Below are 49,384 nucleotides of genomic sequence, written 5' to 3'. Positions count from 1 at the left end.
TCTGGTTCGCGGGGACGACACCTTCTACGTAGAGCTCGCCGTGGGCCAAGCTCGAACAGCAACTACTGCAAGCTCAGCGCGACGAAACGCAGCTCGCCGTCGGCATTGGAGACGAGCAGCAGCACCGACTTCTTGCCGTCCTTCTTCAGCTGGTCGACGCGCTTCTTGATGTCGGCGCCTGATGTCACCGCCTCCTGCGCCACCTCGACGATGACGTCGCCGGCGGAGAGCCGCTTGTCGGCGGCATCCGAGCTCGCGTCGACCCCGGTGATGATAACGCCCTTGACGCTGTCCTTGATTTTGTAGCGCGTGCGCAGATCCTTCGAGAGCGCGGCGAGATCGAGCCCGAGCGCTTTCTGCGTCACCGGCTTGTCGGCGGGTTCATCCTTCTTGATGGCAGCCGGCTGCGCCTTGTCGGGATCCTCGAGCCGGCCGAGCGTGACCTTGCGGGTCTCCTCCTGGCCCTTGCGGATGATGACGACATCGACCTCCTTGCCAACCGCGGTATCGGCGACGATGCGCGACAGGTCTTTCGGCTCCTTGATGTCGTGACCGTCGAATTTGACCACGACGTCGCCGGGCTCGATGCCGGCGGGCTTGGCCGGGCCCTTGTCGTCGACGCCGGCAACCAGCGCGCCACGCGCTGGCTTGATGTTGAGGCTTTCGGCGATCTCGTCGGTCACGCCCTGGATGCGCACCCCGAGCCAGCCGCGGCGAAGCTCGCCGAACTGGCGAAGCTGATCGACCACGCCGGCCACGGTCTTCGACGGGACAGCAAAGCCGATGCCGATCGAGCCGCCGGAGGGCGAGATGATCAAGGTGTTGACGCCGATCACCTCGCCATCGAGGTTGAACAGCGGGCCACCGGAATTGCCGCGGTTGATGGCCGCGTCGGTCTGGATGTAGCTGTCATAGGGGCCGGAGGAGATGTCGCGGTTCTTGGCCGAGACGATGCCCGCCGTGACGGTGCCGCCAAGACTGAAGGGGTTGCCGATTGCGACCACCCAGTCGCCGAGCCGGAGCTTGTCGGAATCGCCGAACTTGACCGCGGTGAGCGGCCGCGGCGGCTTGAACTTCAGCACGGCAAGGTCGGTCTTCTTGTCGATGCCGACGATGTCGGCCTTGATCTTGGTGCCGTCGTTCATGATCACGTTGATCTCGTCGGCGTCGGCGATGACGTGATTGTTGGTCACCACGATGCCGGACTCGTCGATGATGAAGCCGGAGCCGAGCGAATTGGTTCGGCGCGGCGTCAGGTCGCCGCCACCCTTGCCGCCGGGCCCGCGACGGTTCTTGAAGAAATCGTCGAAAAACTCCTCGAACGGCGAACCGGGCGGCAATTGCGGCGCCGCGCCCCGGCCCTCGCCGCCTTTGGCCTCGACGGTCTGGGAGGTCGAAATGTTGACGACGGCGTCGATCACCTTCTCAGCGACATCGGCGATGCCCTCGGGCCCCCGCGCCGACGCCGGTGCCGACACCAGCGCGCCGGCCACAGCAAAACAGGCTGCGGTCAGGATCGGGCGCAAGCGCTGGCTGAAAGCAAGGGTGGATGTCATCGGGGTGGATCTCCAAAAAGGGGCGAAATACGGCAACCAGACTGCGCCCGAACCGGGCAGCTACGCAAGCGCCTCCGGCAGGCGCAGCGGATTTGTCATTGAAGACAACCTAATACGGCAAAACCGCGCCGCCAGCGCCTCACAATGGCGTGGATGCACCGACCGTTCCTAAGTCCGAGGCCCCGACCTATCAGATCGGCCGGCGAGCCACCCAGATCAGGATCAGGCCGGCCACGGCCGAACCGATCCCGACGACGCGCAGCACATTGTCCGGCGTGGTCAATGCACTCTTCATTGCTTTGCGCATCCACTCCGGACTGGCCGCAAACATCAGCCCTTCCAGCACGAACAGGATTCCCAGGCCGATGAGGAAATCGGTAAACGCAAATGACCTCATCGTACCGCGACCTCCCGTTAACCTTTGTTAGCTGTTGGGGGCGAAGCAACGGCGTCGCCTCGCCCCTGTCAACTGTGTTGTGCCCAAGTTCGTGATCACGCCTGTGATCAAGGCTTGGCGGGCTGTGCGGCCGCGGTATTCGCTGGCGCGGCAGCCTCGCCGCCGGCAGGCTTGCCGGAGGGATTGGCGAAGTAGCGCAGGAAGTCCGAATCCGGCCGCAGCAGGAAGCGGGTCTCGCCCGGCTTGAGGCCGGTCTCATAGGCCGTCATCGAGCGGTAGAAGGCAAAGAAGTCCGGGTCCTTGCCGTAGGCCTCGGCAAACAGCCGGTTGCGCTCGGCGTCACCCGTACCGCGGATCTGCTCGGCCTGGGAATTGGCCTCGGCCACGATCACGGTCGCCTCGCGATCCGCCTTCGATTTGATCTCCTGCGCCTTCTGGCCGCCGAGTGCGCGGAACTCCGCCGCCTCGCGCTGCCGCTCGCTGTTCATGCGGTCATAGACCGCCTGGCTGTTGGCGTCAGGCAGGTCGGCGCGGCGGATACGGACGTCGACCACCTCGATACCATAGGCATCGGCCTCGTGGTCGAGTTGATCGCGGATCTTGCGCATCAAGGCTTCGCGCTCGTCGCGCACCACCTGGATGAAGGTCACTTCGCCGAGCACACGGCGGAGCGCCGCGTTCAATAGCGTTCCGAGCTGCAGATTGCCGGTCTGGATCGAGCCGACCGTCTGGTAGAACTGCAGCGGGTTCTTGATGCGGTAACGTGCGAAGGCGTCGACCACCAGCCGCTTCTGATCCGAAGCGATCACCTCCTGCGAGGGATTCTCCAGGTCGAGGATGCGCTTGTCGATCGAGATCACGGTATCGATGAACGGCGCCTTGAAGTGCAGGCCAGGCTCGGTTGCGACATCGACCGGCTTGCCGAACCGCACCACCAGCACCTGCTCGGTCTGCTGCACGGTGAAGACGGAGCTGTAGCCGACGATCACAGCTACGAGCACCAGGACCAGTGCGACGATTCCTGCGACGGGAGACCTCATCGGACGCCTCCGCTCTGGGACGCACTCGATCCGGTGGTCGCGCCGAGGGTGCCGGTCACGCCTTGCCGGCGCGGCGCGAGATCGCCGAGCGGCAGCAACGGCACCGGACCACCGGACTGGCCGCTGTCGAGCACGAGCTTGTCGGAGCCGCCCAGCACGCGCTCCATGGTTTCGAGATAGATGCGTTCGCGCGTCACGTCGGGCGCCTTCTTGTATTCGTCATAGACCTTCAGGAAGCGCGCGCTCTGGCCCTTGGCTTCGGCGACGGCCTGCTCCTTGTAGCCTTCGGAGGTCTGCACGATCTTGGCGGCCTGGCCGCGCGCGTCGGGGACCACCTTGTTGGCGTAGGTCTGCGCGTCGTTCTGCGCCTTTTCGAGATCGGCGCGCGCCGCCTGGACGTCGCGGAACGCCGCGATGACCTGCGCCGGCGGGTCGACCTTCTGCATCTGCACCTGCGTCACCTGGATGCCGGAGCCGTAATTATCGAGCGTCTTCTGCATCAGCTCCTGCACGTTCTGCTCGATCTGGGTGCGGGCGCCGGTCAGGATCGGCTGGATGTTGGAGCGCCCGATAACCTCGCGCATCGCGCTCTCGGCGACCGCCTTCACGGTGCCTTCAGGATTCTGGATGTTGAACAGGAAGTCGGCGGCGCCCATCGGCTTGATCCGCCACAGCACGGTGAAATCGACATCGACGATGTTCTCGTCGCCGGTCAGCATCAGGCTTTCTTCCGGCACGTCGCGCCCGCCTCGGCTGCGCCGCGACGGGTCGTCGCCGAGCGTCACGCCGATTGCGATCGTGTTCACGCGCAGCGCCTTCGGCAGATACACGGTTTCGATCGGATACGGCAGGTGATAGCGCAACCCGGGCTGCTCATCGCGCACATACTTGCCGAAGCGCAGCACCACGCCGAGTTCCTCCGACTGCACCCGATAGAAGCCGGACAACAGCCAGATCGCGATCGCACCGAATATGATCAGCGCCACGCCGACGCTGCCGAAATGACCGCCCGGCAGGATCTGCTGCAGCCGGTCCTGGCCGCGCCGCAAAAGATCCTCGAGATCGGGCGGCCTGGGACCGGCTGGTTGCGGTCCTGAGCCCCAGGGACCCTTCGGACCTGGCCCCCAAGGGCCCCCGCCCTGATTCTTCCACGGCATCGATGATCTCCTTCGAGAGGCGGATGCGCCTGAGGCAACCAGCCTCGCAACGTCGGCGGGCTTTATAAGGGACGGTCAAGCCCCTTACAATGTAGCGCTCCAGCTAAGCCCGAACCGGGTTTTGTCAATGTAAACAGGGCCACGGCGCTGGTTTGCCGCGGCCTAACACTGGCGTCGCACCAGTCAATAACGCAAGTTCATCCTTAACGGATTGCCTTTTGGGGGGTGCTCGCAATGCGGTACGCGGCGCGCTCAGCTCACCGCTTGCGGCGGTAGGTCACATAGGAAAAGGCGGCATGATCGTCGGGCCCGGAGGAATGGGTTTCGCGCGCCATCTCCTCCCATTGGGAACGATCGATTGGGGGAAAGACGGTATCGCCGGGCGGGCTCATATGCACTTCGGTGATCTCAAGCCGGTCGGCCAGCGGCATCGTCTCGGTGTAGATCTCGGCGCCTCCAACCACCGCGATCTCCGCGACCGAACGCCGCAGCGCGTCGCCTCGGGCCGTCGTGAGCGCCTCCGCGACCGAGTGGGAGACGACGGCGCCGGGCGCGCGAAAATCACGGTCGCGGGTGATGACGATGTTGGTGCGCCCCGGCAGCGGCCGGCGCGGAAACGACGTAAAGGTCTTACGGCCCATCAGGATCGGCCGCCCCATCGTCATCGCCTTGAAGCGCTGCATGTCGCTCTTCTGCCGCCACGGGATCGCGCCCTGCGCGCCGATCACGCCATTGTCGGCGATGGCGACGATGAGCACGATCTCGATCATGGCGCTTGCTCGGCAAGCTTGCTCAGTGCGGGTCCAGTGACCTTGCACAGCGTCCACTCGTCCATCAGCACCGCGCCGAGCGATTTGTAGAACGCGATCGAGGGCGCATTCCAGTCGAGCACCGACCATTGCAGGCGCGCCCAGCCGCGCTCGATGCATTGCTGTGCGAGATAACCCAGCAGCGCCTGCCCAATGCCATTGCGGCGGAATGCCGGCCGTACGTAGAGATCTTCGAGATAGATGCCGTGCCGGCCGGCGAAGGTCGAGAAATTCACGAACCACGCCGCAAAGCCCGCAACTTCGCCATTCCATTCCGCCAGATCGCAGAACAGGCGCGGGTTGTCCCCGAACAGCGCCTCGGCGATCTCGGCCTCGGTGGCTTCGACCTCGTGCGACAGCTTCTCGTAGTCGGCCAGCTCCTTGATCAGTGAGAACACGACTTCGGCATCATCCGGGCCGGCGCGGCGGATCACAAGCGGCATGCGCTACACCGCGACTTCGGCCTTGATGTGCGGATGCGGGTCATAGCCCTGCAACGAAAAATCCTCGTAGCGGAAACCGAAGATGTCCTTCACCTCGGGATTGAGCTTCATCACCGGCAGCGGCCGCGGTGCCCGTGTGAGCTGCAGACGGGCCTGCTCAACATGGTTCGAATAGAGATGCACATCGCCGAACGAGTGCACGAACTGACCCGGCTTCAATCCGGTGACCTGAGCCACCATCATCGTCAGCAGCGCGTAGGAGGCGATGTTGAAGGGCACGCCGAGGAAGACGTCGGCCGAGCGCTGGTAGAGCTGGCACGACAATTTGCCGTTCACGACGTAGAACTGAAACAGACAATGGCAGGGCGGCAGCGCCATCTTCTCGACATCGGCCGGATTCCAGGCGGTCACGATCAGGCGGCGCGAATCCGGATTGCGCTTGATCATGTCGATGACGTTGGCGATCTGGTCGATGTGACCGCCGTCAGGCGTCGGCCATGACCGCCATTGATAGCCATAGACCGGACCGAGATCGCCATTGGCGTCCGCCCACTCGTCCCAGATGGTGACGCCGTGGTCACGCAGATATTTGATGTTGGTGTCGCCTTTGAGGAACCACAACAGCTCGTGCACGATCGCCTTCAGCGGCAGCCGCTTGGTGGTCAGAAGCGGAAAGCCGGCCGCCAGATTGAAGCGCATCTGATGGCCGAACACTGAGAGTGTCCCGGTGCCGGTGCGATCGTGCTTTTCCGCGCCGTCGGCGAGGATGCGTTCGAGCAGGTCGTGATACTGGTTCATGGCCGGATATGCCGTTTTCAAAGGCGCAGGTTTAGCGGAGCCACGGCCGCACCGACAGCTGCGACTCGCGCTCTCCCCAACAAATATACCCGGAAAATGCGGGGACCAGCCCGCAAATCGCGTCGCGGAACCCGACGGGCCGGCCGGCGTCTCGTCAGGATTCCACGAACACCTCGTCCCGCTTGCGACGCAAGGTGGGCAGCACCGCCAGCACGAGGAGCACTGCGGCGACCGCCAGAAGCGAGGCCGAGAGCGGCCGGGTGAGAAACACCGACCAGTCGCCCCGCGAGATCAAGAGCGCCCGCCGCAGATTCTCCTCCATCAGCGGCCCGAGCACCATGCCCAGCAGCAGCGGCGCGGGCTCGAAATCATGTTTGATCAGCCAGTAGCCGAACAGGCCGAAGGCCCCTGCCAGGATGACATCCACCGGTGCGTTGTTGATGGAGTAGATGCCGATCGCGCAGAACACCACGATCGAGGGGAACATCAGCCGATAGGGCACGCGCAGCAGCCGCACCCAGATCCCGACCAGCGGCAGGTTGATGATGATAAGCATCAGGTTGCCGATCCACATCGAGGCGATCATGCCCCAGACCAGATCCGGCTGCTTCTGCATCACCTGCGGCCCCGGCACGATGCCGTGGATGGTCATCGCGCCGACCATCAGCGCCATGACCGCATTCGGGGGAATGCCGAGCGTGAGCAGCGGAATGAAGGAGGTCTGTGCCGCGGCGTTGTTGGCGCTCTCTGGCGCGGCGACACCCGCAATGGCGCCGCGGCCGAACCGCGACGGGTCGCGCGCGATCTTCTTCTCGAACGTGTAGGCGGCAAAGGACGCGATCACGGCACCTCCGCCCGGCAGGATGCCGAGAATCGAGCCGAGCACCGTGCCGCGAAAGATCGCAGGCGCGGATTCGATCAGATCCTTCCGCGTCGGCATCAGGCCGGTGATCTTCTGCTGCACCAGTTCGCGATCACCCTCCGCGCCGGCATCGAGATTGCGGATGATCTCGGCAAAGCCGAACACGCCCATGGCGACGGTGGCGAAGCCGAGCCCGTCGGCGAGTTCGGGGATGTTGAACGCCATCCGCGAGGCGCCGGTCTCGATGTCGGAGCCGACCATCGAGAGCAGGAGCCCGAGCGCGATCATCGCGATCGCCTTGAGGACGCTGCCTTTGGCGAGCACCACGGCAAAGATCAGGCCGAGCACCATCAGCGAGAAATATTCGGCGGGACCGAACGCCAGTGCGATCGAGGTGAGCGGCGCTCCCAGCACCGCGATCAGCACGGTCGCGGCGCAGCCGGCGACGAACGAGCCGATCGCGGCGATCGACAGCGCCGGTCCCGCGCGCCCCTGCTTGGCCATCTGAAAGCCGTCAAGCGTGGTGACCACCGAGGTGGCCTCGCCCGGGATGTTCACCAGGATCGAGGTGGTCGAACCGCCGTACTGCGCCCCGTAATAGATGCCGGCGAGCATGATCAACGCGCCGACCGGAGGAAGCCCGAAGGTGATCGGCAGCAGCATCGCCACGGTCGCGATGGTGCCGATGCCGGGCAGCACGCCGACAAGCGTGCCGACCAGCGCGCCGATCAGGCAGAGCATCAGGTTGATCGGGCTGATGGCGACGGCAAAGCCGTGCGCGAGGTTGGCGAACAATTCCAACATTCAAGCCCTCACGGCACCAGGAAACGCGGGAACAGCGGCATCGGCAGCCCGAGGACATAGGGAAACAGCAGCGCACAGCCGATCGTGAGCGCGATGCCGACCACCAGCGTCTCGCCCCAGCGCGTCTCCGAGGTGCCGAGTGCCGAGATCAGGAAGCTGGCAAGCCCTGCCACCACCAAGCCCAACGGACGGATGGCGACCGCAAACGTCAGAATGGCCAGGGTGACAAACAAAGGGCCACGCCAATGATAGGGCGCGATCTCCGCCCCGTCGGCGATCACACCGGTCGCGGCAACCACAGCGCCCAGCCCTAACAACAACACGCCCAGCATACGCGGCGCCGTACCGGGGCCGAATGAAAAGCCGCGCATGCCCTGCAGATCGCTCGAGGCCCACAGCGCGAACAGGGCAATGGCCATCAGTGCGATGCCGCCATAGTAATCCTGCGGCGCACGGATGCGCACCAGCCACGTGAACAGCGCAACGGCGAGCAGCGGATAGGTGTAGATCACCGCAAGCAGTACATCGGAGGACAGCGCTGTCCTGCCCTCCCCTGCCGCTTGGCGCGCCAACGTTGGAATCGCCTGCACCAGCGCGGCCCCGTGGGCCGACAGAACTTGCGACGGGGTCCTTCCGGATGTCTGAACGATCAATCCGGCCAGGGCGATCAGGATCTCGATGAGCTGTGGTGCAACAGCGAGCAGCAGGATGATCCATGCGCCGGTCAGATTGCGCGCGGACGGCGCCGCAGCCGCTCCCCCCGGCAGATGGCCCGTCGTGTCGGCCATGTCCGATGTTCCTCCCCCGATCGACCGTTGCAGCCGATGTCCAGCATCTTCGTTTGCTGGCCGCCCTGGACTGGATGAGCAACCATTGCATTCTGCGTAGCGGCTTTCCCTAGAGAAGGCCAGCGAAACCCAAACAGCCGCCGGCCAGAAGCAGCCAGAGCGGGTTGAATCGTGTCAGCGATGCGACGAGCGCAGCAGCAAGCGTGATCAACACGGCCACCCAAGTCCGGTCGGAGGTCTGCGCCAGAACCAGCGCGCTCGCGGCCATCAGCCCGATCGAGAGCGGGACCAACGCCGCCTGCAGGATCGCAGGCCAGCGCGCCTGACGCACATTGGCGAGCCATCGGCTGACAAAATAGGCGAGCGCCGCGGTGGGCCCGCACATCGCGATCGTTGCGACCACCGCACCCGTCACACCCGCCACCGCGTAGCCGATCAAGGTGACGATCAGAACGTTAGGGCCCGGCGACATCTGCGAGATCGCAAAGGCATCGGCGAACTGCTTGTCCGTCATCCAGTGCCGCACATCGACCGCGATGCGGTGCATCTCCGGGATCGCCGCATTCGCCCCGCCGACGGCGAACAGCGAGATCAGGGCAAAGGTCCAGAACAACTGGAACAGCGGATTGCCGTCCTCGCTCATTTCGCCCACCGCAGCTTGGCATAGGTCGCCGCAAGACTGACGGGGACGGCAATCAGCAGCACGGCCGGCAGCGGCAGCCGTAGCAACCCGATCGCGACGAACACCGTCAGCATCACGAGCAGACCCAGCACGTCACGCTTTTTGAGCAATGGCCACATCATTCGGAACACGGCCGAGACCAACAAGCCGACGGCTGCACAGGACACTCCGGCCAGCACCCGCCTCAGCGCTTCGACCTGGCCGAAATGGCTGTAGATCGCGGCCAAGGCCGTGACCAGCAGCATCGGTGGGCCGACCAGGCCAGCAAAGGCGGCCAATCCTCCGGCGATGCCGCGAAACCGGGAGCCGAACACGAGCGAAAGATTGACGATATTCGGCCCGGGCAGGAAATGGCAGAGCGCGAAGGTCTCGTTGAATTCGTCCGCCGTCATCCAGCGATGCTCCTCGACGATGGCGCGGCGGGCGAACACGAGGACCCCGCCGAAGCCGGAGAGCGACATCTTCGCGAATGCGACAAAGAGCGCGGCCAGACTGGGCGGAGGGTTATGGAGATCCGGCGCATCAGCAGCCGCCGGCGCGGCTTCGGAGGACATTCGGCCAATCTAGGGCGGCCCATTCTCGCCGGCCAACCCAATTCGGCGTGTTCCCGCACTCACCCACATTTTTGTCGGCCAATGCGGCGCCGCGGGCACTGTCATTCTCGGCGCTCGCCGCCTATATTGGGGGTGCCGGCTTGCCGGCTATGGAAATAAATCGCCGTCGAAATAAACCATTCGGACCCGGGGGCGGTACCCGGCGCCTCCACCCAAGCCCGCGGCTCGTCGCGGGTTTCGGCGGGGGCGAAATAGGATCGACGAGGGCGTAAAGGGCGAGCTTTTTCCCGGTATTGTTCCGCCGTTATCGGGCTATTGCAATAGTTGCCAACGACAACTTTGCTCCGGTTGCTCAGGCTGCGTAACGCAGTTTGAAAGACCACTCTAAAGTCCTAGCGGGTTAAGCTCCGCTAGGCGGGGTTCGGAGGCACCTGGCAACAGAAGCCTCCACTTTCTTCCTGCAAGTGCCGGTTTTGGCTGTCGCTTCCCGCTAGTGTCCGGTTTTGGCTGTCGGGACCCGCGCTCCCATATCTCGGTGATCATCTGACAAGCGGGCGTTCGATGGATACTGACCTCGGCGCCCCGCCGGGTTACGATAGTGAAAAGCGCGAGTCGGGCCCCCTTTAGGCGCGAGCCGGCTTCCGGCATCATCTGAGTACAGGACCGATCATGGCGACGGATCATATTCGTTACGACGTGTTGGCACGCGAGGCGTTGCGCGGCGTGCTGCGCCGGGTGTTGAGCGACGCTGCCGCCCACGGCCTTCCCGGTGAACACCATTTCTTCATCACCTTCGTTTCGAAGGCCGAAGGGGTGAAGCTTTCGCCCCGGCTGCTCGCCCAGTACCCGGACGAGATGACGATCATCCTGCAGCACCAGTTCTGGGATCTGGAGGTCACCGAGGACCGCTTTGAGGTCGGCTTGTCGTTCGGCGGCATTCCGGAGCGGCTGGTGGTGCCTTTCCATGCGATCAAGAGCTTTTTTGATCCGTCCGTGCAGTTTGGCCTGCAATTCGACGCCTCGGAGGCAGTCGGCGAGGCGCCGCCTGCCCCGAATTTACCGGCCGCTCCTGCTCCCTCCGCGGTTGCCGCTCCGGCCGCGGCTCCAGTGGCCGCATCCGCGCCGGAGAAGTCCGAGCAACCGGCGCAGCCGAGCGAGGGCGCTGAAGTGGTTCGACTGGATCGTTTTCGTAAAAAATAGGCCGCGGAACGGCCGCTTCTTCAGTTAATTGAAGCATGCTTGAACCGGCCATCGCCGGTTCGTGACCAATTATGGGCATGTTTCATGGCGCAGTCAGCTCAACCAACGCAACGTCCGGCCACCCGCACGGAGACGGACAGCTTCGGCCCGATCGAGGTGCCGGCTGACCGCTATTGGGGAGCACAGACCGAGCGCTCCCGACAAAACTTCCGCATCGGCCAGGACCGGATGCCGCCGCAGATTGTGCGTGCGCTCGCCATCGTCAAGCTCGCCGCGGCCCAGACCAATCTCGAGCTCGGGCTCCTCGATCAGACGCTGGCGGACGCGATTGCGCGCGCCGCCCAGGAGATTATCGACGGCAAGCTCGACGATCAGTTTCCGCTGGTGGTCTGGCAGACCGGCTCCGGCACACAGACCAACATGAACCTGAACGAGGTGATCGCCAATCGCGCCAACGAGCTTCTCGGCGGCGAGCGCGGTGCCAAGCAGCCCGTTCACCCCAACGACCACGTCAATATGAGCCAGTCGTCGAACGACTCGTTTCCGACGGCGATGCACATCGCAGCCGCCCGCGCGATCGCCGACCACCTGACCCCGGCCCTGACCGAGCTTCTTGCGGCGCTGCGTGCCAAGGAGGAAGCCTTCGCCGATATCGTCAAGATCGGCCGGACTCACACCCAGGATGCAACGCCTTTGACACTGGGACAGGAGTTTTCCGGCTACGCAGCGCAGGTGGACAGCGCAATTGCGCGGATCGGGGCGGCCGCGAACGACCTCTTCCCGCTGGCGCAGGGCGGCACCGCGGTCGGCACCGGGCTCAATGCTGCACCGCAATTTGCACAATTGTTCGCTAAGCATGTTGCCAAGATCACCGGGCTTCCTTTCACCAGCGCGGCGAACAAATTCGAGGCGCTGGCATCGAACGACTCCTACGTTTTCGTGCACGGCGCGCTCAACTCTGCAGCCACCGGTCTGTTCAAGATCGCAAACGACATTCGCCTGTTGGGATCCGGACCACGCTCCGGACTTGGCGAACTAATCCTGCCCGAAAACGAGCCGGGCTCCTCAATCATGCCGGGCAAAGTCAACCCGACACAATGCGAGGCGATGACGATGGTGTGCTGCCAGGTGTTCGGCAACCACACGGCGATCACGGTGGCCGGCAGCCAGGGTCATTTCGAATTGAACGTCTACAAGCCGGTTATGGCTCATTGCATGATGCATTCAATTCAACTGTTGGGTGACGCGGCACGTTCGTTCACCGAACATTGCGTGACCGGCATTCGCGCCGACGAAAAGCGGATTCGCGAGCTGATGGAGCGCTCGCTGATGCTCGTCACCGCACTCGCGCCAAAGATCGGCTACGACAATGCCGCAAAGGTGGCAAAGGCGGCGCATCAGCGCGGCACGACGTTGAAGGAGGAGGCAACACGATTAGGTTTCGTATCAGAAGATGAGTTCGACCGCCTCGTACAACCTGAGAAGATGACCAGGCCTGGCCGATCATGATGGTAGTCCCGTAGTACTACGGGGGCTGATGCAATTGTAGCCGTTAACTCGTAAAGGATAGTGTCAAATAGATAGTTCTGCTGTGTGCGCGAATAAAACTATGTTCGTCTTTCGCAAAGCGGGATCGGAAGTTCGGTGTATCAGGAGCGATGACATGATGGTCTACATCCCGACTGAGTGTGCGTGCTCGGCTCGTGCCCTCGGATTGATTGTCGGGATGTGATTGTCGCGCTCTGCGATCTCTTTGATGATGGGAGTGAGCATGGGGGATGTAATCAACTTGAAGCGTTTTAAGAAGCGCATGGAGCGCGATGAGGCTGCGAAGACAGCCGATGCAAATCGCGCACGCTTTGGCAGGACCAAGGCCGAACGCGCGACCGACGCACAGCGGAAAATGCGTGCCGAGGAATTACTGGATCAACATCTCATCAAGGGCGAGGACGCGTGATGAAGTCGCCGGTCGTTAAACGTTCAATCGTCGTCGCAGGTCACAAGACCAGTGTCAGCCTCGAGGAGGCGTTCTGGAACGGCATGAAGGAGATCTCCGGACTCCGAAACATGACGCTCTCTGAACTGGTGGGAGAGATCGACAACAACCGCCAGCAGGGCAACCTGTCCTCCGCAATCCGGCTCTTCGTGCTCGATTACTTCAAGAACCGGGCGACCGGTGCATCCGGCGAAACAAAGCCTGCGGACGGGCGCCATCCCGCCACAGCTGTGGCTCCTTGAGCCAGATCAGACGGTCCTCCGCCGGACCTGTTTAAAATCGCTCTAAGGTGCGGCTGCATCACGCATGCCGCGCTTGACCTTCTGCCGAGCGATTGAAAATACAGGTCATGAGCGAAATCTGCGATAATCGGCCGCATCTGCCGCTGGGCCTGGCCCGGCGTGGCTATACCGGGACGATCCAACACCTGGCGGCGAGCGGGACCAGCTCGTCCCTGCCGGAAGTCGAGCTCGAAAGCCGGCTGATCGAGCTCGGCTTCGTCGAAGGCGCGCGGGTCGAAATCTTGCACGAGGGCATCGTCGGACGCGATCCGATCGCAGTTCGGGTCGACAACACGACCGTTGCCGTCCGCCGACGCGAAGCGATGGCCGTCATCGTGGCGTAAGCGCCGGGGCGCAGTGAATGGAAAGTGCGTTGATGCATGTCGCCCTGGTGGGCACGCCCAACAGCGGCAAGACCTCGCTGTTCAATGCGCTGACCGGCAGCCGGCAGAAAGTCGCCAATTACCCGGGTGTCACGGTCGAGCGCAAGGAAGGGGCCTTTGTCACCCCGCAGGGACGCCAGGTCTCGGTCGTCGACCTTCCCGGAACCTACTCGCTGCGCGGCCGCAGCCCGGACGAAGAAATCACCCGCGATTTCGTGCTTGGACGCGCCACCGGCGAAGTGTTGCCCGACCTGGTGTTGTGCGTGGCCGACTCCACCAATCTGCGGTTGACCATACGGCTTCTGCTCGAGCTGAAGAACACCGGCCGGCCGCTGGCGCTGGTGCTGAACATGTTCGACATCGCCAAGCGTCGCGGCGTCACCGTTGACGTGCCGCGCCTGTCCGAGGCCCTCGGGGTGCCCGTCGTCACCTCGATTGCCGTGCGCAAGGGCGGCACCACCGACCTGCTCAGGCTCACCGACGAGTTGCTGGCGCCAAGCCCCGCCCCGGATCGGCAGAACACCTGGCGGCCGCTGACCGTATCGGAACTGCGCGCCACCCAGCGTGAAGCCGATCGCATCATCGCCTCCGCCGTAACCCTGCCGGAGCGCCCGGACACCTGGACCGCGCGGATCGACGCCGTCGTGCTGCACCCCGTCGGGGGCCTCCTCATCCTGCTGCTGATCCTGTTCGTGATGTTCCAGGCCGTGTTTGCCTGGGCGCAGCCGTTGATGGAGCTGTTGTCCTCGGGCTTCGATACGGCCGGTCAGTTCGTCCATGACAAGCTGCCGGCGGGCCTGCTGCAAAGCTTCCTGCAGAACGGGGTGATTTCGGGCGTCGGCAGCGTCATCGTCTTCCTGCCGCAGATCATCATCATCTTCCTGTTCATCCTGCTCTTGGAAGATTTCGGCTATATGGCGCGCGCCGCGTTCCTGATGGACCGCATCATGGGCGGCGCGGGATTGCACGGCCGTGCCTTCATTCCGCTGCTGTCGAGCTTTGCCTGCGCCATTCCCGGCATCATGGCGACGCGCGTGATCGACAACCGCCGCGACCGGCTGACCACCATCCTGATCGCGCCCCTGATGACCTGCTCGGCGCGCATTCCGGTCTATACCCTGATCATTTCCGCCTTCATCCCGCCGACGCAGGTTTGGGGCTTCGTCAACCTGCAGGGGCTCGTGATGTTCGGGCTCTACGCGGCCGGGATCATCAGCGCGCTGCTGATGTCCTTCCTGATCAAGTTCTTCATGATGCGCGACTACCAGCCTGCGCCCTTCATGCTGGAGTTGCCCGACTACAAGATGCCGCGGCTGCGCAGCATCGCGATCGGCATCTACACCCGCGCCAAGATGTTCCTGCAGCGTGCCGGCACCACGATCTTCGCGATGATGGTGCTGATCTGGTTTCTGGCCTCGTTCCCGCAGCCGCCGGAGGGCGCCACCGAGCCTGCGATCAATTACAGCCTCGCCGCGATGATCGGACAGGCGATCGCGCCGCTGCTCAAGCCGATCGGCTTCAACTGGCAGATCGCCGTCGCCCTGGTCCCGGGCATGGCGGCACGCGAGGTCGCTGTCGCAGCTCTCGGCACTGTCTATGCCATCGAGGGCGGCAAGGAGGCCGCCGAGCAGATCGGCCAGGTGCTGGCGAGCAAATGGAGCCTGGCCACTGCGCTCGCGCTGCTCGCCTGGTACATCTTCGCCCCCCAATGCGCCTCGACGCTCGCCGTGATCCGCCGCGAGACCGGCAGCTGGCGCTGGATGGGCGTGACCTTCGCCTACATGCTGGCGCTTGCTTACGCAGCGAGCTTCGCCACCTATCACATCGCCGTTGCGCTCGGCGCGGGCTAGCGTCCCGCGCCTCGCGCAGCCGTCAGCCCGCGGCATCGTCCATATGCAGCGCGAAGCCGCGCGCATCGGGATCGCCGAGCTCGGCTCGGAGCTGCATCGCGGGGATCAGATAGTCGCCATGGTTCTGCCGCCGATACGGAATCGGTTTCGCGGTGAACAGCGTGCGCATCCGTTCACGAAGCTGGTCCGCAATCACCGTGAAGCCCGCCTCATCGAGGCGATTGACCCGATGCGCCACGAACGCCGGCAAGACATCGAAGCCGGGATAGAACAGGACGCCGTGGTTGATCGGAAACAGCAGATCCTCGATCGGACCATTGATGCCGCGCGCTGAATAATGCTCCTCCCATCCGCCGGTGCTTACGATGAGCATCGCGCGCTTGCCTGCGAACACGCCCTCGCCGTAGCGGTCGCCCCAACGCTTGTCGCTGTGCTCGCCGACGCCGTAGGTGAAGCCGTACGAATAGACACGGTCGACCCAGCCCTTCAGGATCGCGGGCATCGTGAACCACCACAACGGAAACTGCAGGATCACGGCGTCGGCCCACAGCAGCTTTTCCTGCTCGGCCCTGACATCGTCGGTCAGCCTGTGCGCCTTGAAAGCCTCGCCGGACGCAGTCGCCACATTCAACCGGGCGTCGGGCGCGAGCTGCGGAAAGTCGGCGCGATCGACGGCCGCCTTCCAGCCCATGGCGTAGAGGTCGGAGATCCTGACCTCATGGCCCTGGTCCTTGAGTTCGGCGACGGCGACGTCGCGCAAGGCGCCGTTGAGCGAGCGCGGTTCGGGATGGGCGAAAACAAGCAGAACATTCATGGCATCGATCCTTCGGTGGAACCGGGCCATGACATAGACGCGTGTCGATATATTCACTATATGTCGGCTATCGATAATATTATGCCAATTTATGGATAAATCAGACGTCAGCTTCGCGCATATGCGCAGCTTCGTCCGGGTCGCCGAACGCGGCAGCCTGTCGGCCGTAGCGCGCGAGCTCGGCGTCGGGCAGTCCACGATCACGCGTCACCTGCACGAGCTGGAGGATGCCGTCGGGGTGCCGCTGCTCAGCCGCACCACCCGCCGGGTGACGCTCACCGACGAGGGCAGCCGCTACTACGCAAACTGCATTCAAATCCTGCGGCTGATCGAGCAGGCCGGCGATGAGGCACGCGGCACGCAAGGTGCTGCGGCAGGCACCATCCGACTGTCCTGCACCGCGGCTTTCGGCGTCCTGCACGTCACCGGGCTGATCTTCGGCTTCCAGGACCGCTATCCCGACATCGCCATCGACCTGAGCCTCACCGACGAGCGTATCGACCTGGTGCGCGAGGGCGTCGACATCGCCCTGCGTCTGGCGCCCCTCACCGACAGCTCGATGAAGCTGCGCACCCTTGGTCATTCACACCGCCTGCTGGTCGCCGCCCCCGACTATCTGGATCGGCATGGCCGGCCGCTGGTGCCGCAGGAGCTGATCGGTCACGAGGGCATCCGCATGTCGAATGTGGCCGGCAGCGATGTCCTCACCCTGCAGTCGCCGGACGGCCACCGTGAGACGGTGCCGTTTCTCGGCCGCTTCCGCGTCAACCACGGGCTTGCGGTCCGCGAGTGCCTGCTTGCGGGCCGCGGCATCGCCGCCGCGCATCGCTGGCTGGTCGACGATCTGCTCGCCGATGGCCGGCTCACGCCGATCCTGCCGGACTATATCCTGCCCTCCGTGCCGCTCAGCATGCTGATCCTGCCCGAGCGCGCCGGCATCGCGCGCGTCAGGCTCCTGATCGACTATCTCGCCCACGAGATCGCGCGCCTGCCTGGCATCACTCCCGTCGCCGCGACCTAAGGATTCGAAAGCTGCGGCGTCAGCACCAGCGGCGGCCGCGGTCGCGGCTTCACCGGCACCGCGCCAGGCGCGGGCTTGATCTCGACCGGCGGCGGCAACGGAGCGATCTGCTGGCTGGCCGCAACCGGCGGCACAGTCGCCGGCGCCGGCGGTCCGGACAGCGGCGCCTGCGGCGGTGGCGTCTGTTGGCGCGGCCCACCGAGCTTGGCACGTGGATCAACCCGCCGCGGATCGCGCCCGGTTGCCGGCAAATCGGTCAGGCTTGGTGGCGCAGGGCCGGCATCGGAGGATCCCGGCAGCGACGCAGTGGAGGGTGGATAAGGCGGCGGCATCTCGCCGCGCGCAATGGCGTCGAGCCGGCGCGTCTCGCGATCGATCGCGCGCACCGCAAGCCACGACGACAGCGAGGTGACGTCGACACTGCGACTGAGGCTGTCGGGTGTGCCTGCCGCAAACAACCCGATCTCAGGGCGGCTGTTGGCGTTGCCGATCACCGTCGTGATCAGGCTCGCGCGGATATCGGCCTGATCGGCCGGGATGTCATAGCCACCGGAGACGATGGCGCGTGCATCCTTTGCTTCCAACGTCGTCGCACTGACGCGCATACGCCCGTCGCGGATGACGAACGGAATCTGCGCCGAGGCCACCGCCAGCGATCCCGCGGTCAGCGGCGGCTCGATGATCTGCCGCAGCTTGACATCGTCGGTGATCTGGCCGGCATCGAAGGCGCGCAGTGCCACGTCGAAGGCACGGGGATCGAGACCGGGAATCGACGCGCCGTCCAGCGTGACCGTGCCATTGCCAGACAGCGCGCTGGTCAGCGCCTGCAGGCTGCGTCCCTCGCTCGCGAGCGCCATCTGCGCTGAGACGCGGCCGGCCGGCATCTTCAGGCTGCGGTAGTGCAGCGCGTTGCCATCAACGTTTGCCAGCTCGATACGGCCGCTCATCGCCAGCCCGTTGGCGTTCGGCCGCGCATCGAGGGTTGCCGTGACGTCGCCGCCGCCGAGCCGGCCCTTGAGATTCTCGACCGTCAGCGTCTGCCCGTCGCTCTTGATCGTGCCGCCGATCGGGCGCAGCTCGCCACCGCCGGGCATCGCACCGCTGAGCGCCTGGAATGACAGCCGGCCACGCCATCCCTTCAAGAGCCCCGGACCGAGCGGCTCGGCGGCATCGCGGCCGATCGCGCCGATCGCGAGCGCAAGCACTTGGGGCACGTTGAGCGCGTCGAGCCCGAGTTCGCCATCGAGCTGCCTATCATCCTCGAGCGTCAGCGCGAGGCGGCCACGGAGCCGCGCGCCACCAGCAAGACCATCGATGTCGTCGAACGTCATCCGGCCCGCCGACAAGCCGACACGCGCGGATAGCCGGACGTTCTGCGCGGCCGCAACCTGCGGATTCAAGCCGACCATCGGCGCCAGATTCACGTTGCGGAGGCGCAGATTGAGATTGGCCTTGAGCAAATCGGCTGCGGCCAAGCTCAGGGCATTGGTCCAGGAGCCCGACGTGGATTCGACCGTGCCTTGCACCTCGCCGTCGAGACCGACGCCTGAGATCTTTGCTGTAACGCGCAGCGGCGCATGCCAATTTCCGCTGATATTGGTCTCAAACAGGCCGGGCCCGTTGCCGGTCGCGGCGACCCGATCCAGACCGAGCAAGGTGAGCAGCAGGCTGCCCTGCTCGGCTGAAATCTTGGTGTCCAGACCGACGTCGGTCCGGCTGACCGCGTCGAGGTCGAGATTGCGCAGCGCCGCCGCGGCCGGCTTTGCGGTCAGCGTGGCCGTGCTTTTGAGCTGCGGAGCGTCGAGATCGAGCACGGCTTTGGCCTGCGCGCGATCGGAGCTCGCCGGATCCTTGGCCAGATCGAGCGCAAGCTTGAGTCGCGCCGGCCCGGGGAGAGTTGCGGCCTTCTCCAAGCGCGTCGCGACGTTCGGCGCGAACGGTTGAACCAACGCGGTGATGTCGCGCAGCGACGCAGCGCTCGAGGTCAGGGCCAAGCGGCCAGTGGTCTCCGCGCGGTCGAACCGGCCGGATCCCTCGGTGGAAACGCCACCTTGGCCGAACTTCACCTGATCGAGCACGATGCTCTTCGGCCCGTAGGACAGCTTGGCGGTCAGCGGGCGCAAATCCTGGCCACTCCAGGTGGCGCGCGCAATATCGAGCGAAATGTCGGCATCCGCCGGCCACGCACCGTCAGGACCAGCCAGCGAACGTGCCAGCGCCATGGCGGCGTCGATATCGAGCCGCTCGCCCTTCAATGCCGCCTCGAAGCGCGATGCCGCGCCGGACGGCGTCACCAGCGCAACCCTGCCCTCGACCGCCCCTCTCTCCATCTCGGCCTTCAGACCTTCGACCGCGAACCGGTCGGGCCCGACGCTGACATTGCCGCGCAGGCGCAGCGGTCGCTGGCTGCGGTAGGTGGTCTCGGTGCGGCCCTGCAGCCAGGCCACCAACGCATCGGGATCAGACGAATCGAGATCGAGCGCGCCGGAGAAACCCGATGTGGCTGAAGTCGCCGCAATGGCTGTCTTGAACGTCAGATGGGTCGCGCCCGGCGCGCGCAGATCGACCTGCTGCAGGCTCCACGCCGTGGGCTCGCTGTGCAGCTTTGCCGTCACGTCCTGCACCGGACGTCCCGCCAGCGTGATCTGCTCGGTCGAGAGCTGGACCTCGGCAGGCAGCGGCAAGGTAGGAAGTCGCGCCAGCCACTCGCGCAATTCGGGCAGCGCGCGCACCGGCACGGTCGACTTGCGGTCGGCATTATCGTCGACCCCGAGCAGCCTGTCGGCGTCGAGCCGCCGCGCCGACAGCGTAGCCCGCAACAGCGGCGCCGCGCCGAAGCGCACCTCGCCGGTGCCGGCAAATTTCAGCGCCCGCTCCTCCTGGCCGAAGCTCACCTCGACCTGATCCAGCTTGGCGGCGGCGGGATCGGCCGCGACCTTGGCCGTCATTCGCCAGGGCGCATCGGTGATAGCTTGTTTGCCGCCTCGCGCGCTCGCCTGGTCCTTCGCCTCAGCCGGCTTGGTCTTGCCCTGCTCCTTCGACTGTTCCTTGTTCGACTGTTCCTTGGGGGGCGGCGAGGACAAGGTCAGCGCGCCGGTAAACTGCGGCGCGCGGTTGGCAAAGCTGATCAGGCCCTCGACATCGGCAACCACCGGCCGCTCGCCGGGATCGATATTGAGGTGCACGCGCAGGCCGCTGGAATCCCTGTCCTGGCTGGAGGAGACCCGAAACGGATAGCGGCTCCCCAGAATAGAAACGGCGCCGTCGCCGCGGAGCGAGCCGGCCAGCGAGCGGACGTCGCCCGAAAATACGATGTCATTGAGCTCGAGGGTGGAGTGGCTGGTCGCATCATGCAGCGCGACGCGGCCGGTCAGATTGAGGCGGTCGATCGACAGCGCCGCCAGATTGAACCGGCCGCCCCCGCCCGCCAGATCGACGCGGCCCTTTGGATCGAGCCCGAGATCGGCGGACATGCCGCTGACGGTGAGCTCGTTGGCCCGCCACTCGCCCCGCATCAGATCGCCGAGGCTGAACTCGACGTCGAGCTTGTCGGCGCGCAGCTTGCCGAGGTCGTTGGCGCCGCCGAAGGTGACCTGGCGCAGCCGCAAGGTCGGCGTCGGCAGCAGCCGCGCGTCGAGCGCGCCCGCGACCCGCACCGGCACGCCGATCACCTGGCTGGCCTCGGCCTCGAACTGGGGCCGGAACTGGTTCCAATCGACGAAATACGGCCCAATCAGCGCGGCAAGAAGCGCAAGGATGAAGGCAATCGCCAATCCGAGCAGGGTCGTCTGCACGGGGTCTCCCTCAAAGCACAACGCTCCGGCGCCCTGACCATCTATCCGCAGGCGGCCGCCTCCCCGCCACATCGCAATGCCGGAGCGCCAGATCATATAGGACGAAGTGCGGCGAAGTCACAGCATCATGCGACATTTAGCGGGCGCTGCACAACACCGTTCGCGGAATGGTTACCAGCGGGCCGGCAGCCGCTTCAGGCCGCGCAGCACGAAAGTCGGCCGCCATTCCGGATTGTCGGGGTCGTCCAGTTTCAGGTCAGGCAGCCGCCGCAGCAGGGTGCCGATCGCGACCTCCGCCTCGATCCGGGCGAGCTGGGCGCCCAGGCAATGATGGATGCCGCCGCCAAATGACAACGGCTTCACATTGGGCCGAGTGATATCGAGCTGTTCCGGCCGATCGGGATAAACGGCGGGATCGCGATTGGCCGAGCCCAGCAGGCAGAGCACGCCCTCGCCCTTGGGGATCCGCCTGCCGCCGAGATCCTCGATATCCTCCAGCGCGACGCGGCCGGTGAGCTGCACCGAGGAATCGTAGCGCAGGAACTCCTCGATCGCATTGGTGATCAGGTCGGGGCGCGCCTTCAACAGCGCCAGCTGATCCGGATTGCGGTGCAGGGCCAACAGCCCGTTGCCGATCAGATTGACCGTGGTTTCGTGGCCGGCGCCGAACAGGAGGATGATGTTGGCGGTCAGCTCCTCATGGCTGAGCTTGGCGCCGTCCTCTTCGGCCTGCAAAAGTTGCGTGGTCAGGTCATCGCCGGGCTGGCGCCGGCGCAGCTCGAACAGATGCTGGAAATAGGCCGTCGACACCGCGTTGCCGGCATTGCCCTCGGCGATTTCGGCCGGCGACAGCGGCACCGGATCGAGCAGACGGCCGCCTTCGCGCGAGCTCTTGTAGAAGCTTTCGCGATGCTCCTCCGGGATTCCCAGCATGTCGCAGATCACCGTTACCGGGAGGCGGAAGGCGAAATCCTCGATCAGATCCATCTGACCGCGCGGGATCACCTGATCGAGCGTCTGGTCGACAATCTCCTGGATCCGCGGGCGCATGTCCTCGACCCGGCGCGCCGTGAACGCTTTCACCACGAGGCCACGCAGGCGCGTGTGGTCAGGCGGATCCTGCTGCAGCATCCAATGCCCCATGCTGCGGAAGATCGGCTCCTCCATGATCTTCGGCCCGTAACGGCGCATGCTGCGGGCCACGAAATCCTTGCCGAACCGCTTGTCGCGCAGCACCAGGCTTGCTTCCGCATGGCGGCTGGCAAGGAAGGCGCCGAACGGCGTCACATGCATCGGATCGGTTTCGCGCAATTGCTGATAGAACGGGTACGGATCACGGATGAATTCCGGCGACAACGGATTGAACACCGGCGCGGCGGGTTTCGCCTGGACATGCTCGTTCATGGACGTTCCTTTCCCGTTTTGCGCCGATTAGCTCATTCTGAGATGGCCGGGGCAAGACCAAATCCGATCGCGACCGAACAACCCGATCATACCACCTCCACAGCCGGCCGCAGCCGATGCAATTGGCCGGCGACCGCGCGCACCTTGCGTGGCGCCGCGCACCAGACGGCGATCGCCGAAAGCAGGCTTGCGGCCATCGCGATCGCAAATCCGGGCGTGTAGCTGCCGGTGAGATCGTAAAGCACGCCGGTGACCCACGGGCCGGCCGCACCGCCGCAGAGAGCGATCAGCATGATGGTGCCGAAGATGGCTCCGAAATGCGGTCCCTGAAAGATTTCCAGGACCACCGCGCCCATCACGGAGGTGAGGCCGTAGCCGAGCACGCCCTGGCTCGCCACCATGACGTAGACGAGCAGCAGGGTCGGCGAGGCCTTGAGCGCGATCAGCGCCACGAAGCAGATCGTGAAGCCTAAGCAGCTGAAAACCCAGACCGCCTCGCGGCCGATGCGGTCGGAGAGATGGCCGAGCGCGATCTGACCGGGAATGCCGAGCAGGCTGACCGCGCCGAGCGCCCACACCGCGACATTCGGGCTGAAGCCGATCTCGAGCAGGTATTTGGTCTGGTGAACCTGCACGGCGTACCAGATGTACAGGCCGAAGAAGTAGCCGACTGAAAGCCACCAGAATCTCATCGTGCGCAGCGCCCGCGGCAAGGTCCAGTCGATAGCGGCCCAGGCGGGATCGACGATGTTGGAGACAGGCTTCGCGGCGGAGGCGGCCGGCGCGGCATCACCATCAGGCCGCAGCCCGAGATCCTCCGGTCGCTTCCGCAACAGAAGATTGATCGGCGCGAGCGCGATCAGCACGAGGAGACCCATGGCCGTGCACGCAGCGCGCCAACCTTGTTGCGCGATCATATGCTGGACCCAGGGCAAGAGCGTCACCGAGCCAATGCCGACACCGGCAAAGGCGATGCCGATCGCAAGCCCGCGGCGGCGGATGAACCAGTTCGGCAGGAACAGCGACTGGCCGGAATAACCCAGACAGACGCTGCCGGCCCCGACCATCACGCCGATCGTCACGTAAAGATGCCAGGGCTGTGACGTCAGTGGCGCCAGCAGCAGGCCGCCGGCCATCAGCGCCACCCCAAGCTCCATCACCGCGCGCGGACCGGTGCGGTCCATCAGCCGCCCGATCAAGGGGCTCACAATCCCCGACACCACGAAACCGAAGGAGAACGCGCCGGCCGTGATGCCGCGTTCCCAGCCGAACTCGGACAGAATGGGCGGAAAGAACAGCGAGAAGGCCGTCCGCGCGTTGACGCCGATTGCCATCGTGGCGAAGGTCACGGCGACGACGACCCAGCCATAGAAGAAGGGCAGTCGCATTGTTTCGTTTCTCTCCCTGATGACCGTTAGCATCATGTGCCTACGAACGGGTCAAGGATTTTGTGCGCGACGCCGTGCATTGTCACTTACGTCGGAGGTCAAGCCGGTCATGGATGGTTTGCAATGCACTTTCTCTATGCGTCTCCGAGCGCATCGTTATGAACGGCCGTCATCGCCCGGTTTAGCCGTTTCATTGAGAAAGCACGGCGTACTGGATCGCCCGCCGGAGCCTGTCATCGGGCTCGCCGGAGGCGAGACCCGGTGGCGGGCGATGACGGCCGGAACGCCGACTGACTTGCGGCCCAATGTCAAATAAACGCGCCATCACCTTCTCGCGGCGCGATTAGCGTCCGAGCTTTGCTATTCGGTTGCCCTCTTCAACAAAGAGAGCGCAGGGAATGCCGGGCGACGGCCTCGCCCATGGCCCGCCTGCAGAAAAAAAGCAGGCGGCAGTTACCACAGGTCCAGCCGGATCATCCGGCATTCCCTGCGCGATGGTTTTAACGCTTATACGTGATCTCCCTGGGGACCGGCTTTCTTGCCCCCTGCGCGACGCGTAAGCGTCGTCGCACGACCTCAGCTCCGGGAGGCCAGGACCACACGACTTCACGTCCATATCAGTTTGTTCGTCCGCCCGCGAAACAGCGCGCTGCAAACTGACACGTCCACCGCATCCCGCACTCAACGTTCGTGACGATCGCGAAGCGCCCCTCTTGGCGAGCACAGGACCCGCGAATGATCGTTGTGATTTGCCCGACACGGCAAGCGAAATCGGCTGCGACGCGTTGGCACGACGGGCAAAACGCGTCACAGCCGCCTGCTCGGTATGGCACCAGGTCATCGCGCCATCAGGCCGTGGCCGCGCCTCCGATCGAGCTCACGCGCTGCCGATCGTAATCCGGCTTGGCCATCGGCACCGCGGCGGGATCACCGAGATCGCGCACCGGGAGTCGATAGGTCTCGCGCGCGGACGCCGCAGCGACCGCCGCGACGATCGTGATCGCAAAGGTGATCGCGCCGATCGTGAACGGGATGTGCGCGGAACCCGGCGGCGCGACCGCTGCGAACAGCGCCGGCAGCAGCGCGGTGATCGTCGTGCCCGTGTTCTGCGAGATCGCCATCGCCGAGACCCGCGAGCGGGTCGGAAACAGTTCGGGATAGAAGCTCGGGAAGACCGCGTTGTATCCTTGATAGACAAGGCCCCACATCAGGATCGAGAGCAGAATCGCGAGCGGCACGTCCTTTGTACTGATGGCGTAGAGATAGCCGAAGGCGAGCAGGCCGGAGCCGAGCGCGCCGACGATGATCGGCGGCCGTCGGCCGATCCGGTCGGAGAGGCTGCCGACAAAGGGGATCACCAGCACGGCGGCGATATTTCCCAGCACGGGGATCCAGAGATAGACGTTCTTTTCGAAGCCGATCCCATAGGCCGGCTGGACCGCATAGGCCGCGCCGAAGATGGTTGCCACCACGGGAATGACGTTCATCAGCGCCATGCAGACCACGCGCAGCATGTCGCGCCAGCTGGACTGGAAGGCCTGCACGATCGGCGCTTTGGGCACCCTGCCCTGCTCCTCCTCCGCATTGAAGGCCGGCGTCTCCTCGACCTCGCGGCGAATGATATAGCCGGCGATGACGACGAAGAAGCTGAGCAGGAAGGGCACGCGCCAGCCCCAGCTCATGAAGGCGTCCTGCGACATGTAGGCCGCGATCGGCAGGAACACGGCGGCGGCGAGAATCTGCCCGGCCTGCACGCCCTGCAGCGCGAAGCTTGCATAGAAGCCGCGGCGCCCGAACGGCGCATGTTCGAGCACCATCGAGCTCGCGCCGGAAATCTCGCCGGCCACGGCAAAGCCCTGAATCAGCCTGAGCACAACCAGCAGGATCGGCGCCGCGACGCCGATCTGCTGATAGGTGGGCAAGAGGCCGACCGCCATGGTCGAGATGCCCATCAGGAACAGGCAGACCAGAAGCACGGTCTTGCGACCGTGGGTGTCGCCCCAATGTCCCAACACGAAAGCACCGATCGGGCGCGCCACATAGCCGACGCCGTAGGTCGCGAGCGACGCCACGATCGCGGCGGTCGGATTGGTGGACGGAAAGAAGATCTGCGGAAAGACCAGCGAGGCTGCGGTGGCGTAGATGAAGAAGTCATAATACTCGAGCGCCGATCCGATCCAGCCGCTCGCCGCCGCCTTTTTCGACTGGCTCTTGCCGTCCGCAGTCGCAGCTGCTGCGATACCCATGCGATGTCCCTCCCCTTCGACGCCAAACTCATCACGCGCACCCGGCTCCGTCGCTGCACCGCACTTGAGCGGAGCAGGTCAGACGTCGTCGAGCGGACGGCGCGCGATGCGACTGGCCAACACATCTGTTCGTGAGAATCATTTAGGAGGCATGCGGTGCCTTGCCCGCTGCACTCCGGCCGATTCCCTCCCGCCCCGGCGATGCTCATTGCACGGCGCCGCTCGAAGCATGGGCGAGATTAACAGACAAAGCTGCGGCAGCAAGGCGCTTTCACTGCGTGCGCTGCGTCATCGTCATCTGCACCCGCGCAGCATCATACCAGAAGTTCGTAGGATGGGTTGAGCGCGAGCGAAACCCATCGCTTCATTCACCTCGCTCGCCAAACTCCCCACTGTCATCCAAGTGATCGCCAGCCCAATCCATCGGATAGGCACCCGACTTGACCATCTGATGGAACGAAGAAGGCATCCAATCGCGAACACGCGTCACCAAACCATGCTTGACTGGATTGATGTGGATGTAATCGACATGCCGCGCAAAATCAGTCTCGTTGCGAATCGTGTGCTCCCAATAGCGCCGCTGCCAGATGCCACGCTCGCCCTTGGCTACCCGGCTGGCGGATATCCGTTCGCCGCCGGGGATATTGCGTGAGAAGCTGGACTTGATCAGGCGCCAGCGGGTCGCATAGTCGTCATCACCCTCCGGAAGAGTCCAGATCGTATGGAGATGATCGGGCAAGATCACGATTGCATCGATCGTGAAAGGATGACGCTCGCGCGTTTCTCGGAACGCGGTCCGCAGTATTTCAAGGTGGGCCGTTAAGAGTGCAAGTTTGCGATCCATCAGATTGACGGTGAAGAAGAAGCTTCCTCCGGGGATGAAGTTGCGGCGATAGTCGGTCATGCAAGCACCATAGCATGTTGCATGCATGATGGGTTTCGCTTCGCTCAACCCATCCTACACATCGCGCCATCACGGACGCCTGGTCCAATGCTCCGCATTGACGGCACCGACTGGCGCTTCGCCTTTGATGATGGACGCGACCTGCCGCACCGTCTCGGCGGCCTGATGCTCGATCGCCTGCGGCGTCAGCCCGCCGATATGAGGTGTGGCGATGACGCTGGGCAGGCGCGCCAGCTCCGGCGTGGGCATCTGGTCCGGGGCGCGGCCGACATCGATCGCGGCGCCCGCGATCCGCTGCTCGCGCAGCGCTGCAGCCAGCGCGGCCTCGTCGACGAGATTGCCGCGCGAGAGATTGATGAAGAACGCATGCGGCTGCATCCGCGCCAAAGCCGCCTGCCCGATCAGATTCTCGGTCTCCTCATTGGCGATGGCGAGACAGATGACGTAGTCGGCACGGGCCAGCAGATCGTCGAGTGCGACATGCTGGATGCCGGCCTCATCGATGGTGACGTAGGGATCGGCGACGAGCACCTCCATGCCGAGCGCCTGCGCGAGGGGCGCGAGATAGCGGCCGATGCTGCCATAGCCGATGATACCGATGCGGCTGCCGGCGAGCTGCCGGCCCATCACGATCTCGGGCTTGCGCCCGGCATGATAGTCCGCGGTCGCACGCGAGACGCCGCGCGACAGATCGACCATGAAACCGATCGCAAGTTCGGCCACCGCCGGCACGAAGCCCGGCGAGGCCCGCGTGACCAGTACGCCGGCGCTTGACGCTGCTGCGACGTCGACGTTGCGGATGTCGACCGCGCAGCGCACGAAGGCGCGCAAGCTCGGCAGCCGCGGGAAGATCTCGCCCCTGCCCTCGGTTACACGGTCGGCGACGATGATGTCCACGCCCTCGGCGGCGCAAACCAGAGCCGCGGCGTCCAGCGGCACATCGGAATCATGCAAGCGCACCTCGGCCAGAGCCTGCAGACCCTGCAGGCTGCGCTCGCCGTAATATTGCCGGCGGAATTCCGGCGTGTGGGTCAGCAGCACCTTCATGAGCTGTTTCCTTCAAACCCGATGAGCTTTCATCCAACGATGCGGCATTGCGTTCTGTCCCACCCTCCCCCTCAAGGGGAGGGTGCGACCTCCTATGATGCACCTGTATTAGCTCAACTCAGGCCCTCCGATTCCTCAATACCCGAGTGCGCGCGGCAGCGCGGTGCTGATCGAGGGCACGAACGCGACGACCAGAAGGCACAGGAACAGCAGGCCGAGATAGCCCGCGATCGGCTTGATCGTTTGTTCGATCGGCACCTTGCCGATCAGGCAGGCGCCGTAGAGCCCAAGGCCCAATGGCGGTGCAAAGAGCCCGATCCCCATCGCGATCACCAGCACCACGCCGAAATGAAGGGGATCGATGCCGAGCCTGACCGCGACGGGCAACAGCAGCGGGCCGAAGATGATCAGCGCCGCGGCGCCTTCCAGCACCGAGCCCATCACGATCAGCACCGCGATTGACAGCAGCATGAACAGCCACACGCCGTTGGTCTTCGACAGCGATAGCATGAGCTCGCCGACCGCATGCGGCACCTGCTGCAGCGTGAGGATGAAGGCCAGCGACTGCGCCGCGGCGACGATGAACAGCACCAGGCCCGAGCGCGTCGCGGCATGGATGAAGCTCGCGGTCGCCGCCTTGAGGCTGAGCTCGCGAAACATCGCAGCGCCAACCACGATGGCGTAGAGGGCGGCGAAAGCGGAGATCTCGGTCGCGGTGGCGAAGCCGGTCTTGAAGCCGGCGAAGATCAACACGATCAGCCCGAGCGAGGCGATGGCGCCGCTCCACAGGCCTGAAACCGCCGGCCCTTGCGGCCGATCGACAGGCTCCGGTCGGCGGCCGAACAGGATGGAGACCGTGATCAGAGCCAGCGCCATCAGTCCGGCCGGCAACAGGCCTGCGACGAACAGGCCGCCGATCGAGAGATTGGCGACGAAGCCCAAGATGATCAGGTTGATGCAAGGCGGAATGGTCTCGGCCATGACCGCGGAAGCCGCCAGCAGCGCGACCGCGCCGCCCGGATTCTGCTTGGCGCGGCGCGCGGCCGGAATCAGCACCGAGCCGACCGCGGCGACGTCGGCCATCTTGGAGCCGGAGATGCCGGAGAACAGCACCATCGACGTCACCATCACGACGTTGAGGCCGCCGCGCATGTGGCCGACGCCGCGCTGCAGCAGCTCGATCAGCCGCACCGACATGCCGTTGGCTTCCATCAGGTAGCCGACCAGGATGAAGAACGGGATCGCCAGCAACACGAAATTGTCGATGCCGCGCGCCATCTGCTGCGCGAAGATGACGCCGGGCAGCGTGCCCTCGACCCAGATGAAGATCAGCGCGGCCAGCGCCAGCGCAAAGCCGATCGGCAGCCCGCCGAACAAAGTGACGAAGAAGCCGATCAGCATCAGCACGCCTGACGACGGCACGCTGTCTGGTGCAAGGTAATCCCAGGCGAGATAGACCCCGACAATGATCGCCGTCGCAACGACGCCTGCGACCATGGCGCGGACTGGACGTGCGCGAAAAATGTCGAGCGCGAAGATGGTCATCAACAGCGCGCCGACGCCCATCGGATAAAAGGTCAGCTCCAGCGGCAGCCCCGAGCCGGTGGTCTGGCCGGCGGTGAGCGAGCCGAGCTTCAGCGCATTGAAGGCGACGGTGGCGGAAACGAGCACGACCAGCACCGCGCCGATCGCATCGACCACGGGCCGGATCTTCGAGGGCAGCAGGTCGGCAAAGAAGGCGACCCCGAGATTCTCGGAGCGGGCGAGCGCGCTCGCGGCGCCGAAGAAGCTCGAGCCGACCATCAACCCGCGCGCGACGTCGTCGGACCATTCGACCGGCGCATTGAACAGGAAGCGCGCGAGCACCGAGCCGCAGACCACCAGAAGATCGGCGGCCAGCAACAGCGCCGCGATCGCGTCGCTGAGGATGAGGAGCGACGCCACCAACCAATGACGCCGTGTGGGGGCGGCGGCAACCGTGGTCATGAGGGACTATCAGGGTTGGCGTCAGAGCTGTCACACCACGCGCGCTCGTCATGCCCCGCGCAGGCGGGGCATCCAGTACGCCGCAGCCTATCGATCAGTGCGAACGTCTCTGGAATACTGGATCGCCCGCCTTCGCGGGCGATGACGGTTGCGGCCGTGGAAACCATCTGAGTCAGACTCACAGCAGCTTCACGCCTGCGTCGATCGGATCAAATCGATCACGGGCTTCGCCTCGGGACGCGCCTTGATGAAGTTGTCGGTCTGCGGCGCCACCCGCTTGCGGAAGGCCTCCCGATCGCATTCCACCACGCTCACGCCCTTTTCGGCCAAGGCCGCGAGCGCCTCCTTCTCGACTGCAAGCCCATGCGCGCGGGTGTCGGCCGCGGCCTTGTTGGCGGCATCGAGGAAGCCCTCGCGCAGTTTCGGATCCATGCGGTTGAAGGTCATCTCGCTGAAATAGATCGCGAGCGGTGAGAAGATGTGCTGGGTCAGCGCGTAGTTCTTCGCGGTCTCGTAGAACTTGCTGGCGAGAATGGTCGGCGGATCGTGCTCGAGCCCGTCGAGCACGCCGGCCTGCAGCGCGGTATAGATCTCGCCGAAGGCGAGCGGCGTCGCGGCAGCGCCCATCAGCCGCAGACATTCGGTGATGATCGGATTGGGCAACGTCCTGATCTTGAGCCCGGCGAGATCGTCCGGGGTCTCGACCTTCTTCTTCGCCAGCACGCTGCGCGAGCCGAAATTATAGGCCCAGGCGATGATGCGGATGTTCCCGCCCTTGAGCAGCGCCGCCTCGATCGGCTTCGCCGCGCCGGCATCGAAGGCCTTGGTCTGTTGCGGGAAACTGGTGAAGAGGTAACCGAGATCGAAAGTGCCGACCAGCGGCACCAGATTGGCCGAGATCGACGACCCCGACACCATGAGATCGATGACGCCGAGCTTGACCGAATTGATGACGTCGATCTCCTGGCCGAGCTGATTGTCGGGAAAGAAGGCAACGTCGACCTGATCACCGAGACCGTTCGCCTTCAGGCTCTTCACCAGATTGTCGTAATAGACCCGGCCGTTGGCAAATTTCGGATCGTTCGGCAGCGACGACGAGCATTTCAGTTTCAAGGTCGCAGCCTCGGCACGACCGATGATCGCAGGGCTGGCCGCGAGCCAGGATGCGGCGGCCGCCGATGATTGGATGAACCTGCGGCGGCTGACTGACGCTGATGCCATGGCGCTTCCCCGGACTTGTTCTTTTGCGCAGCGCTTTTGTGGCGCAGCCGCTTATGTCCGGACTGTATGATCAAAGCGCAGCCGCAGGCAAGGCCGGCCCTGGTCACGGCGCGGATGCGACGAAGGCTGTTGACACTCACACCATGGTGCAAGTGCGGTGGTTCCTCACACCGCGGCCATCTCGCGAATTTGCCGCGTGGCGGCCTGCGCGATCAGCTTGCCGAGTGCGGCGAAGTCGTCCTTGCGCGGCGAGGTCCGGCGGAAGGCGAGCCCCACCACGCGCTTCGGCTCGGGATCGGAGAAGCGCATCAGCTTGATGTCGCCGCGCCGGCATTCGAGATCGACCGAAAGTTCGGGCAACAAGGTCATGCCGAGCCCGTTCGACACCATCTGCACGATGGTCGAGAGGTTCGACGCACCGAACGTGTCGATATTGTCGACCCGGCGCAGGTTGCAGAACGACAGCGCCTGGTCGCGCAGGCAATGTCCTTCCTCCAGCAGCAGCAGCCGGTCCTGCTGCAGGAGTTCCGGCGTCGCACGCACGCGGCTGGTCGAGATCTCGCGCGATTTCGGCAGCGCCAGCAGGAAGCGGTCGCTGAACAGGCGGATGGTCTCGATATCGGGGTGATCGACCGGCAGCGCCAGCAGCAACAGATCGAGCCCGCCCTCGAGCAGCCGCTCGACCAGCGCCTGGGTCTGGGTCTCGCGCAAATGCAGGTCGAGATCTGGAAAGCGGCCGCGGATCAACGGCAGTGCCGATGGCAGCACGTAAGGCGCGAGCGTCGGGATCACGCCGAGATGCAGCGCACCGGCGAGCGTGCCGCGCTGGCGGTGCGCCGTATCGATGATGTCGCGGACATTGGCCAGCACACGCTCGGCGCGCGCTGCGATCTCGCGGCCGGCCTCGGTCAGGATCACGCCCTTGCGGCTGCGCTCCAGAAGCTGCACGCCGAGCGTCTGCTCCAGATCCTGGATCTGCATCGAGAGCGCCGGCTGCGTCACCGCGCATTGCTCGGCCGCCTTGCCGAAATGCGACAGCCGCGCCACCGCATCGAAATAACGAAGCTGCTTGAGCGAGATACTCATGATCAGATTTCCTTATTATGACTTAAAAATACTACGATTGGAGCTGATCAGCAATGATCGATACGGTCCAAATCGCCTCGGGAGACATCACTCATGCGCAAACGGTCGATCAGTTCTCGCGTCCTCGCAGCCGCCGCCGTGGCGAGCATCGCCGCGGCAGCTTATCTCGGGACCGCGCTGGAGCTGCGGGCCGGTGCCCCGGTCGAGCCTGCGCCCTATCTTCCGAGCATCAGCGATCTCATGATCTCGACCATCCAGCCGCGCCACATCAGGCTATGGATCGCCGCTCATGAAGGAAATTGGGAGTTTGGCGCCTACGAACTCGGCAATTTGAAGGGCGCCTTCAATCGTCTCGGCCACGCCCATCCTACCGTCGAGGCCAATTCGCTTCCCGACATGGTGAGTGCCGTCACCGGGCAGCCGTTTGCGGATCTCACCGCAGCGGTCAAGGCGAAAGACCTGGCCGCATTCGACAAGTCCTATGCGGATCTGACGTCGGCCTGCAATTCCTGCCACCAGGCACTCAATCACGGCGCTGTCGTCATCAAGGTTCCGCAACAGGCCGCGGTGAGTGACCAGGATTTCAGTCCGAGATCACCATGACGCGAGCGACATCGTCACCGACTGACCGGCAAGAGCCATAGAGAAACACTGATCACGCCGCGACCGCGGTCTCGCTCGCGGCGTGGAAGGCGTAGACGTCCATCCGCAGCACGCCGTAATTGGCGCTGTTGTGCAGCCGTTCCACGCGCGCGCCTTCGCCGGCGGCGCCGAGCGCGGCAAACAGCGGCAGGAAGTGCTCGTCGGTCGGATGGTTCTTGACCGCAAACGGTGCACGGTTGCGATAGTCGAGCAGGTCATCGACGCGGCCCGCGATCGCCGCCTCGTGCACCCAGTCGGCGAACGCATCGACCCAGGGCAACGCCGGCGCGTTCAGTTCGGGCCGCCGCACCCGGAACTCGGCGAGATTGTGGGTGAAGCTGCCGCTGCCGATGATCAGCACGCGCTCATCGCGCAACGGCGCCAGCGCGCGGCCGAGCGCGAGATGATGCTTGGGCCCGCGCTCGGTCTGGATCGAGAGCTGCAGCACCGGGATGTCGGCGTCCGGATACATCAGGAGCAGCGGGATCCAGGCGCCGTGATCGAGCCCGCGGGCCCGATCGATCGTCGTCGGCAGGCCCGCAGCCTCCAGCCGCTGCGCAATCTCTTGCGCAAGCGCGGGCGCGCCGGGCGCGGGATAGCGCAGCTCATAGAGCGGGCGCGAAAAGCCGTAGAAATCGTAGATGGTGTCGTTGACGGCGACGGCATTGACCTCGGGCTCGGCCGTCTCCCAATGCGCCGAGACCACCAGGATCGCCTTGGGCCGCGGCAGACCGCGGCCGAGATCGATCAGGAACTGCCGCGCCGGCGTATCCGTCAGCGGCAGCATCGGCGATCCGTGCGACACGAACAGGCTCGGCAGTGTCATGTTCAATCCTCCGCTCAAGAGGTCAATGCGCGCTGCGCAGCGCGCCATCGGCCACGTTCGCACGCGGCGCGCGCAACGCAAAGGCCCCGTCGCCGAGCAGCGCCTGCACGATCAAGGCAACGGCCCAGAACGCCGGATATTCCCAGCCGCCCTTCGGGTTGTTGAAGAAGAAGCCGGCCGCGCCATGCACGGTAAAGATGGCGCCGAGCAGGATCGGCACTGCGGCGAGCGCCGCCCAGCGGGTGTAGAGACCGAGGATGAGCGCAATGCCGGCCAGGATCTCGGCGGTCATCACGATATAAGCGAGCTCCTCCGGCAGGCCGATGCTGCCGAAGAATTTGGCCGTGCCGGCCGGCGTGAAGACGAACAGCTTCAGGCTGGCATGAGCCAGGAACAGGCCGCCCAGGGTCAGGCGAAGCAGAAGCGCGGCATAGGGCGCGGTGCGGGAATCGATCATTTCAGCCTCCGTTTGGGGTTTACCGCCCCATATGGATCATTTCCCGGAGGACGATAATCTGGTACGCAGGAAAGATACTTCACACTCCCAGAGTGAGATGAGCGATGCTCGACCGCCTGACCGGGCTCGAGGTGATGTCCAAGATCGCCGGCACCGGCAGCCTTTCGGCCGCCGCGCGGACGCTCGGGATATCGCAGACCATGGTGACCAAGCATCTGGCCGCGCTGGAGAGCCGGCTCGGCACCAAGCTGTTCCACCGCACCACGCGGCGTCTTGCCATCACCGACGACGGCCGGCGGTATCTTGAGCTCGCCGAGCGGGTGCTCGGTGATTTCGAGGCGGCCGAGGCCGCGGTCGCGGCCGACCGCGTCGAGCCGCGCGGACTGTTGCGGCTCAACGTGCCGCTGGTGTTCGGCGTCCGCCAGATCGCGCCGCGGCTGGCCGAATTCGCCCGCCTCCATCCGGGCGTCACCGTCGATCTCGGCCTCAACGATCGTCTCGTCGATCTGGCGGAAGAAGGTTGGGATCTCGCCATCCGCATCGGGACGTTGCGCGATTCCAGCCTGATCGCGCGCCGGCTTGCGCCGTGCCGCATGGTGATCTGTGCCGCTCCCGCCTATCTCGCCGCGCATGGCACGCCGCGCAGCTCGGCCGAGCTCGCAGAGCACAATTGTCTCGGCTACACGCTGGCGCAGGCGGGCGCCGGACGCTGGCGCATGGGCAGCGGCAACGCTGGCGTCGAGGTCACCGTCAGCGGCAATCTGCGCGCCAATAATGGCGACGCGCTGCTGGCGGCAGCCATCGCCGGCCAGGGCATCATCTATCAGCCGACCTTCATCGTCGCCGACGCGCTCCGGAGCGGAGAACTGGTGCCGATCAGGCTGGAGCTGCCGACCTCCGATGTCCTGGCGGTGCATGCCGTGTATCTGCCGGATCGCTCGCCTTCGGCGAAGGTCCGCGCCTTCATCGATTTCCTCGCCGGCGCCTTCGCGCCGGAGCCGCCATGGGATCGCGGGCTGGGATCGCGGGCTTGCCTGATCGGATAAATCGTCTTTCTCTGGCGCGACAGGAGATGCCGCGATGATCCGACCCGCATCGGACGCCAACACCAGACACTGGCCGCTGCTGCGCTCGCTACAGGGCTGGCGTTTGAGCGCCCTGCCCGCCGACCTCGTGGCAGGCCTCACCCTGACGGCGATCGCGATCCCCGAGCAGATGGCGACTGCCAAGCTCGGCGGCTTCGCGCCCGAAATCGGCTTCTTCGCCTTCATCGCGGGATCGCTTGGCTTCGCACTGTTCGGCGCCAACCGCTTTTTGTCATGCGGCGCGGATTCCACCATCACGCCGATCTTCGCCGGCGGACTGGCCCTGCTCGCAACCAGCGGCACGCCGGACTATTCGGCGCTGGCGGCGGCGCTCGCTTTGCTGGTCGGCGTGATGCTGGCCTGCGCCGGCACTTTCAAGCTCGGCGGCATCGCCAATCTGTTGTCGGTGCCGGTGACGATCGGGTTTCTCGCCGGCATCGCGATCCACATCATCGTGTCGCAATTGCCGGGTGTGCTCGGTATCGCCTCGCCTGGCGGACCGACGGTGGCGCGCATCGCCACGCTGGCGCGGCATGTCGCGGAGGCCAATCCGTACACGCTCATGATCGGCTTCGGCGTGCTCGCGATCGTCGCGCTATCCGAGACCATCAGCGCGCGGATTCCCGGCGCGCTGATCGCGCTTGTGGCCGCTACCCTGCTGGGAATCTCGGCCGGGCTGGAGACCAAGGGCGTGCCCGTGGTCGGCGCGCTGTCCGGCACGCTGCCGACGCCGCAGCTTCCCGACATCGCACCCGAGCGCTGGGTGAAGCTGGTGCCGTTGGCCTTTCTGATCGCGATCATCGTGATGATGCAGTCGGCCGCGACCTCGCGCGGCTTTCCGTCCAATCCCGACCAGCCCGCCGACATCGATCGCGATTTCGTCGGCGCCGGTGCCGGCAGCCTGCTCGCCGGCATCATCGGCGCGTTCCCGGTCAATGCCAGCCCGCCGCGCACCGGCATCGTCGCCGAGACCGGCGGACAATCGCAACTGTCGAGCCTCGTCGCGGCGGCTCTGGTGCTCGCCCTGATCTCGTTCGGCGCAGGCCTGCTCAAGCACGTGCCGGAGGCGGCGCTGGCCGGCGTGCTCCTGTTCGTGGCGCTGCGCATCATCCGCCTTGCGCAGATCGTGCGCATCTACCGTCAGTCCAAGGGCGAGTTCCTGCTGATCATCGCCACTGCGGCCGCGATCATCCTGCTGCCGATCGAACAGGGCGTCGCGCTCGGCATCGCATTGTCGCTGCTGCACGGCATCTGGAGCACGACGCGCGCGCATCTGGTTCCTTTCGAGCGCGTGCCAGACACGACGATCTGGTGGCCGGCACATCCCAGCATCAAGGGCGAAAGCTCGGCTGGCGTGGCCGTCGTCGGCTTCCAGGCGCCGCTCAGTTTCCTCAATGCGACGACGTTTCGCGCCGATATCCAGGGGGTGCTGCAAGACAGCCGCCTGCGGCTGTTGGTGCTGGAAGCAAACAGCATTCCCGAGATCGACTTCACCGCGGCACAGGCACTGCTCGATATCATCAAGATTTGCAGGGAGCGCGGCATCAGCTTCGCGGTGGCACGGCTGGAATCCTTGCGTGCGCAGGAGGCGTTCGAACGGTTCGGCCTCTATGAGGTGCTGCCGCGCGAGCATGTCTTCCACAGCGTCCATGAAGCGGTGCGCAAGCTTGCGCCAGCTGCGGGCTGATACAAAACGTTGCAAACACCGGCTGCCCGCGACACATCGCGGCAAAATTCGCAGGCGACCTTTCGCCATCTCGCGTCCGTGCGCTGCGACGGACGCTTCAACCGAAAGGATCGCTCAAGATGCGAAAGCTGCTTCTCTCGATTGCGCTTGCCGCAACCGCCGCCTTGGCGGGATCGGCGGCGCAAGCCTTCACGCTGCCCGCACAGCCGAGCGCGACCGAGGACAACATCGTGCGCGTCGCCGGCGGCTGCGGCCTCGGCTGGCATCGTGGACCCTGGGGCGGCTGCCGGCCGAACTACTACTATGGGGCCGGCTATGCCTATGTCGGGCCGGGCTACTACCACCCCGCCGGCGCCTGCTTCTGGCGCGTCACACCCTATGGGCGGCGCTGGGTCTGCGCTTGGTGAGCACGATGCAACTGACAAACATGCACATGAGGTTTCCAATGCGCCGGTCTATCTTCGTCATCGCCGCGCTCGCCGCCGGCATGGTGGCCTCCACCGCAAATGCTCAGGACGCGACGTTGCGGCAGGCCTGCGGCGCCGACGTGCGCACGCTGTGCGCCGGCATCATGCCCGGCGGCGGCCGCATCAAGCAGTGCATGGTCGAGAAGTTCGATCAGCTCTCGGACGGCTGCAAGGCCGCGCTGAAGGACAAGCAGGCGCTGCAGGGGAGCAAGTGAGCAATCGCGTGCTGCGGCAATCCCGCTCCTAGTCTCTCCGCTTGCGGCAGCGCTATCGCACATGGGGTTTGCGGGGCTGCCAGGGTGCCTCCTCTTCGTCATGGCCGGGCTTGTCCCGGCCATCCACGTCTTTCCAACTGCGGAAAGAAAGACGTGGATGCGCGGGACAAGCCCGCGCATGACGGAGTAAAACAAGTTGAATCCTGTGCTTCCGCCGCCGCAGCTTGCGACAATCGCGCATCACGCCGCCGGCACGATCTTCCCTGGGTTGAAGATGTTCTGCGGATCGAGCGCCTTCTTCACCGCGCGCATGGCGTCGAGCGCCTCAGGTCCCAGCTCGGCTTCGAGATATTTCTGCTTGCCCTGGCCGATGCCGTGCTCGCCGGTGCAGGTGCCGCCCATGGCTTGGGCGCGCTCCACCAGCCGGTGCATGAACTCCTCACCGCGCGCCATCTCCTCGGCATCGTCGAGATCGCACATCAAGGAGCAGTGGAAATTGCCGTCGCCGACATGGCCGACGATCGGCGAGGTCAGGTTGAGCCGTTTCAGATCCTCTTCGGTCTCGGTCACGCAATCGGCCAGCCGCGAGATCGGCACGCAGACATCGGTCGCGACCACGCCGGCGCCCGGACGGATTGCCTTCACCGACCAATAGGCGTCGTGCCGCGCCTGCCACAGCTTGGTGCGATCCTCAGGCTTGGTGGTCCAGGTGAATTCGCCGCCACCGCACTCCGCTGCGATCTCGGCGAAATTCCTGGACTGCTCGGCGACCTCGGCCTCGCTGCCGTGGAATTCGAGCAGCAGCAGGGGCGTCTCTGGCAGGCTCAGCTTCGAATAGGCGTTGCAGGCTTGCACCTGCGCGGCATTCAGGAGTTCGATGCGCGCCACCGGAATGCCGGTCTGGATTGCGAGGATAGTGGCCTGGCAGGCGCCGCGCACGGTCTCGAACGAGCACGCCGCTGCGGCGATGGTCTCGGGGATGCCGCGCAGCCGGATCGTCAGCTCAGCGATGATGCCGAGCGTGCCCTCGGCGCCGATGAAAAGGTGGGTGAGATCGTAGCCGGCGGCGGACTTCTTGGCGCGGGTGCCGGTCTTGATGATCTCGCCGTCGCCGCGAACCACCTTCAGCGCCAGCACGTTCTCGCGGATGGTGCCGTAGCGCACCGCATTGGTGCCGGACGCGCGGGTCGAGGCCATGCCGCCGAGCGAAGCGTCGGCGCCGGGGTCGATCGGGAAGAACAGGCCCTGGTCGCGCAAGTATTCGTTCAGCGCCTTGCGGGTGACGCCGGGCTGGATCACGCAGTCGAGATCCTCGGCATGCACCTCCAGCACCTTGTTCATGTCGCGCAGATCGATACAGATGCCGCCGGCTGGCGCGTTGACCTGCCCCTCCAGCGAGGTGCCGGTTCCGAACGGAATGATCGGCACGCCATGCTTGGCGCAGATCCGCACCACGTCCTGAATGTCGGCGGTCTCCTGCGCCAGCACCACGCCATCCGGCGGCTGCGTCGGCAGCCAGGTCGTGGTATGGCCGTGCTGCTCGCGCACGGCCTGCGAGGTGATGAGCCGGTTGCCGAAGCGCGCCGCAAGCTGCTCCAGCGTGCTCTTGAGCGCCTGCGGCTCCGGCCGCTTCAGATCGTGATGGGGTATCGTGGTCGCCACTTTAATCCTCCCAATTCGCGGCGGACGGTGGCAAAGGATCACCAGAGGGTCAAGGGAGCAAACGGAAGAGCGAATGAGCGATCTTGGAATGCCTACCAACGCCGAAGCTGGTCCACGCCCGTTCCTGTCCTCGGTGATGCAGATCGAGCCGCAATGGATCGACTATAACGGCCATCTCAACATGGCCTATTACAATGTCATGTTCGATCGCGCGATCGATCAGCTCTGGGCCGCGCTCGGCATCGGCCCCGCCTATATGAAGGAGCGGCAGGGCTCGACCTTCACCGCGGAATGCCACGTGCGCTATTTGCGGGAAATCCATTTGGGCGATCCGGTGCAGATCTCGGTCTGGCTGATCGCTGCCGATGAAAAGCGGCTGCATACCTTCGAGGAACTGCGCCACGCCACCGACGGCTGGCTGTCGGCGACCTCGGAGAACATGTCCGTCCATATCGACATGACCAAGCGCAAGGTCGCGCCGTTTCCCGACGACATCCAGGCGCACATCCAACAGATGGTGCGCGAACACGCGCAATTGCAGCACCCCTACGGGCTCGGCCGAAGCATCAGCATGCCGGTGAAATAACGTCGGTCTCACGCCGGCAGGCCGGCCTCCGACAACGCCTCCACCACCAGGCTGCGGTAGGAATGCGGGAGCGGCGGCATGCCGCCCTCGACCTCTGAGATCGTCAGCTCCGGATAATGCGCGCGCAGCGCCTGCATGCTGTGTCCGGCCTCGGTGCGCTGGCCTGCAAGCATATAGGCCGGACACATGGTTCGATGCACCCACAGTGCCGAGGGATGTTCCAGCAACCCGCGCCGGTGCCAACGCGCCGCTTCATCATAATGTCCTGCCGCGAAATGCGCGCAACCGATCCCGACCATGCTGTTGAAGGCGAGCTGATCCTGCGGCGCAAGGTCGAGCGCGATCAAAAATCGTTCGATCGCGGATGCTGAATCGCCCCGATACACGTCGAGCCAGCCGCTGCGGCTCCAGGCCCATGCCGAGCCGCCATCGATCGCCAGCGCCCTGCGGATCACCTGATCGGCGTCGGCGACTTCGTGCAACAAGGTCAGCGCACTGCCAAGCACGCACAGCACGGTCGGGTCCGCCCATTGCGCGCCCACCTGGCGTGCGAGCGCAAGGCCTTGCGCCCGATCCGCCGCCGCATTCGACGAAAAGTGGTAGATGACGCGCTGGGCATGCCCCCAGGCCGCAAGCGCTGTCGCAAGCCCATGCTCGGTCTCCACATCCAGCGCCCTGTGCAACAAGTCGAGCCCGCGCGCATTGCCTTCGGCATCCAGCGACAGCACGCCGGGAAGCGCGCGCAAGGCGAGATCATGCGCCGTCAGCTCGGCCTCTGGCGTGCGCGCCGCGCGCTCGATCTCGGCCAGCCGCAGTTGCGGCTGCAGGGCGGCCGCGACACGCATCGCCATTCGCTCATAGCCTTCGGCGTCGTGCTGCAGCACGCCGTCGATCCGCTGCGCCCATAGCACACGACCGGTGGTCTGATCGACTAGCCGAAGCACGAGACGCATATCGGCTGCGTCGTGGCGGAGCACGGCATGCATGCGGTAGCGGGCGGCACCGGCGCGCGAGACGACCGCAAGCCCGGATCGCGTCAGGGCGGCCGTGAGGTCCTCCGAAATACTTGTCGCGAGGTCGTCGTGCTCGGCCCCTGCTTCGATGGGGGTGAAGGCCAGAGTGGGCCGATCCTGCGCCGGCATCACAACGGCCGGCCTGGCAGCGAGCTGCGCGGCAAGCACGGTTTGCCGCTTCAACGTCTGCGACGGCGTCTCACCATAGCGGCGGCGATACGCGACGGCAAAGCGACCGTAATGTGCGAAGCCACAGCGCAACGCGACATCCATCACCTTGAGGTCGGGATCACCGTGTAGCAGCTCGCCACGGGCGCGCTCGAACCCGAGCTCGCGCAACACAGCCTGCGGCGGCTTGCCCAAACAGGCGATGAACTGCCGCTGCAGCGTCCGCGGTGAGACCCCGGCGATATCAGCGAGATCCGCAAGACACCATCGACGGCCGAGATCGGCGCCCATGGCCTGCAATGCGCGGCGCACACCGCGCGGCAGCGGCCTAGTCGAAAGCGGCTCGTCGCCTCTTAATGGAACCATGCAACGATCTCCGATGCACTCTCAATATGTCGCCGGCTGCATCGAAAAAGTTCGCGATCCGGATAGCCGTGTCGCGATCTGGATAGCGCTCCTATTCTTTTGTCGCTTAGCTCCCGCCCATGTTCAACGGACGAGGACCAATTATGGCTGTTCTAACAACAATGTTACACGGCCTCGGCGCGCATTGGCGCCATGCTCAGGACCGAATTCTGGATCTGCTCGGCGAACGGATCCAGAGAAAAAGCCTGCAGATCGAAGCCGCGTACAAGGACAAAGCGCGAGCTCGGAACATTTCGACAGGAGCGTCATCATGAATATTTCAGCCGTAACACCAGCCGGCGCGGATCAGCTCGACCTCGGCGCATTGAAGCTGCGCCAGCACAGCGCCTGGTCCTCCGGCGACTACGCCATCGTCGGCACGACCTTGCAGATCGTCGGCGAGACCCTCTGCGAGGCGCTCGATCTCCGCGCGGGGCAAAAGGTGCTCGACGTCGCGGCAGGCAACGGCAATGCCACCCTGGCCGCAGCCCGGCGCTGGTGCAGCGTAGTCTCCACCGACTACGTGCCGGCGCTGCTCGAACGCGGCCGGCTGCGGGCCGCCGCGGACGGCCTCCCGGTCGAATTCAGGGAAGCGGATGCCGAAGCGCTGCCATTCGAGGACGGTGTGTTCGACGTCGTGCTCTCGACCTTCGGCGTCATGTTCACGCCCGACCAGGACCGCGCGGCGGCCGAACTCGCCCGGGTCTGCAAGCGCGGCGGCAAGATTGGCCTGGCCAACTGGACTCCGGACGGCTTCATCGGCCAGGTGTTCAAGACGCTGGGCAGCTATCTGCCGCCACCTGCGGGCGCCAAATCGCCTGCACTGTGGGGCAAGGCGTCCCGTATCGAGGAGATGTTCGGAGCTGAGGCGAGCAGCATCCGCTGCGAGCCGCTGCATTTCGTGTTCCGCTATCGCACGCCGGGACACTTCCTGGACGTCTTCAGGACCTACTACGGGCCGATGCTCAAGGCCTTCGCCGCGCTCGACACGCTCAGGCAGGACGCGCTGCATCGGGATCTGCTGGCGTTGATCGCCAGGCACAATCGCGCAGAAGACGGCACCATGGTGGTCCCGTCGGAATATCTGGAGGTCGTGGTCACCAAGTGGTGAGGAAAGCCTGAGCCCTTCGCCTTTCAGGAGCAGACTGGAGGCCCGTGCTCTCTCGACGATGCAAAGCATCGTCCGGAGACGCATGGCACTACCGCGCCCTCATCGTCTCTCATGCCGACGTCACCCACGCCGGCAGCTTCTCGAACCATGGCTGCGCCTGCTCGAGCTGATGGGCAAGCTGCAACAGTCTGGTCTCGTCGCCCAGCCTCGCAATGAATTGAACGCCGAGCGGCAGGCCGTCTTGCGTCCAGTGCAGCGGCACGCTCATCGCCGGCGTGCCGGTGAGATTGGCCAATTGCGTGAACGGCACATATTGCAGGCTGTCGCGGGCGATGTTGTCGATGGTTCCGTCGAGCAGGCCCGTGCGGCCAAGCAAGCCGAGCAGGCCGATGCGGTCGAGCATATCGAGCAGCGTCTGCTCCGCCGCGCTCGGATCGCCCTGGCCGTGCCGGATCGGCGGATGCGCCAGCGTCGGCGTCAGCAGCAGATCATAACGCGCATGAAAGCGCGCCAGAGCCCGGGCGAACGCATTCCACTTCAACAGCTGCGTGGTCAATGCGCCGGCCGAGATCGCACCGCCGAGTGTGGCCAGCACCCGCGTCAGCAGTTCGAAGTCCTCGCGCTTCGCGCCGCGTTCGCGGCCATACGACACAAGAGCGGCGACCTGGCCGAAATAGATGTGCAGGAAGGATTTCGCCAATTCGGCGCCATCGATCTCGGGCGAGGCTTGCTCGACCTCGTGGCCAAGGCTGCCCAGGAGCGTCGCTGCATGCTCGACCGCCGCCTTGGCCTCGGCATGAACTTCGGTGCCGATCGGTGAGACTGCAGTGAAGCCGATGCGCAAGCGACCCGGCTCCCGCATCATTGCCTGCGCGAACACGACACCAGGCTCCGCGGCGAGAAAGGGATCGCCGGGCTCGGCGCCGGCGATCACATCGAGCGCTGCCGCGGTGTCGCGCACGCTGCGCGAGATCACGCCTTCGCTGGAGGCGCCATACCAATACTCGCCGAATGCCGGCCCGGACGAAATCAGTCCGCGCGACGGCTTCAACCCAAACAGGCCACAGCAGGCGGCGGGAATGCGGATCGAGCCACCGCCGTCATTGCCGGCCGCCATCGGCACCACGCCGGAGGCGACTGCGGCCGCCGCGCCGCCGCTGGAGCCGCCGGGCGTGTGATCGACATTCCAGGGATTGCAGGCGCGGCCAAAGGTCTGCGAATCCGACACCCCCTTCAGCGCGAGCTCGGGCAGATTGGTCTTGCCGAAGATCACCAGCCCGGCCGCGAGATGGCGCTTGACGACGTGGGCATGGTCGGCCGCAACGATGGCCGACAGCGCCTTGCTGCCGTAGCTCGTCGGCAGGCCCGCATAATCCTGCGCGGCGTCCTTGATCAGAAAGGGGACGCCGGTAAACGGCCCCTTGAGCGGCTTTGCGAGTTGCGCGCGCGCCTGGCTCTCCATCATCAGGCAGATCGCGTTGGTCTTTGGCTGCGCCCGCTCGCTTTGACGCAATGCGATCTGCAGCAGCTCCACCGCCGTCGTCTCGCCGCGGGCCACGCATTCGGCGAGCGCGACGGCGTCGCGCTGCACATAGTCCTTGAAATCCACGCGACCTCCCCACCATCGTTTGCTTGGTTGCATCGTACCTTGTCTCGACGACCAACAATGTTGGCGTGCGAGAGAACAGCGCGACACGGCGGCCGCAATCGCCGATCGACACGATCGGTGGTTAGCGACGACTGCCTGCGCGCCAGTGGTATCATCTGATCAGTTTGAGTCGCATCTGCAAATCATGCGCGATGATGCGCTGACATCGGTGAACTCATACCGCGACGCGCTTCGCAGGACGATTGTGATTTTCCTGTGATTTGATTCAGATCATTCGGGCCGAGATGAGGTGCACGCTAGGCTGCACATCAGGTCTGTTGCGTTGAGTAGGATGAGAGTGGCGGTGGGACGCATCGCAAGCCTCTTGAAGAGGTCGCAAAGCTCGCATGACGATCCGCTTGTCGGTCGTGTGACGACGGCCGACTATTTCATTCTGCTGTCGCGGGCGATGGAGAGCCTGCCGGACGCAAGTCCCGAACGCCGCGCCGAGTTCTATCAATCGGCGCGCGATGCACTGATCTCCCAACTCAGTTCAATGACGCCTCCGGTCTCGCGGGCGCGCATCAAGGCTGAGCAGCGCGCGCTCGATGATGCTGTCGAGAGCCTCGAGGCGAGCGCCGCCTCGACCGGCAGCGTCGAATCGAACTCCGACGGCACGCTCATCTCGCCGACCCCGATCGCCATCGCGCCAGATCATTCCACACCAGCCATTGAGCACGACGATATGCAAAAATCTCAGTTTCAATCCATGTTTTCCCCCCGCATCGTCGAGGAGAAGCCGATGTCACGGCTTGATGAAATCAACCGGGTTCTGCGCAAGCTGCAAAGCGACTCCTTCGGCGTCGAGGCTTGCGCGCTGATCTCGGAAGACGGACTGATGATCGCCAGCGTGCTCGCAGCCGACATGGAGGAGACCCGGGTGGCCGGCATGACCGCGACGCTGTTGAGCCTCGGCGGCCGCGCCGCGACGGAGCTCGGCCGCAGCCATCTGCAGGAGGTGATCATCCGCGGCGAGTCCGGCTATGCCATTCTCGTCAGCGCAGGCCGTGGCGCGCTGCTGCTGGCGCTGACCAACGAGAACAGCAAGCTGGGGCTCACCTTCTTCGACATGCGCGAGGCGGTCCGCTCGCTGCAGAAGGTGCTGTAAGCCCGTCCCCATCACCAGAGCCGGCGTCGATCTGCGCCGCGCCGGAGTCCGTCTTCATGGCCAATACCGTCCTCTACGACGATGGCGTTCACAAGAACATTCTGCTCGAGGACTTCAGTGCGGGCGGGTTGGCCGTTCAGGCCAATCAGCATCTGATCATCCACGACCGGGTCGGGATGATCCTGGATCCCGGTGGTCACAAGGTCTACGCCAAGGTGCTCGCCGAAACCTTCAGCGAGCTGTCGGGTGGCCGGCTGAAATATCTGTTCCTCTCGCACCAGGACCCGGACATCGTCGCAGCCATCAACGGCTGGCTGATGACCACCGATGCCGACGCCTACATCTCCTCGCTCTGGACGCGCTTCGTCCCGCATTTCGGCTTCGACCATATCGTCGCCGACCGGCTGAAGCCTATACCGGACGAGGGCATGGTGTTCGACCTCGCCGGCGCGAAGCTCTATGCGCTGCCGGCCCACTTCCTGCACAGCGAAGGCAATTTCCAGCTCTACGATCCAATCTCCAAGATTCTCTACAGCGGCGACCTCGGCGCATCGATCGGCATCGACTACATGGTGGTGCGCGATTTCAAGGCGCATCTGCACTACATGGAAGGGTTCCACCGCCGCTACATGGCCGCCAATCGCGTGATGAAGGCCTGGGCCGATATGGTCCGGCAGCTCGACATCGAGATCATCGCCCCGCAACACGGCGCATTGTTTCCGGATCCGGCCATGTGCCGGCAGTTCATTGACTGGTGCGCGCGTCTGGAATGCGGCGTCGACCTGATCACGCCGACATTCAAGATTCCCGTTGGCTAGCGATGCTGGCCCCTCCTTCCCGAGCGACATCGCCGTCGCCTGACGGGCTGACCCAGCGTGTGCCGTTCCCCCGCCGGCACGCCGGCGGGATCAATCCCTGCGCGGTGGCTGGCGAGGACGCCCCGGCGTGGCTCGCCACGGCCTTTGCGATCGCCGGCACGATGATCGCGGTGGCATCCGCAGAGCTCTGGCTGCAAAGCGCAAGCGGGCCGATCCGAGCCGCCGCGGTCGCGACCATGACGGCCCAGCCGCCGCGCCCGCGTGTCGATCGACCGGCTGAATCGCAGCCTGCGGCGGTGCCGCGCCAGGACAGTCAACCTTCCGAGCGCCCGCAGCCGCCACAACCGGCGGACATCCGTCCCACACCTGCGCTCGCCATGTCAGCGGTCGCGATCGAGCCCCCCAAGCCGCCAGCGGCCTCGCCTGAGGCAAAGACAACCCAAGGTCCGGTCGAGCCGCCTGCCCCCAAGCCGACACCGACGGAATGTTTCCAGCCGCTGACGATCGCCTTCGATCACAACAGTGCCCGGCCGAACCCGAGCGATGTCAGGCGATCGATGGAGGTGCTGCATCGCTGGCTGCCCCGGCATGGCGATGCGACCGTGCTGATCGACGGCCATTCCGACACCACCGGGACCGAGGATTACAATCTGCTGCTCAGCTATGCGCGCGCCAAGGCCGTGGCGAGCGAGCTCAAGCGCGGCGGAGTTCCCGCAAAGCAGATCTCGGTTCGCGCCGCCGGAGCCGGCGAGACGCCGGCCGACGCCAGGAGCGTCGCAGGCGAACGCAGCGCCGTGCTGCGCATCGCCGGCGTGGAGGATTGCGGCCGAATAGAAGCAGCGAAAAAGCCATGACGATCTTTGCCATCGTGAGCGGCCTCGGGGCCGCCATTCTGCTCCTGAGCGCCGGATATCTGTTCGGCGCCCGCAGGGGCGCCATGGCGCGCGACCTGTTGCGCCGGCGGGCGCAACTGCAGGCGGCGAGCCTCGACCAGCTGCGCGAGCAGAGCCGACAGAAGGTGACGGAGCAGGAAGCAAGCCTCCGAACCACGATCCAGGACGTGCTCGCTCCGCTGGTCGAACGCGAGCGCATCTCGCTCGACCTGGCGCAGCTCGCGAGCGAGGCCGGAGAGCGGCGCGAGCTGGTGCCGCTGCTCGACAAGATCGCCGAGGTCGGCCGCTTCGAGACGGTGCTGCTGACCAACGAGGAAGGCTTGCCGCTGGCGGCCAATTCCGCCGCCCATCATCCGGAGCGGCTCGCTGCCGCAGCCACGCGCATGGCGCTGGCGGCGGAGAAGATTGCCGACGCGCATGGCGTCGCGCCGCTCTCGGTGATGCTGCGCGATTCCTCCGATGCCACCACGCTGTGCCGGATCTTCCGCGTGCAGGACCAGAAGCTGATGCTGACGGCGCTGTCCAATGATTCGCGGCTCGCCTCGGTGGCGCTGGATCCCGCGGTGACGAAGATCGAACTGTCACTCGCGACGCCGGCCTGACGCGCGCGAGGCGCCGTCGATCTTCGCAATCGGACCGGCGAGGCCGGGCCATCAGAGCAAAGCAAAGGGCGCGACGCCCCGGCCGAGGCGCCGCGCCCTTCACCCGACCTCATTGTCAGGGGATGAGGTCGTACTACACTCGCCTGCGTCCGCGGGCCACGCCGACCACGGCGGACACCAGGAACAGCACGACGGCAATGAAGAAGATGATCTTGGCGATCTCGATCGAGGCGCCCGCGACGCCGCCGAAGCCGAGGATGCCAGCGATCAATGCGATCACCAGGAAGGTGACAACCCAACCTAACATGACACGACCTCTGTCTTGCGAATCTGTCTCTCGATAGCGGCCTGCAGCGATGAGCGCTTGCGCCGTTGCCAGAACAATCCGCCTCGGGAACATTGGTTCCTGGGTGGAAAACGGCTAAAAATTCGCGGAGAGACGGAACAAAATCGGCCGTCATAGGCCTGGCCCCTTGCAGGCGCCCGCATTTAGGTCTGTAAAACCCGCCGGGTCGGCCCCATATGGCCATCAATCCCTGCTATGAGGCTCCCCTTTGAGGCTTCACGATGCAATCGTGGAGATGAGATTGATTCGCTGATGACCGAGCCGAACAGACTGAGCCCATTTCCCGCACCCGACCACCAGCCGCTCGCCGGCGGTATCGCGGCGCGCGCCCGCGCGGCTGCGACTGGCGGCGCGCGCTATCTCTCAGGCTTGAATCCGGAGCAGCGCGAGGCGGTGGAGACGCTGGATGGCCCGGTGCTGGTGCTGGCGGGCGCCGGCACCGGCAAGACGCGCGTGCTCACCACGCGCATCGCGCATATCCTGAGCACCGGGCGGGCGCGGCCGAGCGAGATCCTGTCGGTGACCTTTACCAACAAGGCCGCGCGCGAGATGAAGTCGCGCCTTGCCGAGATGCTGGGCCAGGCAGTCGAAGGCATGCCGTGGCTCGGCACCTTCCACTCGATCGCCGGCCGCATCCTGCGCAGCCATGCCGAGCTGGTGCAGCTGAAATCCAATTTCACCGTGCTCGACGTCGACGACCAGATCCGGCTGTTGAAGCAGCTGCTGCAGGCCGAGAACATCGACGACAAGCGCTGGCCGGCGCGCATGCTGGCCGGCCTGATCGACGGCTGGAAGAACCGCGGGCTGATGCCGTCGCAGGTGCCCTCGGGCGAAGCCGCCGTGTTCGGCAACGGCAAGGGCGGCAAGCTCTATGCGAGCTATCAGGAGCGGCTGAAGATCCTCAACGCCGCCGATTTCGGCGATCTGCTCTTGGAGAACATCCGGCTGTTTCGTGAGAACCCGGATGTGCTCCGGCAGTATCAGAGCCGCTTCAAGTTCATCCTGGTCGACGAGTACCAGGACACCAACGTCGCGCAATATCTGTGGCTGCGGCTATTGGCGCAGGCGCCGTCAACGGCGCGCGCTCCCACTACGCCCGCCGCCGCCCCCTCTCCCCTTGTGGGAGAGGGTGGA

Annotated in this window: 46 protein-coding genes and 1 other RNA gene; 20 read left to right on the top strand and 27 right to left on the bottom strand. The window is 65.0% G+C overall.

What is annotated here, in order from left to right; all coding sequences use genetic code 11:
* Positions 1-62 precede the first annotated feature (62 nt).
* From BRAS3843_RS37515 to BRAS3843_RS37465, 11 genes are all read right to left on the bottom strand, one after another.
* Positions 63-1,556 carry a Do family serine endopeptidase gene (locus tag BRAS3843_RS37515; RefSeq protein WP_008974520.1) on the bottom strand — a complete coding sequence of 498 codons (1,494 nt, stop codon included), beginning with the start codon at positions 1,554-1,556 and terminating at the stop codon, positions 63-65.
* Between the two features lie 190 nt (positions 1,557-1,746).
* On the bottom strand, positions 1,747-1,953 hold the full coding sequence (locus tag BRAS3843_RS37510; RefSeq protein ID WP_008974518.1) for a DUF2065 domain-containing protein: 207 nt from the start codon (positions 1,951-1,953) through the stop codon (positions 1,747-1,749).
* A gap of 107 nt (positions 1,954-2,060) precedes the next feature.
* Positions 2,061-2,993, bottom strand: a complete 933-nt coding sequence (gene hflC, locus BRAS3843_RS37505) for a protease modulator HflC (protein ID WP_008974516.1) — start codon at positions 2,991-2,993, stop codon at positions 2,061-2,063.
* Positions 2,990-4,150, bottom strand: a complete 1,161-nt coding sequence (gene hflK / locus BRAS3843_RS37500) for an FtsH protease activity modulator HflK (RefSeq protein ID WP_008974515.1) — start codon at positions 4,148-4,150, stop codon at positions 2,990-2,992. The genes hflC and hflK overlap by 4 nt, the downstream gene beginning before the upstream one ends.
* A 257-nt stretch (positions 4,151-4,407) precedes the next feature.
* Positions 4,408-4,920 carry a dihydrofolate reductase gene (locus tag BRAS3843_RS37495; RefSeq protein WP_008974514.1) on the bottom strand — a complete coding sequence of 171 codons (513 nt, stop codon included), beginning with the start codon at positions 4,918-4,920 and terminating at the stop codon, positions 4,408-4,410.
* The gene (locus BRAS3843_RS37490; RefSeq protein ID WP_008974513.1) at positions 4,917-5,402 is read right to left on the bottom strand and encodes a GNAT family N-acetyltransferase; all 486 of its coding nucleotides are present in this window, start codon (positions 5,400-5,402) and stop codon (positions 4,917-4,919) included. The genes BRAS3843_RS37495 and BRAS3843_RS37490 overlap by 4 nt, the downstream gene beginning before the upstream one ends.
* A gap of 3 nt (positions 5,403-5,405) precedes the next feature.
* The gene (locus BRAS3843_RS37485; protein WP_008974512.1) at positions 5,406-6,200 is read right to left on the bottom strand and encodes a thymidylate synthase; all 795 of its coding nucleotides are present in this window, start codon (positions 6,198-6,200) and stop codon (positions 5,406-5,408) included.
* Positions 6,201-6,354: 154 nt separating this feature from the next.
* On the bottom strand, positions 6,355-7,866 hold the full coding sequence (locus BRAS3843_RS37480) for a tripartite tricarboxylate transporter permease (RefSeq protein ID WP_008974511.1): 1,512 nt from the start codon (positions 7,864-7,866) through the stop codon (positions 6,355-6,357).
* A gap of 8 nt (positions 7,867-7,874) precedes the next feature.
* Entirely contained in the window at positions 7,875-8,654 is a 780-nt protein-coding gene (locus BRAS3843_RS37475; RefSeq protein ID WP_008974510.1) for a tripartite tricarboxylate transporter TctB family protein, read from the bottom strand.
* Positions 8,655-8,763: 109 nt separating this feature from the next.
* Positions 8,764-9,297: a chromate transporter gene (locus tag BRAS3843_RS37470; protein WP_008974509.1), complete on the bottom strand. Its 534-nt coding sequence runs from the start codon at positions 9,295-9,297 to the stop codon at positions 8,764-8,766.
* The gene (locus BRAS3843_RS37465; protein ID WP_008974508.1) at positions 9,294-9,890 is read right to left on the bottom strand and encodes a chromate transporter; all 597 of its coding nucleotides are present in this window, start codon (positions 9,888-9,890) and stop codon (positions 9,294-9,296) included. The genes BRAS3843_RS37470 and BRAS3843_RS37465 overlap by 4 nt, the downstream gene beginning before the upstream one ends.
* Positions 9,891-9,985: 95 nt before the next feature.
* On the opposite strand from BRAS3843_RS37465, the gene ssrA reads away from it, so the two are divergent.
* From ssrA to feoB, 7 genes are all read left to right on the top strand, one after another.
* Positions 9,986-10,342: a transfer-messenger RNA gene (gene ssrA / locus BRAS3843_RS39215) on the top strand.
* 217 nt (positions 10,343-10,559) lie between these two features.
* Complete coding sequence (locus tag BRAS3843_RS37460; protein WP_008974507.1) at positions 10,560-11,090, top strand: ClpXP protease specificity-enhancing factor SspB; 531 nt, start codon at positions 10,560-10,562, stop codon at positions 11,088-11,090.
* An 84-nt stretch (positions 11,091-11,174) separates the two neighbouring features.
* Entirely contained in the window at positions 11,175-12,599 is a 1,425-nt protein-coding gene (fumC, locus tag BRAS3843_RS37455; protein ID WP_008974506.1) for a class II fumarate hydratase, read from the top strand.
* Positions 12,600-12,861: 262 nt separating this feature from the next.
* Positions 12,862-13,047 (top strand): DUF4169 family protein, encoded by a 186-nt coding sequence (locus BRAS3843_RS37450; protein ID WP_008974505.1) that lies wholly within the window; start codon positions 12,862-12,864, stop codon positions 13,045-13,047.
* Positions 13,047-13,328, top strand: a complete 282-nt coding sequence (locus BRAS3843_RS37445) for a ribbon-helix-helix domain-containing protein (RefSeq protein WP_008974504.1) — start codon at positions 13,047-13,049, stop codon at positions 13,326-13,328. The genes BRAS3843_RS37450 and BRAS3843_RS37445 overlap by 1 nt, the downstream gene beginning before the upstream one ends.
* 107 nt (positions 13,329-13,435) lie before the next feature.
* Positions 13,436-13,711, top strand: coding sequence for a FeoA domain-containing protein (locus BRAS3843_RS37440; protein WP_008974503.1), 276 nt, complete (start codon positions 13,436-13,438; stop codon positions 13,709-13,711).
* A 17-nt stretch (positions 13,712-13,728) separates the two neighbouring features.
* Positions 13,729-15,600: a ferrous iron transport protein B gene (feoB, locus tag BRAS3843_RS37435; protein ID WP_035984110.1), complete on the top strand. Its 1,872-nt coding sequence runs from the start codon at positions 13,729-13,731 to the stop codon at positions 15,598-15,600.
* A gap of 22 nt (positions 15,601-15,622) precedes the next feature.
* On the opposite strand, the gene BRAS3843_RS37430 is transcribed toward feoB, so the two are convergent.
* Entirely contained in the window at positions 15,623-16,414 is a 792-nt protein-coding gene (locus BRAS3843_RS37430; protein WP_008974501.1) for an NAD(P)H-dependent oxidoreductase, read from the bottom strand.
* A 91-nt stretch (positions 16,415-16,505) separates the two neighbouring features.
* Between BRAS3843_RS37430 and BRAS3843_RS37425 the strand changes: the two genes are divergently transcribed.
* Positions 16,506-17,435: a LysR family transcriptional regulator gene (locus BRAS3843_RS37425; protein WP_035984108.1), complete on the top strand. Its 930-nt coding sequence runs from the start codon at positions 16,506-16,508 to the stop codon at positions 17,433-17,435.
* On the opposite strand, the gene BRAS3843_RS37420 is transcribed toward BRAS3843_RS37425, so the two are convergent.
* From BRAS3843_RS37420 to BRAS3843_RS37380, 9 genes are all read right to left on the bottom strand, one after another.
* A complete protein-coding gene (locus tag BRAS3843_RS37420) occupies positions 17,432-21,229 on the bottom strand; it encodes an AsmA family protein (RefSeq protein WP_008974499.1) in 3,798 nt (1,265 codons plus the stop codon). The two genes, BRAS3843_RS37425 and BRAS3843_RS37420, sit on opposite strands and share 4 nt — an antisense overlap.
* A 171-nt stretch (positions 21,230-21,400) precedes the next feature.
* A complete protein-coding gene (locus BRAS3843_RS37415) occupies positions 21,401-22,633 on the bottom strand; it encodes a cytochrome P450 (protein ID WP_008974498.1) in 1,233 nt (410 codons plus the stop codon).
* An 86-nt stretch (positions 22,634-22,719) separates the two neighbouring features.
* The gene (locus BRAS3843_RS37410) at positions 22,720-24,021 is read right to left on the bottom strand and encodes an MFS transporter (RefSeq protein ID WP_008974497.1); all 1,302 of its coding nucleotides are present in this window, start codon (positions 24,019-24,021) and stop codon (positions 22,720-22,722) included.
* A gap of 848 nt (positions 24,022-24,869) precedes the next feature.
* Positions 24,870-26,267, bottom strand: a complete 1,398-nt coding sequence (locus BRAS3843_RS37405; RefSeq protein WP_008974495.1) for an MFS transporter — start codon at positions 26,265-26,267, stop codon at positions 24,870-24,872.
* Positions 26,268-26,631: 364 nt separating this feature from the next.
* Positions 26,632-27,171 carry a transposase gene (locus tag BRAS3843_RS37400; RefSeq protein ID WP_008974494.1) on the bottom strand — a complete coding sequence of 180 codons (540 nt, stop codon included), beginning with the start codon at positions 27,169-27,171 and terminating at the stop codon, positions 26,632-26,634.
* 69 nt (positions 27,172-27,240) lie between these two features.
* Entirely contained in the window at positions 27,241-28,218 is a 978-nt protein-coding gene (locus BRAS3843_RS37395; protein ID WP_008974493.1) for an NAD(P)-dependent oxidoreductase, read from the bottom strand.
* A 135-nt stretch (positions 28,219-28,353) separates the two neighbouring features.
* Positions 28,354-30,204, bottom strand: a complete 1,851-nt coding sequence (locus tag BRAS3843_RS37390) for a TRAP transporter large permease subunit (protein ID WP_008974492.1) — start codon at positions 30,202-30,204, stop codon at positions 28,354-28,356.
* Positions 30,205-30,393: 189 nt separating this feature from the next.
* Positions 30,394-31,425 carry a TRAP transporter substrate-binding protein gene (locus BRAS3843_RS37385; RefSeq protein WP_008974491.1) on the bottom strand — a complete coding sequence of 344 codons (1,032 nt, stop codon included), beginning with the start codon at positions 31,423-31,425 and terminating at the stop codon, positions 30,394-30,396.
* Between the two features lie 165 nt (positions 31,426-31,590).
* Entirely contained in the window at positions 31,591-32,511 is a 921-nt protein-coding gene (locus BRAS3843_RS37380; protein ID WP_008974490.1) for a LysR substrate-binding domain-containing protein, read from the bottom strand.
* 93 nt (positions 32,512-32,604) lie between these two features.
* Here BRAS3843_RS37380 and BRAS3843_RS37375 point away from each other — a divergent pair, with 93 nt between their 5' ends.
* Positions 32,605-33,114: a cytochrome family protein gene (locus tag BRAS3843_RS37375; RefSeq protein ID WP_008974489.1), complete on the top strand. Its 510-nt coding sequence runs from the start codon at positions 32,605-32,607 to the stop codon at positions 33,112-33,114.
* Between the two features lie 52 nt (positions 33,115-33,166).
* Here BRAS3843_RS37375 and BRAS3843_RS37370 read toward each other — a convergent pair whose 3' ends face one another.
* Positions 33,167-33,979 carry a class III extradiol ring-cleavage dioxygenase gene (locus BRAS3843_RS37370; protein WP_008974488.1) on the bottom strand — a complete coding sequence of 271 codons (813 nt, stop codon included), beginning with the start codon at positions 33,977-33,979 and terminating at the stop codon, positions 33,167-33,169.
* Positions 33,980-34,001: 22 nt separating this feature from the next.
* Positions 34,002-34,436: a DoxX family protein gene (locus tag BRAS3843_RS37365; RefSeq protein ID WP_008974487.1), complete on the bottom strand. Its 435-nt coding sequence runs from the start codon at positions 34,434-34,436 to the stop codon at positions 34,002-34,004.
* Between the two features lie 104 nt (positions 34,437-34,540).
* Between BRAS3843_RS37365 and BRAS3843_RS37360 the strand changes: the two genes are divergently transcribed.
* The 4 genes from BRAS3843_RS37360 to BRAS3843_RS37345 all read left to right on the top strand — a co-directional run bounded on the left by BRAS3843_RS37360 (position 34,541) and on the right by BRAS3843_RS37345 (position 37,890).
* Positions 34,541-35,482 carry a LysR family transcriptional regulator gene (locus tag BRAS3843_RS37360; protein ID WP_008974486.1) on the top strand — a complete coding sequence of 314 codons (942 nt, stop codon included), beginning with the start codon at positions 34,541-34,543 and terminating at the stop codon, positions 35,480-35,482.
* A 34-nt stretch (positions 35,483-35,516) separates the two neighbouring features.
* The gene (locus BRAS3843_RS37355) at positions 35,517-37,208 is read left to right on the top strand and encodes a SulP family inorganic anion transporter (RefSeq protein WP_008974485.1); all 1,692 of its coding nucleotides are present in this window, start codon (positions 35,517-35,519) and stop codon (positions 37,206-37,208) included.
* 119 nt (positions 37,209-37,327) lie between these two features.
* Positions 37,328-37,615, top strand: coding sequence for a hypothetical protein (locus BRAS3843_RS37350; RefSeq protein WP_008974484.1), 288 nt, complete (start codon positions 37,328-37,330; stop codon positions 37,613-37,615).
* Between the two features lie 38 nt (positions 37,616-37,653).
* Positions 37,654-37,890: a hypothetical protein gene (locus BRAS3843_RS37345; protein ID WP_008974483.1), complete on the top strand. Its 237-nt coding sequence runs from the start codon at positions 37,654-37,656 to the stop codon at positions 37,888-37,890.
* Positions 37,891-38,130: 240 nt separating this feature from the next.
* Here BRAS3843_RS37345 and BRAS3843_RS37340 read toward each other — a convergent pair whose 3' ends face one another.
* Positions 38,131-39,552: an FAD-linked oxidase C-terminal domain-containing protein gene (locus BRAS3843_RS37340; RefSeq protein WP_008974482.1), complete on the bottom strand. Its 1,422-nt coding sequence runs from the start codon at positions 39,550-39,552 to the stop codon at positions 38,131-38,133.
* 73 nt (positions 39,553-39,625) lie between these two features.
* Here BRAS3843_RS37340 and BRAS3843_RS37335 point away from each other — a divergent pair, with 73 nt between their 5' ends.
* Positions 39,626-40,138 carry a thioesterase family protein gene (locus BRAS3843_RS37335; protein WP_244425565.1) on the top strand — a complete coding sequence of 171 codons (513 nt, stop codon included), beginning with the start codon at positions 39,626-39,628 and terminating at the stop codon, positions 40,136-40,138.
* Between the two features lie 8 nt (positions 40,139-40,146).
* Here the strand turns inward: BRAS3843_RS37335 and BRAS3843_RS37330 are convergent, their stop codons facing one another.
* Positions 40,147-41,685 carry a helix-turn-helix domain-containing protein gene (locus tag BRAS3843_RS37330; RefSeq protein ID WP_008974480.1) on the bottom strand — a complete coding sequence of 513 codons (1,539 nt, stop codon included), beginning with the start codon at positions 41,683-41,685 and terminating at the stop codon, positions 40,147-40,149.
* 310 nt (positions 41,686-41,995) lie between these two features.
* Between BRAS3843_RS37330 and BRAS3843_RS37325 the strand changes: the two genes are divergently transcribed.
* Positions 41,996-42,835 (top strand): class I SAM-dependent methyltransferase, encoded by an 840-nt coding sequence (locus BRAS3843_RS37325; protein ID WP_008974479.1) that lies wholly within the window; start codon positions 41,996-41,998, stop codon positions 42,833-42,835.
* A gap of 109 nt (positions 42,836-42,944) precedes the next feature.
* Here the strand turns inward: BRAS3843_RS37325 and BRAS3843_RS37320 are convergent, their stop codons facing one another.
* Positions 42,945-44,444, bottom strand: coding sequence for an amidase (locus BRAS3843_RS37320; protein ID WP_008974478.1), 1,500 nt, complete (start codon positions 44,442-44,444; stop codon positions 42,945-42,947).
* Between the two features lie 343 nt (positions 44,445-44,787).
* On the opposite strand from BRAS3843_RS37320, the gene BRAS3843_RS37315 reads away from it, so the two are divergent.
* Genes BRAS3843_RS37315 through BRAS3843_RS37300 form a run of 4 tightly spaced genes read left to right on the top strand, consistent with a single transcriptional unit; the run spans position 44,788 to position 47,904 of the window.
* Positions 44,788-45,591, top strand: a complete 804-nt coding sequence (locus BRAS3843_RS37315; protein WP_008974477.1) for a roadblock/LC7 domain-containing protein — start codon at positions 44,788-44,790, stop codon at positions 45,589-45,591.
* Positions 45,592-45,647: 56 nt separating this feature from the next.
* The gene (locus tag BRAS3843_RS37310) at positions 45,648-46,409 is read left to right on the top strand and encodes an MBL fold metallo-hydrolase (protein WP_008974476.1); all 762 of its coding nucleotides are present in this window, start codon (positions 45,648-45,650) and stop codon (positions 46,407-46,409) included.
* Between the two features lie 59 nt (positions 46,410-46,468).
* Positions 46,469-47,263, top strand: a complete 795-nt coding sequence (locus BRAS3843_RS37305) for an OmpA family protein (protein WP_050886601.1) — start codon at positions 46,469-46,471, stop codon at positions 47,261-47,263.
* On the top strand, positions 47,260-47,904 hold the full coding sequence (locus BRAS3843_RS37300; protein WP_035984105.1) for a hypothetical protein: 645 nt from the start codon (positions 47,260-47,262) through the stop codon (positions 47,902-47,904). Before BRAS3843_RS37305 ends, BRAS3843_RS37300 begins: the two co-directional genes overlap by 4 nt.
* A 133-nt stretch (positions 47,905-48,037) precedes the next feature.
* On the opposite strand, the gene BRAS3843_RS40175 is transcribed toward BRAS3843_RS37300, so the two are convergent.
* Positions 48,038-48,211 (bottom strand): DUF1328 domain-containing protein, encoded by a 174-nt coding sequence (locus tag BRAS3843_RS40175; protein WP_008974473.1) that lies wholly within the window; start codon positions 48,209-48,211, stop codon positions 48,038-48,040.
* 291 nt (positions 48,212-48,502) lie between these two features.
* Here BRAS3843_RS40175 and BRAS3843_RS37290 point away from each other — a divergent pair.
* The coding region (locus BRAS3843_RS37290) for a UvrD-helicase domain-containing protein (RefSeq protein ID WP_035984103.1) at positions 48,503-49,384 on the top strand (882 nt) is incomplete at its 3' end.

Origin of the sequence: Bradyrhizobium sp. STM 3843 (genome assembly GCF_000239815.1) — a bacterium.
Classification (GTDB): Bacteria; Pseudomonadota; Alphaproteobacteria; order Rhizobiales; family Xanthobacteraceae; genus Bradyrhizobium.
The sequence above is the reverse complement of the archived record's forward strand: the minus strand, read 5'-3'. Positions and strand labels throughout refer to the sequence as shown.

Excerpts from the sequence above, each read along its gene's own strand:
- BRAS3843_RS37515 (WP_008974520.1), bottom strand. The coding sequence starts at position 1,556 with ATGACATCCACCCTTGCTTTCAGCCAGCGCTTGCGCCCGATCCTGACC.
- BRAS3843_RS37510 (WP_008974518.1), bottom strand. The coding sequence starts at position 1,953 with ATGAGGTCATTTGCGTTTACCGATTTCCTCATCGGCCTGGGAATCCTG.
- hflC (WP_008974516.1), bottom strand. The coding sequence starts at position 2,993 with ATGAGGTCTCCCGTCGCAGGAATCGTCGCACTGGTCCTGGTGCTCGTA.
- hflK (WP_008974515.1), bottom strand. The coding sequence starts at position 4,150 with ATGCCGTGGAAGAATCAGGGCGGGGGCCCTTGGGGGCCAGGTCCGAAG.
- BRAS3843_RS37495 (WP_008974514.1), bottom strand. The coding sequence starts at position 4,920 with ATGATCGAGATCGTGCTCATCGTCGCCATCGCCGACAATGGCGTGATC.
- BRAS3843_RS37490 (WP_008974513.1), bottom strand. The coding sequence starts at position 5,402 with ATGCCGCTTGTGATCCGCCGCGCCGGCCCGGATGATGCCGAAGTCGTG.
- BRAS3843_RS37485 (WP_008974512.1), bottom strand. The coding sequence starts at position 6,200 with ATGAACCAGTATCACGACCTGCTCGAACGCATCCTCGCCGACGGCGCG.
- BRAS3843_RS37480 (WP_008974511.1), bottom strand. The coding sequence starts at position 7,866 with ATGTTGGAATTGTTCGCCAACCTCGCGCACGGCTTTGCCGTCGCCATC.
- BRAS3843_RS37475 (WP_008974510.1), bottom strand. The coding sequence starts at position 8,654 with ATGGCCGACACGACGGGCCATCTGCCGGGGGGAGCGGCTGCGGCGCCG.
- BRAS3843_RS37470 (WP_008974509.1), bottom strand. The coding sequence starts at position 9,297 with ATGAGCGAGGACGGCAATCCGCTGTTCCAGTTGTTCTGGACCTTTGCC.
- BRAS3843_RS37465 (WP_008974508.1), bottom strand. The coding sequence starts at position 9,890 with ATGTCCTCCGAAGCCGCGCCGGCGGCTGCTGATGCGCCGGATCTCCAT.
- BRAS3843_RS37460 (WP_008974507.1), top strand. The coding sequence starts at position 10,560 with ATGGCGACGGATCATATTCGTTACGACGTGTTGGCACGCGAGGCGTTG.
- fumC (WP_008974506.1), top strand. The coding sequence starts at position 11,175 with ATGGCGCAGTCAGCTCAACCAACGCAACGTCCGGCCACCCGCACGGAG.
- BRAS3843_RS37450 (WP_008974505.1), top strand. The coding sequence starts at position 12,862 with ATGGGGGATGTAATCAACTTGAAGCGTTTTAAGAAGCGCATGGAGCGC.
- BRAS3843_RS37445 (WP_008974504.1), top strand. The coding sequence starts at position 13,047 with ATGAAGTCGCCGGTCGTTAAACGTTCAATCGTCGTCGCAGGTCACAAG.
- BRAS3843_RS37440 (WP_008974503.1), top strand. The coding sequence starts at position 13,436 with ATGAGCGAAATCTGCGATAATCGGCCGCATCTGCCGCTGGGCCTGGCC.
- feoB (WP_035984110.1), top strand. The coding sequence starts at position 13,729 with ATGGAAAGTGCGTTGATGCATGTCGCCCTGGTGGGCACGCCCAACAGC.
- BRAS3843_RS37430 (WP_008974501.1), bottom strand. The coding sequence starts at position 16,414 with ATGAATGTTCTGCTTGTTTTCGCCCATCCCGAACCGCGCTCGCTCAAC.
- BRAS3843_RS37425 (WP_035984108.1), top strand. The coding sequence starts at position 16,506 with ATGGATAAATCAGACGTCAGCTTCGCGCATATGCGCAGCTTCGTCCGG.
- BRAS3843_RS37415 (WP_008974498.1), bottom strand. The coding sequence starts at position 22,633 with ATGAACGAGCATGTCCAGGCGAAACCCGCCGCGCCGGTGTTCAATCCG.
- BRAS3843_RS37410 (WP_008974497.1), bottom strand. The coding sequence starts at position 24,021 with ATGCGACTGCCCTTCTTCTATGGCTGGGTCGTCGTCGCCGTGACCTTC.
- BRAS3843_RS37405 (WP_008974495.1), bottom strand. The coding sequence starts at position 26,267 with ATGGGTATCGCAGCAGCTGCGACTGCGGACGGCAAGAGCCAGTCGAAA.
- BRAS3843_RS37400 (WP_008974494.1), bottom strand. The coding sequence starts at position 27,171 with ATGACCGACTATCGCCGCAACTTCATCCCCGGAGGAAGCTTCTTCTTC.
- BRAS3843_RS37395 (WP_008974493.1), bottom strand. The coding sequence starts at position 28,218 with ATGAAGGTGCTGCTGACCCACACGCCGGAATTCCGCCGGCAATATTAC.
- BRAS3843_RS37390 (WP_008974492.1), bottom strand. The coding sequence starts at position 30,204 with ATGACCACGGTTGCCGCCGCCCCCACACGGCGTCATTGGTTGGTGGCG.
- BRAS3843_RS37385 (WP_008974491.1), bottom strand. The coding sequence starts at position 31,425 with ATGGCATCAGCGTCAGTCAGCCGCCGCAGGTTCATCCAATCATCGGCG.
- BRAS3843_RS37380 (WP_008974490.1), bottom strand. The coding sequence starts at position 32,511 with ATGAGTATCTCGCTCAAGCAGCTTCGTTATTTCGATGCGGTGGCGCGG.
- BRAS3843_RS37375 (WP_008974489.1), top strand. The coding sequence starts at position 32,605 with ATGCGCAAACGGTCGATCAGTTCTCGCGTCCTCGCAGCCGCCGCCGTG.
- BRAS3843_RS37370 (WP_008974488.1), bottom strand. The coding sequence starts at position 33,979 with ATGACACTGCCGAGCCTGTTCGTGTCGCACGGATCGCCGATGCTGCCG.
- BRAS3843_RS37365 (WP_008974487.1), bottom strand. The coding sequence starts at position 34,436 with ATGATCGATTCCCGCACCGCGCCCTATGCCGCGCTTCTGCTTCGCCTG.
- BRAS3843_RS37360 (WP_008974486.1), top strand. The coding sequence starts at position 34,541 with ATGCTCGACCGCCTGACCGGGCTCGAGGTGATGTCCAAGATCGCCGGC.
- BRAS3843_RS37355 (WP_008974485.1), top strand. The coding sequence starts at position 35,517 with ATGATCCGACCCGCATCGGACGCCAACACCAGACACTGGCCGCTGCTG.
- BRAS3843_RS37350 (WP_008974484.1), top strand. The coding sequence starts at position 37,328 with ATGCGAAAGCTGCTTCTCTCGATTGCGCTTGCCGCAACCGCCGCCTTG.
- BRAS3843_RS37345 (WP_008974483.1), top strand. The coding sequence starts at position 37,654 with ATGCGCCGGTCTATCTTCGTCATCGCCGCGCTCGCCGCCGGCATGGTG.
- BRAS3843_RS37335 (WP_244425565.1), top strand. The coding sequence starts at position 39,626 with ATGAGCGATCTTGGAATGCCTACCAACGCCGAAGCTGGTCCACGCCCG.
- BRAS3843_RS37330 (WP_008974480.1), bottom strand. The coding sequence starts at position 41,685 with ATGGTTCCATTAAGAGGCGACGAGCCGCTTTCGACTAGGCCGCTGCCG.
- BRAS3843_RS37325 (WP_008974479.1), top strand. The coding sequence starts at position 41,996 with ATGAATATTTCAGCCGTAACACCAGCCGGCGCGGATCAGCTCGACCTC.
- BRAS3843_RS37310 (WP_008974476.1), top strand. The coding sequence starts at position 45,648 with ATGGCCAATACCGTCCTCTACGACGATGGCGTTCACAAGAACATTCTG.
- BRAS3843_RS37300 (WP_035984105.1), top strand. The coding sequence starts at position 47,260 with ATGACGATCTTTGCCATCGTGAGCGGCCTCGGGGCCGCCATTCTGCTC.
- BRAS3843_RS40175 (WP_008974473.1), bottom strand. The coding sequence starts at position 48,211 with ATGTTAGGTTGGGTTGTCACCTTCCTGGTGATCGCATTGATCGCTGGC.